The organism is Ferruginibacter sp., from assembly GCF_031391665.1.
Classification (GTDB): Bacteria; Bacteroidota; Bacteroidia; order Chitinophagales; family Chitinophagaceae; genus Ferruginibacter.
Genome location: NZ_JANMUN010000110.1, coordinates 1 through 43960 on the forward strand (window position 1 = coordinate 1; position 43960 = coordinate 43960).

27 protein-coding genes and 1 tRNA gene are annotated in these 43960 nt (G+C 36.8%); 14 read left to right on the top strand and 14 right to left on the bottom strand.

The features are described 5' to 3' along the window. Window positions 1-143: 143 nt before the first annotated feature. Window positions 144-647: an SET domain-containing protein-lysine N-methyltransferase gene (locus ACY651_RS08565; RefSeq protein WP_462251692.1), complete on the bottom strand. Its 504-nt coding sequence runs from the start codon at window positions 645-647 to the stop codon at window positions 144-146. 198 nt (window positions 648-845) lie between these two features. Between ACY651_RS08565 and ACY651_RS08570 the strand changes: the two genes are divergently transcribed. Next, on the top strand, window positions 846-1082 hold the full coding sequence (locus tag ACY651_RS08570; protein WP_462251694.1) for a DUF3820 family protein: 237 nt from the start codon (window positions 846-848) through the stop codon (window positions 1080-1082). Here the strand turns inward: ACY651_RS08570 and ACY651_RS08575 are convergent, their stop codons facing one another. Both ACY651_RS08575 and ACY651_RS08580 read right to left on the bottom strand, forming a co-directional pair. Then, window positions 1083-1856: a response regulator transcription factor gene (locus tag ACY651_RS08575; RefSeq protein WP_462251696.1), complete on the bottom strand. Its 774-nt coding sequence runs from the start codon at window positions 1854-1856 to the stop codon at window positions 1083-1085. 21 nt (window positions 1857-1877) lie between these two features. After that, window positions 1878-5018 (bottom strand): ligand-binding sensor domain-containing protein, encoded by a 3141-nt coding sequence (locus tag ACY651_RS08580; protein WP_462251698.1) that lies wholly within the window; start codon window positions 5016-5018, stop codon window positions 1878-1880. A 361-nt stretch (window positions 5019-5379) separates the two neighbouring features. On the opposite strand from ACY651_RS08580, the gene ACY651_RS08585 reads away from it, so the two are divergent. The 7 genes from ACY651_RS08585 to ACY651_RS08615 all read left to right on the top strand — a co-directional run bounded on the left by ACY651_RS08585 (window position 5380) and on the right by ACY651_RS08615 (window position 19612). Continuing rightward, a complete protein-coding gene (locus ACY651_RS08585) occupies window positions 5380-8460 on the top strand; it encodes a SusC/RagA family TonB-linked outer membrane protein (RefSeq protein ID WP_462251700.1) in 3081 nt (1026 codons plus the stop codon). A gap of 26 nt (window positions 8461-8486) precedes the next feature. Then, window positions 8487-10058 carry a RagB/SusD family nutrient uptake outer membrane protein gene (locus tag ACY651_RS08590; RefSeq protein WP_462251702.1) on the top strand — a complete coding sequence of 524 codons (1572 nt, stop codon included), beginning with the start codon at window positions 8487-8489 and terminating at the stop codon, window positions 10056-10058. Between the two features lie 92 nt (window positions 10059-10150). Further along, entirely contained in the window at window positions 10151-13561 is a 3411-nt protein-coding gene (locus ACY651_RS08595; RefSeq protein WP_462251704.1) for a VCBS repeat-containing protein, read from the top strand. A 1-nt stretch (window position 13562) separates the two neighbouring features. Then, the gene (locus ACY651_RS08600) at window positions 13563-15116 is read left to right on the top strand and encodes an alpha-N-arabinofuranosidase (protein ID WP_462251706.1); all 1554 of its coding nucleotides are present in this window, start codon (window positions 13563-13565) and stop codon (window positions 15114-15116) included. Window positions 15117-15123: 7 nt separating this feature from the next. Beyond that, entirely contained in the window at window positions 15124-16590 is a 1467-nt protein-coding gene (locus ACY651_RS08605) for a family 43 glycosylhydrolase (protein ID WP_462251708.1), read from the top strand. Window positions 16591-16607: 17 nt separating this feature from the next. After that, window positions 16608-18590: an alpha-L-arabinofuranosidase C-terminal domain-containing protein gene (locus ACY651_RS08610; protein WP_462251710.1), complete on the top strand. Its 1983-nt coding sequence runs from the start codon at window positions 16608-16610 to the stop codon at window positions 18588-18590. 17 nt (window positions 18591-18607) lie between these two features. Next, entirely contained in the window at window positions 18608-19612 is a 1005-nt protein-coding gene (locus tag ACY651_RS08615; protein WP_462251712.1) for a family 43 glycosylhydrolase, read from the top strand. Window positions 19613-19626: 14 nt separating this feature from the next. Here ACY651_RS08615 and ACY651_RS08620 read toward each other — a convergent pair whose 3' ends face one another. The 6 genes from ACY651_RS08620 to recQ all read right to left on the bottom strand — a co-directional run bounded on the left by ACY651_RS08620 (window position 19627) and on the right by recQ (window position 29892). Then, complete coding sequence (locus ACY651_RS08620; protein WP_462251714.1) at window positions 19627-19998, bottom strand: DUF2200 domain-containing protein; 372 nt, start codon at window positions 19996-19998, stop codon at window positions 19627-19629. A gap of 202 nt (window positions 19999-20200) precedes the next feature. Further along, window positions 20201-21709: a reverse transcriptase family protein gene (locus tag ACY651_RS08625; RefSeq protein ID WP_462251716.1), complete on the bottom strand. Its 1509-nt coding sequence runs from the start codon at window positions 21707-21709 to the stop codon at window positions 20201-20203. Between the two features lie 353 nt (window positions 21710-22062). Next, complete coding sequence (locus ACY651_RS08630; protein ID WP_462251718.1) at window positions 22063-23724, bottom strand: SWIM zinc finger family protein; 1662 nt, start codon at window positions 23722-23724, stop codon at window positions 22063-22065. 136 nt (window positions 23725-23860) lie between these two features. Then, a complete protein-coding gene (locus tag ACY651_RS08635) occupies window positions 23861-27193 on the bottom strand; it encodes a hypothetical protein (protein WP_462251720.1) in 3333 nt (1110 codons plus the stop codon). Window positions 27194-27399: 206 nt separating this feature from the next. Then, window positions 27400-27472: transfer RNA gene (locus ACY651_RS08640), tRNA-Phe, on the bottom strand. Between the two features lie 131 nt (window positions 27473-27603). Then, on the bottom strand, window positions 27604-29892 hold the full coding sequence (gene recQ / locus ACY651_RS08645) for a DNA helicase RecQ (RefSeq protein WP_462251722.1): 2289 nt from the start codon (window positions 29890-29892) through the stop codon (window positions 27604-27606). Between the two features lie 246 nt (window positions 29893-30138). Here recQ and ACY651_RS08650 point away from each other — a divergent pair, with 246 nt between their 5' ends. The 5 genes from ACY651_RS08650 (at window position 30139) to ACY651_RS08670 (ending at window position 35818) form a co-directional block, all read left to right on the top strand. After that, the gene (locus ACY651_RS08650; RefSeq protein WP_462251724.1) at window positions 30139-31104 is read left to right on the top strand and encodes a KpsF/GutQ family sugar-phosphate isomerase; all 966 of its coding nucleotides are present in this window, start codon (window positions 30139-30141) and stop codon (window positions 31102-31104) included. Window positions 31105-31111: 7 nt separating this feature from the next. Next, on the top strand, window positions 31112-32608 hold the full coding sequence (locus ACY651_RS08655) for a S41 family peptidase (RefSeq protein ID WP_462251726.1): 1497 nt from the start codon (window positions 31112-31114) through the stop codon (window positions 32606-32608). Further along, window positions 32605-33687 (top strand): mannose-1-phosphate guanylyltransferase, encoded by a 1083-nt coding sequence (locus ACY651_RS08660; protein WP_462251728.1) that lies wholly within the window; start codon window positions 32605-32607, stop codon window positions 33685-33687. The genes ACY651_RS08655 and ACY651_RS08660 overlap by 4 nt, the downstream gene beginning before the upstream one ends. Before the next feature lie 95 nt (window positions 33688-33782). Continuing rightward, a complete protein-coding gene (locus tag ACY651_RS08665) occupies window positions 33783-34934 on the top strand; it encodes a methionine aminotransferase (RefSeq protein ID WP_462251730.1) in 1152 nt (383 codons plus the stop codon). Window positions 34935-35029: 95 nt separating this feature from the next. Next, the gene (locus ACY651_RS08670) at window positions 35030-35818 is read left to right on the top strand and encodes an amidohydrolase (RefSeq protein ID WP_462251732.1); all 789 of its coding nucleotides are present in this window, start codon (window positions 35030-35032) and stop codon (window positions 35816-35818) included. 31 nt (window positions 35819-35849) lie between these two features. On the opposite strand, the gene ACY651_RS08675 is transcribed toward ACY651_RS08670, so the two are convergent. The 3 genes from ACY651_RS08675 to ACY651_RS08685 all read right to left on the bottom strand — a co-directional run bounded on the left by ACY651_RS08675 (window position 35850) and on the right by ACY651_RS08685 (window position 39279). After that, window positions 35850-37343, bottom strand: a complete 1494-nt coding sequence (locus ACY651_RS08675) for a S41 family peptidase (RefSeq protein WP_462251734.1) — start codon at window positions 37341-37343, stop codon at window positions 35850-35852. Next, window positions 37340-38368: a thiamine-phosphate kinase gene (gene thiL / locus ACY651_RS08680; RefSeq protein ID WP_462251736.1), complete on the bottom strand. Its 1029-nt coding sequence runs from the start codon at window positions 38366-38368 to the stop codon at window positions 37340-37342. The genes ACY651_RS08675 and thiL overlap by 4 nt, the downstream gene beginning before the upstream one ends. A gap of 98 nt (window positions 38369-38466) precedes the next feature. Beyond that, window positions 38467-39279: an inositol monophosphatase family protein gene (locus ACY651_RS08685; RefSeq protein ID WP_462251738.1), complete on the bottom strand. Its 813-nt coding sequence runs from the start codon at window positions 39277-39279 to the stop codon at window positions 38467-38469. A gap of 170 nt (window positions 39280-39449) precedes the next feature. On the opposite strand from ACY651_RS08685, the gene ACY651_RS08690 reads away from it, so the two are divergent. After that, window positions 39450-41396, top strand: a complete 1947-nt coding sequence (locus tag ACY651_RS08690) for a glycosyltransferase family 2 protein (protein ID WP_462251740.1) — start codon at window positions 39450-39452, stop codon at window positions 41394-41396. Window positions 41397-41404: 8 nt separating this feature from the next. Here the strand turns inward: ACY651_RS08690 and ACY651_RS08695 are convergent, their stop codons facing one another. Continuing rightward, window positions 41405-42520 (bottom strand): glycosyltransferase, encoded by a 1116-nt coding sequence (locus tag ACY651_RS08695; protein WP_462251742.1) that lies wholly within the window; start codon window positions 42518-42520, stop codon window positions 41405-41407. Between the two features lie 470 nt (window positions 42521-42990). Beyond that, window positions 42991-43960: pyridoxal phosphate-dependent aminotransferase (locus ACY651_RS08700; protein WP_462251744.1), on the bottom strand; the 970-nt coding region annotated here is incomplete at its 5' end.

The window sequence follows — 43960 nt, forward strand, 5'->3', positions numbered from 1 at the left end:
TGTATTCGGCTATGCTCTGGCTAAAATCGTAATAATAATCTATGTTGGCATCGTTGGTTATAAGATGCGGCGCCAGTACCCAAACTTTTAATTTTTCGAGAGGAACAATTGGTAAAAAGGAAGACAATGAAGGCATATAAAATTTAAACAGACAATTTTTGTTGGGCCTGCTGTTTAATAAAATCGGTTAAACGATATTTTTGTAAAGTAGATTTATCTAAATGAGAAGCGCCGTTTATTAACTGCAGGCAATTGCTGCTTTGGCAATTACAAACAAAGGGCTGGCTCATTTCCCATTCGGTACTCGGATAAAAAAATGTTAACTCATCACCGGGTTGCAATGGTTTTAAACAAATTAATTCCATAGATGCAGTATCAAAAAAAACATTAGGGTCGCAACTGTGGTTAATGTATTGCAAAAACTCCGGTTGCAAAGTAATATGGGTATCTATACCGGTTTGCACAGTTAAATACGTTGCATACGATTGCGTAATGCCTGCATGAAATTTGCTGATAATTTCACCCGGCTGAATAGCAGTTGTAGCATTTAATGATTTTTGATTGGTTGAAGTATTAAGCAAAACATCACCAAAAGCATGACGGCTGACTACTTCAAAATTTGGGGCAGTAATAGTAGTTGTATTCATGTGAATTTAGAATGGGGTAGATGCAAAAAGTTTAATAAAGAATTAATTATTTAATAATGATAAATTTGATTACAGTAAATGTATAAATACATTGAATAATAAAAAAGATATTTAACTGTTATTATTCAATAAGTGGATTAATTGCTTTATAATGTTAATAACCTTAAAACAATATCTTTACTAATAAACAAAACACTTTTGAATAAAGAAGAAAATTTACACAATGGCGAACTGTTACTGCAATTGGTAAAAATGGAAATGCCTTTTGGAAAATATAAAGGAACGGTACTTTGTAATTTGCCGGTATCGTATTTAGAATGGTTTCAGCGCAAGGGTTTTCCTAAGGGAAAGCTGGGTGTTTTACTGGCCACTATTTATGAAATTAAGATAAATGGATTGGAAGATTTATTAAGACCATTGAAAGCAAACAGGTAATCATTTATTTCTTTCTGCTTCTTTCTGACCTATATATTCTGTAGGAGTCATTCCAAATTGCTTATGAAAATTTCTTCCAAAATTGGTGGCTGAACCAAAACCTGCCATATCTGCTACTTCATAAATTTTATAGTTGCCTTCGGCCAATAACTCTGCCGCTCTTTTAAGCCGGGTAATGTTGATGATTTCATTGGGAGAAAGATCCGACAGTGATTTTATTTTTCTGTACAAAGTTGGTTTACTCATATTCATTAACCTGGCCAGTTTTTCTACATCCAGCTCCGTATCTTCCATGTTTTTTATAATACTGTCGTTTATCTTTTCTAAAAAAAGTTCATCTGCCTTGGAGTAAGCAATACTTTTAATATGCACAAGCGGAGAGCTGGCAAAATATTCTTTTATTTTATTGCGGTTGCTGAGTAAGTTGCTGATTTGTACCTGCAAATACTCCGGCGAAAAAGGTTTTTCAATATACGCATCTGCACCCAGCTCCAGCCCTTCTATTTTTGCCTGTAAAGTATTTTTTGCAGTTAATAGAATTACCGGAATGTGGCTGTAATCAAAATTTGTTTTAATCAGCTTGCACAATTCAAACCCATCCATTACAGGCATTACCACGTCGGAAATTAAAAGCTGTACTGCATTTTCTTTCAGCAACTCCAGTGCTTCTTTACCATCCAAAGCTTTAATGATGGTGTATTTTTCATTCAGTTCATGCTCCAAAAATTCTAAAATCTCTTCATTATCATCAGCCAATAAAATTAATGGTTTCATTACAAGCATAAATTATAATAGTTAAATAGTTTGGTGTAAAGGAATGGAAACAATAAATACATTCATATTTTGCTCGGTTTCTTTTAAACACAGCAGGCCTTTGTGCAATTGCGTAAGCGAACGGGATAAAGCCAAACCAATACCGGTACCTTTTTGCTTTTCCGTTTCCTTCAACCTGAAAAAAGGTTCAAATATTTTTTCTTTCATTTCTGCCGGAATAAGATAACCATCATTTTTTACTTCGATGGTAAACACTTTATCTGCAGCTCTAAGCGGCAAAATATTAAGCGAAGCTTGAGTACTGGCATACTTTATGGCATTGCTTAAAAGATTGGTGAGTATTTTATTAAATGCATCCACATCTATAAAAGCCTGCAGCTCCTGCGGCGGCAGTGTTATACTAAGTGCAATACCTTTTTTATCGGCCAGTGGTTTAAAGCTGGTAAAAATATCTTCGGCTATTTCAATAATATTTTCTTTGGTAAAATTTAAACTGAAGCCATTAATTTCTGTTTGCCTGAAATCGAGTAACTGGTTGGTCAAATCAACCAGCCGCTCTGTATTTTTTTCCATAATACGCAGGCTGTTTTTTATCTCCGGTGTTTCACCGGCTTTTTTTATTACGTTTTCTAATGGTCCTTTAATTAAAGTAAGCGGCGTTTTAATTTCGTGGGCCACATTGGTAAAAAACTGCATTTTGGCTTCGTACAATTCTTTTTCTTTTACAATTTGCAGGTGTTCAATTTTCCTGGTATTTTTTTCTTTTACCCTGAGATGATAAAAGCGGATAAAAAATAATGTTAGTAAAACGGCAAGCAAAGCGTATACACCATAAGCTAATTTACTTGCCCACCAGGGCGGCAGAATTTGAATAATCAGGCTGGCTTCTTTAGTATCCCAATTGCCATTGCTGCCTGCTGCTTTTACTTTAAAGGTATAATTGCCGGGAGAAAGATTGGTAAAATAAACCTTGCGGTTGGTTTTTAAAAAAGTCCATTCGTTGCTAAGTCCTTCCATTTTGTAAGCATACTCACTCATTTCGGGTGCGGTATAACTTAGCGATGCAAAATCAATACTAAAAGTAGATTGGGTATGCGTTAAAATAATTTTACCGGTTAATGAAACCGATTTTTTTAATGGAGAGCCGTCTTTATTAATACCCAGCTCTTTATTATTTACCTGGAAGCCGGTAATATAAATAGCAGGAGAAAAATTAGAAGCTGTAAAATTATCCGGATGAAAACTTATTAAACCTTTTACACTCCCAAAATACATATTGCCCTTACTGTCTTTAAAGGCAGAGCTAAAATTGAACTGGTCGTTTAAAATACCGTTGGCTTTGGTGTACACAGTTGCTTTTTCTGTTGTCGAATTAAAAGCTACTAAACCCTTTGATGTACTTACCCACAATATTTTATTATCATCTTCGGCAATGCTTAAAATAAAATTTGCAGGCAAACCGTTTTCGGTAGTGTATCTTTTAAAAGTATTTGTTTGAGGATAAAATCTGCACAGGCCGCCTTCGGTAGCAAACCATAAGTTGTTGTTACTGTCTTCAAATAAATTATTTATCCTGTCGCTGCTAAGGCTGTTTTTATTTTTTGCGTTGTAAATAAAACTGCCGCTTTGTTTGGTGTGTGTGTTGTAATAATATACGCCGTTGCCATAAGTACCTGCCCAAATAATTCCACTTTTATCTTTTAAAATAGATGAATACCAAATATGCAAAGGCATGCCGGGTATTTCGGAAAAATTGTCTTTTGCTGCATTATAATTGTATGCACCCACAGTGGTGCCAATCATAATATCGCCTTCGGCAGATTGATAAAGACAATAAATAAAATTACTTTTAAGCGAATTGCTATCTTCTCCTTTAGAATAATGGCGGATAATTTTTTCGGTTTTTAAATCCATTACATCCAGCCCATGTTCAAAAGTACCAATCCACAATTCGTTACCTGCAGGTAACAGGCCATGTATATTGGTGTAAGAAATATCCTGTGGTAAACCGGTTGGCATAAAATTTTTAAATTGCCCGGTGGTGGTGTTTAATTTATTTAAACCGGCATCTTCGGTACCAATCCACAGGTTGCCATTTTTATCTTCATGCACTTCTCTTACGACATTACCGGTAATAGAGTTTTTTTCTTTATCAGGAAAGTATTTTTGAAAAGTAATGGGTTGTTTAGGATAATAATTAATACCGCCAAAATAAGTAGTGGCCCAAATGCCATCTTCTTTGTCTTTACAAAAAGCATATACCGCATTATCAGAAATAGAATATTGGTTGTGGTATTCTTTACGAAGATTAATATGACTGCCCGTTGTTAAATTGTAAATATAAATACCGGTTTCGGTAGCAATCCAGCATTCTTCTTTGCTGGTTTGTACAAAAGCTCTTGCAAAAATTTCAGTTTTATCGGCATTGTAAGTAAGGATGTCTTTATAAGTTGAAGTGGCTGTATAAAATTGTTTTACGCCCTGGTTAGAAGTGCCTATTAAAATATTGCCATCGCTGGTTGCATAAATAGGCTCTATCCAGTTGCTCACTGTTTTGGCAGAATGGCTGAATAAATTAAAACTGGCAAAGCTGTTAGTAGCGGCATCATACTTTTTTAAAAAGCCATTGGCGGCAGATACCCAAACCGAACCATCACTTGCAGTGCATAGCGAAGTGGCCTCAAAATATTTTTCTAAACTAAACTCCACTAATTTTTTTTCTGTCACCTGGTATTTAAAAAGAATAAAATTAGAGATAAACCAGAGGTTGCCCTTTGCATCCATTGTAATATCAGTTACCTGTTGCACAGCAGGCGTGGGCAGCAGGGTAAAACTTTCGGTGGTTTCGTCGTACTTATACAAACCTTTATCGGTGCCCACCCAAAGTATATTATTTTTATCTGCATACAATGCATGAATAAAATTGCTGCCAATACTGCTGCTGTCTTCCGGATTATTTCTGAAGACTTTAAAAGTATAGCCATCAAATCTGTCTAATCCATCTTTTGTACCAAACCATAAAAAACCCTTGTTATCCTGCAGGCAGCAAACCACCGCATTGTTGCTTAGGCCATCTTCTACCTGGTAATGCCGAAAATAGTAGGGCTGGGCAAACGCAAGCGAAGCCTTTAAAAAGATGATAGCAAGTAGTAAGGTTTTCAATTTCAATAAAATGTAACTGATTAAAAGTATTAAATATTTTTTTAAGCGGCATTTATCAATTCTTGATTAAACATTAATGAATGTTTTTATCGAAGTTATGATACGATATGGCGCAGTTTTCTAAATTATTAATATCAACTTTACTAGGTAATTTATCGATTAGCTGCTAAAATAAACGATTCATGCTGTTGCGCTGTGCTGTGCTGTTGCACAATAATACAATACCTCACACAAAAATTTCTTCACAAAAAAGAAAGGGTATCTATTTTTATTTTAACAACCCATCAATTTATTTATAATCATCTGCTTAAACCCGGTTATTATTAAAATACTGTAATTTTTAAAACCAAAACAATGCTATATGAAAAAATGTAACAAAGGATTAATACCTGCAAAACTGCTAGTAAGTGCCGTGGCTATTTTGCTCAGTTTTTTAATTATGCTGCCAGCATTTGCACAAGGGCCGGTTACAGGTATGGTTGCCGGTAAGGATGGCACACCGGTAAGCGGCGCTACCGTTACTGTAAAAAATAAGAAAGTTTACACTGTAACCGGAGCCGATGGTAAATTTAGTGTTGTTGCCACAGCAGCAGATGTTTTATTAATTAGTTCTATAGGCTATGATTTATATGAAGTAAGAATTGGAGATGCTAAAGTTATAGCAGTAAACCTTACATCGAAAACAGAAACGCTGGATGATGTAGTGGTCATTGGTTATGGTACGCAAAAAAAGAAAGACCTAACCGGTTCCGTTAGTACTATTAATATGACAGAAAGCAAAAAAATAAGTACCAACGATTTGTCGCAACTGTTGCAGGGCAGGGCTACAGGTGTGGCGGTTAACAGCGATGGGCAACCTGGTGCATCGCCAAGTGTACGCATAAGAGGCTTTAGCACTTTTGGCGGAGCTCAACCCATGTATGTGGTAGATGGTATGCCCGGTGTAACGGTTAGAGATTTTAGCCCTAATGATATTGAAAGTATATCTGTATTAAAAGATGCCAGTGCTGCTGCCATTTATGGTGCTGCTGCTGCAAATGGTGTTGTAATTATTACTACCAAACAAGGCAAAAAGAACAGTGCGTTAAAAGTTAACTATAATGGATATGTGGGTAACGATAAGGTATGGCAAATACAAGATCTAACCAATAGGGTAGAATATCAAACATTAAATAACGAAAGCCGTGTAAACGCAGGTAAACCTTTGTTTGCAGCTAACGACCCAAGCAACCCCGCTTATGTAAAAAATATAGATACCGATTGGCAAAAAGAAGGGTTAAAAACTGGTTCCAGGCAAAACCATAATGTAAGTCTCAGTGGCGGCGGTACTAATAATACTTACAATTTATCGTTGGATTATTTTGATCAAAAAGGAACTTATGTGGGTAATGGCCCAGATTATAAAAGATACTCTGCAAGAATAAATACTACTGCCGAAAAAGGTATTTTTAAATTTGGGCAATCTTTTAATTATGTACACTCAAAAGAAAACACACTCACTTTTAGAGATGATATTTTGCTGGGCGGCATACCACCATTAATTGGTTCGTTAATAAATGCTATACCAACAATGCCGGTGTATGATGCAGCTAACTTAAATGGATTTGGTGGTTCATCAGATATATTTAACGGCGCCAATTCTTTAAACGGAATTGGTATAAACAGTATTTTAGAAAATTATGTAGAGGTAGACAGAACATTTGCCACTGTGTACGGCGAAGTTAAATTATTAAAATACCGTGGTAATAATGTAAGATTTAAAACCAGTTTAAATTACGACAGAACAATAGCCCGGGATTTTGTTTGGCAGCCGGCTTTTTTCTTAGGCAATTTTTTTAGTAACAACACAGCTAAATTAAATGATAACTCAAGGGTATATACCAATGCATCAGTAGAAAATACACTTACTTACGATAAAGTTATTGGAAGCCATAATATAGAAGCTCTAATTGGCCAGGCATACAGAAAAGGCGATGCATTAATAAGAGAAAGCAGTGCACAAGGTTTTACCAGGCCTTATTACCCAGTAATAAGTTCCGGTGCTACGCAATCGGCAAAAGGTACAAAATTTGCCAATGCATTAAGCTCATATTTTGGCAGGGTAAACTATGCTTATGCTGATAAGTATTTATTATCTGCTTCTTTACGCAGAGATGGTTCATCAAGATTTGCACCGGTTAATAAATTTGGATATTTTCCTGCAGCTTCTGTAGGATGGAAAATTAGCAACGAAAGTTTTTGGACTGTAGCAAACAGCATAGTTTCATCTCTTAAATTAAGGGCAAGCTATGGTAAACTGGGTAACCAGGAAATTGGCAATTATTTATTTCAGGGCACTATCAACCCCGGTGTGGTTTATACATTTAATGGGGTAAGAACAACAGGAGCGCTGCAAACATTAGTAGCATCGCCAGATATTAAATGGGAAAGTAAAGCTATTACAAATGCAGGCTTTGATGGATCTTTTTTAAATGGCCGCTTAGATGTATCTGCCGAATATTACAAAGCAAAAAGTACCGATCTTTTAGTGGGTATAACTGTGCCGGCATCTCTTGGCTTCGAAAATTTAAACCCCACAGTTAACGCTGCATCAGTAGAAAACTCGGGTATAGAAATTAATGCAGTGTACCATAAAAGCAGGGGTGTATTTACTTATGATATTTCAGCAAATTTATCTACCGTAAAAAACAAAGTTTTAGCATTGGGTGGTAATAACGAACCGCTGATTGGAGTTGGTGCAAAAACCGTTATTGGTGGCGAAATTGGCGAACATTATGGTTTTGTGTACGAAGGTATCTTTCAAAATGCAGCACAAATTGCGGCCCATGCCACACAGTTTGGCTCACCGGTAAAACCGGGTGATGTAATGTATAAAGATATCAGCGGCCCTGCAGGTAAACCTGATGGCGTGGTAGATGAAGCACATGACAGAGTTTCTTTAGGCAGCGGTATTCCTAAATACAATTATGGTTTTAGCTTTAGTGCCGGTTACAAAAAATTTGATGCAACACTTATAGCATCCGGTAGTGCAAAATTTTTAATTAACAGCAGAATGTACAGAGATTTGCACCACACTGCAGGGGCATTAAATTACAGCACCGATATGTTAAACAGATGGACGCCTTCTAATACCAATACAGATGTGCCAAGATTAAATGATGATGATGTAAATAATTTTAAAGATAGCGACAGGCCGGGCTGGTTGCAAAATGGTACTTATTTAAGAATAAGTGCGGTATCGTTTGGATATAATTTTAAAGATAACATTATTAAAGGCCTTGCAAGTTCCAGGATATATATAACAGCGCAAAACTTATACACTTTCCAAAAGTATAAAGGATATAACCCTGATTTTACTTCGGGTACTCTTAATCCAGGTTTTGATTTTGGTTCTTATCCAAAACCAAGAACAATAATGATAGGCGTACAGGTAACTTTTTAAGCATCTAAAACTTTAAACATTTTACAATGAAAAAAATATTATATCTACTTACAGCCAGTTGCTTAATAAGCATAAGCGGTTGCGATAAAAAAATAGAACTAACCAACCCCAATTTATTAACCACTGCCGATTTTTGGAAAACAAAAGAGCAGGCTTACGCAGCCAGCACCTCCATGTACAATGCCTTAATTGTGGATGGTTCTTACATGCGTTCTTTTCCCGGTTTAACCGATAGCCGTGGTGATGATTTTACTGGTGACAGCCCCTGGTTAGATTTAGTATTAACCGGCCAGTTTATTATTCCATCAACCTCTGCTCCTGTTTTTTGGATTTGGAGAGAATTTTATTTAGTGGTTAACAGAGCTAACCAGGTTATTGCAAACGTATCCAAATACGACGCATCAATTTTACCAACCGATGAAAAAAACAGAATTTTAGGGCAAGCCTATTTTTTACGTGGCCTGGCGTATTATAATTTGGCAACCACTTTTAAAACAGTGCCGGTAATAACTGCACCTATCAACAGCTCCAGCGAATACTTTACACCTACTGCAACAGAAGCAGCATTATGGAACCAAATTTTTACTGACTTTGCAGCAGCAGAAGCAAACCTGCCGGTTTCTTATGTTGGAGTAACAGGGTTGGATAAAGGCGAAAAAGGAAGGGCAACAAAAGGTGCCGCCGCAGGCATGCTGGGCAAATCATATTTGTTCAGAAAAGATTATGCAAAAGCAGCCATACAATTTGAAAAGTTTTTTGCAGGAGGCGCATTAGCAGGTGTATATTCTTTAATGCCCGATTACAGGGATAATTTTAAAGATGTAAATGAAAATAATGCCGAGTCGCTTTTTGAAATTCAGTTTACACCGGGTACAGGAACCGATATGAACTGGTGTTGCGACCCTACAGCCGCATGGAAACAGGTACAAACTATTTCTATCACTTATGGTCAGGAAGGCAAAGGTTTTTCTGATTACCTGCCTACAAGATGGATTTACAATGAGTATAAATTAGAAAGAACCACTGCAAATAAATTAGACCCACGTTTACTAACCACCATTGCCTCTCACGAACCAACAGAAAATTCAATTTTAAGTTATGGCGGCGCATGGAACAATCCACTAACGGCCATTTACCCACGCAAATACACCAACGATGGTGTAGGTAATGGTAAGCCTGACGAATTTTCTCCTTTTGGAGAATCGGGTATTAACTACCGTATAATAAGATATGCCGATATTTTATTGATGTATGCAGAAGTGTTAAACGAATTAAACAGAACACCAGAAGCATATCCGTTTATTCAACAGGTAAGAGCAAGGGCATCGTTACCTAACCTAGCAACTGCAAAACCAAATATGACGCAGGCGCAAATGAGAGATCAATTAGCACACGAAAGAGCATTGGAGTTTGCAATTGAAGGACAACGGATCAACGACTTAATTCGCTGGGGATGGTTTTCTAATCCTGCAAAATTGGCAGAATTAAAATCACATGACCCTGACTTTAATTTTTATACACCAGGCAACGAATATTTACCCATACCGCAACAGGAACTTGACGTAAATAAAAATTTATTGCCTAATTCGGCAAACTAAGTTTTGGGTGAACAATACATTCCTGCTCATAATTTTTTTATGAGTGGGAATTTTTTCTTAATAAAAAAACGGTATCAATTTTTTTAACAGTAATGCGTAGCAATATAAAAATATATCAATTATTGCTGTTGCTGCCGGTAATTATAAATGCCTGTACCAATAAAAATATTGTTGATGATACTTTTCATTTTACACAAATGAAACCTGCCGAAACAAATATTGATTTCAACAACGCAATAACAGAAAACGATTCTGTAAATGTGTTCACCAACGAATACATGTATAATGGCTCCGGTGTTGGCATTGGCGATTTTAATAATGATGGATTACAAGATGTATTTTTTTGCGGCAGCATGGTAAGCAGTAAATTATACCTTAACAAAAGCAGTTTTAAATTCGACGATATAACGGATAAGGCTGGCCTGCAAACCAATCAATGGTGTACCGGGGTAACCGTGGTGGATATTAACAGCGATGGTTTTTTGGATATTTATGTCTGCGTTTCTAATTTTAAAAAAGCTGAGAAAAGAAAAAATTTATTATTTATAAATGATGGCAAACTTCATTTTAAAGACGAAGCACCAGCTTATGGATTAGCAGATACCGGCTATGCCACACAAGCGGCATTTTTAGATTATGATAAAGATGGTGACTTAGATATGTATTTATTGAACCACCGATTGTATAGCCACACGGCAAATAATTTACAACCCAAAGATACCAGCGGCAACTCTCCGGCTCAGGATAAATTATACAGAAATGAAGGAGTAGTTGCAGGTCAAACGCATCCTGTTTTTACAGATGTATCAAAAGCTGCCGGCATAAAAGAAGACGGGTATGGACTAGGCGTAGTAATTACAGATGTAAACAATGATAACTGGCCGGATATTTATGTGGCCAACGATTATATAGCCAATGACCTGTTATGGGTGAATAATAAAAACGGCACTTTCTCTAATACTATTGCAAGCTCATTGCGCCACCAAAGTTATAACAGTATGGGTGTGGATGCGGCAGATATTAACAATGATGGCCTTACCGATTTAGCAGTAGTGGATATGCTGCCCGAAAGTAATGAAAGAAAAAAAATGATGTTCAGCGCCGCCAATCAGGAAAAATATGATATGCAGCAGCGTTTTGGATACGAACCAACTTTTGTAAGAAACATGCTGCAACTAAATAACGGCAATAGAAAAGTTGATAATAAAAGCGAACCTTTTTACAGCGAGATAGGACAACTTGCCGGCATATTTGAAACCGACTGGAGCTGGAGCGTATTAATGGCCGATTTTGATAACGACGGTTGGAAGGATATTCATATTACCAATGGTTTGGGAAAAGACATGACCAATAACGATTATGCTTCTTTTAGAAATGGGCAGGCAGCTAATAATTATACATTTGGTAAAAACGAAGCAGAAAACACAACAGACAAAACCAGTACCGAAGCACTGCGTAAAAATATTGATGCATACGGCAGTATAAAAATGGAAAATTATTTTTTTCATAATAATGGCCAACTAACTTTTACCAATACAACAAAATCTGCAGGACTTGCTATACCCTCCATTTCAAACGGTGCAGCTTATGCTGATTTAGATAATGATGGTGATCTTGATTTAGTGGTAAATAATATTAACGATGCTGCATTTGTTTGGAAAAACGAATTGAGAAAAACGGTTAAAGACAGTACTCAAAATTTTCTTACTGTTGAGTTAAAAGGGTCACACAATAATCTTGCTGGCCTTGGCGCACAGGTAACTTTATTTAGTAAAACAGAAAAACAGTTTGCCGAGCAATCACCAGTAAGAGGGTTTTCGTCCAGTGTGGATTTAAGATTGCATTTTGGTGTGGGAAGCAATATCATTATTGATTCGCTAAAAATTAAATGGCCCGATGATAAAGTACAGGTTATAACAAATGTGCAGGTTAATCAACAATTAACCGTTAAATATACCGATGCAAAAACTGTAACCGAAAAAGAAGAGCCATCAAATACTTTGTTTACCGACATTACCATTCCATCAGCTATTCATTTTCAACATACCGAAACACAAAATTTTGATTTTGGTTATCATCAACCTTTGCCACAAAAATATTCTCAACTGGGTCCATGCATTGCAACGGGTGATATTAATGGCGATGGGTTACAAGATTTTTTTGCAGGTGGCGCCGCCAATCAACCAGGAAAAATATTTTTACAAAAACCGGATGGTGGCTTTACTGAAAAAAATCTGATTGAGGGAATTAAAATGGAAGAAGATTTAGGAGCTGTTTTATTTGATTCCGATAGTGATAAAGATCTGGATCTGTTAATTACCGGCGGAAGTTTTGAATTTACAAATGCAAAATATAATCAACCCAAATTGTATTTGAATGATAGCAAGGGCAATTTTAAATTAGATGAAACAGCGTTACCAGTAATTACTGATATTACAGATGCGATTACAGCGGCAGATTATGATGCCGATGGCGACATGGATATTTTTATTGGGGGAAGATTACTGTCGCAACAATACCCGCAATCGCCACGCAGTTATTTTTTACAAAACAACAACGGAAAATTTACAGATGTAACCAAAGCCGTTAATCCTTTTTTAGAATTTGCCGGAATGATAACCGATGCATTATTTACCGATTTTAATAATGATAAAAAACCCGACTTGATTATTTGTGGCGAATGGACAGCATTGCGGTTTTTTAAAAACGAAAAAAATAAACTGGTTGAAGTAACCCAAACCACAGGCCTTATCAAAACAAATGGTTGGTGGCGCAGTTTACAACAGGCCGATATAGACAAAGATGGCGATATGGATTATATAGCAGGCAATATGGGGTTGAATAATCGCTTTCATATCAGCAATAACCAACACATTTTTTTATACAGTAAAGACATGGATAAAAATAATTTTACAGAGCTGGTGCCGGCTTACTTTATAAAAAATAATAGCAGCAATTATCAATTGTTTCCTGCTCTAGACAGAAACCAATTGGCCGAACAATTACCTTCGGTAAAGAAAAAATATTTATTGCATAAAGATTATGCAGGCATAACCATGGAGCAATTAAAAAATGATTTTGGCAGCGATGGATGGAATGAATTAAAATGTGAAACTTCCGCTTCTGTATGGATTGAAAATCTGGGTAACGGAAAATTTAAAACACATGAATTACCAATACTGGCACAGTTAGCACCAATCAACAGTATTGTTGCGGATGATGTGGATGAAGACGGTAACCTGGATTTAATTATTGCCGGCAACGAATACCAAACGGCAGTTGCCACAGGCAGATACGATGCCTCTTACGGATTATTTTTAAAAGGCAACGCCAAAGGAATTTTTACAGCAGTAAATAATAGCGGATTAATTATTGACGGTGATATAAAAGACCTGAAAATTATCAGCATAAAAAATAAAGGCAAAGTATTATTGGCAGCACCTAACGATGCTGCACTAAAAATATTTTTATTGAATGCAGCAGCAAAAAAACAACGGGCATAAAATGAACAACAGAAAAAAAATATTATCAGTTACTATACTGTTGGTTGCTGTATTGCAAATATCATTTGCACAGCAAAACAGCATTGCAATAAATGCACAGGATGCAAAATACATCATCAACAAAAACATTTACGGCCATTTTGCCGAGCATTTGGGCAGCTGTATTTATAATGGTTTTTATGTAGGCGATACCAGCATGACAATCCCCAATACCAATGGTGTACGTAACGATATTATTGCTGCATTAAAAAAATTAAAAGTAGGCACACTACGCTGGCCCGGTGGTTGTTTTGCTGATACTTACCATTGGAAAGATGGTATAGGGCCAAAAAATAAAAGGCCTGCCATTGTAAATAAATGGTGGGGCAATGTAACAGAAGACAACAGCTTTGGTACACACGACTTTTTAAATATGTGTGAGCAGATAGAAGCCGAACCTTACTTAGCCGGAAATATTGGAAGTGGAACAGTACAGGAATTAATTGACTGGGTACAATATGTAAGCAGCGATAATAAAAACCCGATGAGTGATTTGCGTAAAACCAATGGCAGAGAAAAACCATGGAATGTAAAACTATGGGGTGTGGGTAACGAAGCCTGGGGATGTGGTGGAAACATGGTACCGGAATATTATGTAAATGAATATAGAAAGTATGCTACGTTTATGACGGACTGGACGAACTCCGATAAAATATTTCGTATTGCATCAGGATCTAACAGTGCCGACTACCACTGGACAGAAACAGTGATGAAAAATATTCCTTCCAATATGGTGGAAGGCGTGGCGCTACATCATTACTCCGTAATTGATTGGGGTGCAAAAGGGCCATCCACCAGCTTTAATGAGCAACAATATTTTACCATTATGCAAAGGGCATTGTTTATGGATTCGCTGGTGATAAAGCATTGTGCCATTATGGATAAATACGATCCGCAAAAAAAAGTGGCATTGGTGGTAGATGAATGGGGCGGTTGGTACGATGTGGAACCCGGCACTAACCCCGGATTTTTATACCAGCAAAATACCATGAGGGATGCGATGATTGCCGGTGTTACCTTAAATATCTTTCATAACCATGCAGACAGAGTGAGAATGGCCAACCTTGCACAGGCGGTAAATGTTTTGCAGTCTGTTATTCTTACCAATAAAGAAAAAATGATACTCACACCAACGTATCATGTAATGGAAATGTTCAACGTACATCAAAACGCTACGATGTTACCGGTAACTATAAAAACCAACGACTATGTTTTTGAAAATAAAAAATTGCCGGCCATTTCTGTATCAGCGTCAAAAGATAAGGATGGCGTTACGCATATTTCTTTAGTAAATATTGATGCTAGTAAAATGCAGGACATTACCATAAATGTAAACGGTGCAAAATACAGCAGCGTTACTGGCAGGGTCCTTACTTCAAAAAAATTACAAGATTATAATTCGTTTGATAATCCGTTAAATATTATGCCTGCTGTATTTAATACTGCCAAACTTTCTGCAAATAATTTGCAGGTAAAGCTGCCACCATTTTCTGTTGTAGTGCTAACACTTAATTAAAAATTGTATGAAAAAAATATTAGTGATATGTGGTGTGATAATTTTAATAGCCTCGTGTAAAAAAGGAGGAGGCGACAGTGGCGGCGGAATTGTTACACCTCCACCGCCAAATGCGGCTTTCGATATTAACAGCATTAACGATACTTACGGTGCAATAGCACCATTTGCTAATGTGCTGCAATGGGGCTCACATAATGTACACGACCCTGCAATAATAAAAGTGGGTGAATACTATTACTGCTATAATACCGATGTAGGTTATGGCATTAATGTACGCTCTGGTGTGCAAATAAGAAAATCGAAAGACCTGGTAGAATGGATTTTTGTAGGCTGGGTTTTTAATTCTTTACCAACACTGGGCAGCAATTTTATCACCAGCTTTGGCGGCACGCCATTTAACTCTTTATGGGCACCGTGTATTGTAAAGGCGGGTAGTGAATATCGCTTGTATTATTCTTTAACCTGCTCTTTGCCGCGGCTAAGCGTTATTGGTATGGCAACATCGGCAAACCCCGAAGGGCCATGGATAGAAAAAGGTTTGGTGGTTACCTCTAAAAACGATGCCAGCATACAAACAAATGCTATTGACCCCGCAGTAATTATTGCTAACAATGGCGAGCATTGGATGGTATATGGTAGTGCATGGGATGGTATTTATTCTTTAAAATTAGACCCTGCAACGGGCCTTGCATTAAACAATGGCGAAAAAGGAGTACGCATTGCCAACCGTGGTTTTACCGGAGGTAAATACAATGGCAATATTGAAGGGCCAGATATTATTTATAATGCAGCGCTAAATAAATATTTTTTGTTTATTGCTTACGATTGGCTGCAAACCAAATACAATGTAAGGGTGATGAGAGGCGATAACCCCAACGGACCATTTTTTGATTTTAATGGGGCTAATGCTAATATTAACGTTGACCATGGCCCGATGATTATTGCACCTTATAAATTTACAGGGCATAGTGGTTGGCAGGGTGTAGCACACTCCGCCACATTCAGTGATGGCAACGGCCAATACTATATTGCCCACCAGGGCAGGCCTGGTATTGACAGTTACTATATGAATTTGCATGTACGCAAATTATTCTGGACGGCTGATGGATGGCCGGTTGCTTCGCCAGAAAGATATGCATGGGAAAAAGATTCGATTATTTCTCAGGCAGATATAGCGGGAGATTGGGAACAGATTATTTTAGGCTATAACGTTGTACCGGGTTACGGTACCGAACAGAGCTCACCAGATTTTCAAAATTCAATTAATCTTACCATTGCTGCCAATGGCACATTAAATGGTAATGCAGCCAATACCTGGACGTATGCGGCATCATGGTTACAAATGAATTGGGCTAACGGTTTTACCGATAAAGTATTTATACAAAAAGGAAGAGATTGGGAAAATAAAAAGAACACGATTATTTTTTCTGGATTGAATAATCAGGGCACTGCTGTTTGGGGAAAGAAAAAATAATTATTAAAAACAAAAAAATGAAATTAAAACAACTCTGTTTAACCGGCCTTGCAGTTACCCTGCTTAATTTTTTTGCTGTTGCACAAACAACAAATATAATTACTGTAAAAGCAGATAAACCTTATGCCGAAATTCAGCCCACCATGTGGGGCGTTTTTTTTGAAGATATTAATTTGGGTGCCGATGGTGGTATTTATGCCGAGCTGGTAAAAAACCGTTCTTTTGAATTTAGCAAGCCATTAATGGGATGGAAAGTAGAACAAAATTTTTTTAACGAAGCAGCAGTAACCGTGTTAAACAGGCAGGGACAAAACCTGGCCAATCCACGTTTTGCAAGAGTAACTGTAAATAATTCCATAGCTGGAACCTTAAGCATCACCAACGAAGGATTTAGAGGCATGGGTATAAAAAAAGATCTGCGTTACGATTTTTCTGTAATGTACCGCCAGCAAACCGGTAACTTAAAACTGCATGTAGAAATTATTGCGGGTAAAAATAAAATTTTAGCCAGCGGTATAGTTACAACCGAAACCACCGGAGAAACCTGGAAAAAACAACGCATCAGCATCACCGCAAATGATACGGCACAAAAAGCAAAAATGAAAATTTGGTTTGAAGGCAGCGGCGTAATCGATATGGATATGATCTCTTTATTTCCGGAAGATACCTGGAAAAAAAGACCGGGAGGAATGAGGGCCGATATGATACAATTACTGGCTGACATGAAACCGGGGTTTATGCGTTTTCCGGGTGGGTGTATTGTAGAAGGATTCGATTTATCGGAACGTTACAAATGGAAAAATACCATTGGCCCAATTGAAGAAAGACAATTAATTATTAACCGCTGGAATTACGAATTTGCACACCGCCCCACACCAGATTATTTTCAAACCTTTGGCCTTGGTTTTTTCGAATACTTTCAACTGGCAGAAGATATCGGAGCATCGCCGTTGCCCATTTTAAATTGCGGTATGGCCTGCCAGTTTAATTCTGCAGAGTTGGTGCCATTAGATCAGATAGATAGTTATGTGCAAGACGCTGTTGACTTAATTGAATTTGCTAATGGTGATGCCAATAGCAAATGGGGGAAGGTAAGAGCAGATATGGGTCACCCAGATCCATTTAATTTAAAAATGCTTGGCATAGGAAACGAAAACTGGGGACCTCAATATATTGAGCGCTTACAAATTTTTCAAAAAGCCATTAAAGAAAAATACCCCAATATAAAATTAGTTACCAGCAGCGGTACCGACCCCAATGGCGAACGCTTTGATTTTTTAAATGGCGAACTGCGTAAAATGAAAGTGGATATTATTGACGAACATTTTTACCGCAGGCCCGAATGGTTTTTTGAAAATGCCAGCCGCTATGATAATTATGATAGAAACGGCGCTAAAATTTTTGCTGGTGAATATGCCGGGCAAAGCGATAAAACAGTAAGTGTAGAAAATAAAAATAATGTTCGTACAGCTATTGCCGAAGCTGCATTTTTAACCGGACTGGAAAGAAATGCCGATGTGGTGGTAATGGCAAGTTACGCACCACTGTTTGCCCATGTGGATGGCTGGCAGTGGACACCCGATTTAATTTGGGTAGATAATTTACGCAGTGCAGGCACCGTAAATTACCAGGTACAAAAATTATTTGCTACTAACAAAGGCACTAATGCAGTACCGATTTTGTTTAATAATAAAATACTGTCGGGCCAGGATGGTTTGTATGCCTCGGCAGTAACCGATAAAAACAGTAAAGAAATTATTATTAAAATTGTAAACAGCAGTGCTGCAGAAAAAACTACCAGTTATATAATAGAAGGCTATAAAAAATTAGCGCCACAAGCCACTGTTGCGGTACTAACCGGCGGTGCAGAAGAAATTAATACCGTTAATAATCCATTTAATGTAATGCCTGTTGTTTCAAGCACTGCAGTTAAAGGAAAAAAAGTGGATGTGGTGTTGAAACCTTTTTCATTTACTGTTATTAAGGTAGGAATAAAATAAATTTAATTGACAGTTATATGCGGGCAAACATATTTATAATACTGTTATTTTTTTACTGCAATATTTTTGCACAGCAAAACACCACCAACATTTCGGTACACGACCCTGTGATAATAAAACAGGATAGCGTGTATTATATTTTTTGTACGGGCAGGGGCATCAGCGTTTGGTCTTCAAAAAATATGAAAGAATGGAAAAGAGAAAAACCGGTGTTTGATACTTTGCCATGGGCTGTACAGGCAGTTAATGGTTTTAAAAATCATATTTGGGCGCCGGATATCTTTTATCACAAAGGGTTGTATTATTTATACTATTCCATATCTGCCTTTGGTAAAAATACATCCTGTATTGGAGTAGCTACAAACAAAACACTAAACACATCTTCACCAAATTTTAAATGGATGGATCATGGTAAAGTCATACAGTCTTACCCAGGCAAAACAAATTGGAATGCCATCGACCCAAATATTATCAGCGATAAAAAAGGAAACGCATGGATGAGTTTCGGTTCTTTTTGGGATGGCTTAAAGTTAATATCACTAACAAAAGACAGACTGCACACAAAAGGCGATACCATTAACGTGCCCACTATTGCCAGTCGTAAAAAACAATCTTCTTCTGATAATCCACCTTCAGTAGATGATAACCCCAAAGATGCCGGCGGCAATGCCATAGAAGCACCCTTCATTTTTTATAAAAATGATTACTACTATTTGTTTGCTTCTATTGACTATTGTTGTAAAGGAGTAAAGAGTACTTACAAAATGATTGTGGGCAGATCAAAAAAAATTACCGGGCCGTTTATGGATAAAGATGGAATGGATATGGCCAAAGGCGGCGGTACCATTGTATTAGCAGGAGATAGTAACTGGTATGGCGTTGGCCATAGTGCAGCAGCTAATTTTGATGGCGTTGATTATTTGGTTTTTCATGCGTACGATGCAAAAGATAATGGAAGATCGAAACTGAGAATAGAGAAATTGAATTGGGAAAATGGTTGGCCAGTGGTATTGCAGCAGTAACAACTGCAGGCTTATTACTTGGCAACACTTCGCAAAATTTTCTCCATCTTTCTACCTTTTGCCAACTCATCTACCAACTTGTCTAAATACCTCACTTTTTGTGTTAAAGGGTTTTCAATTTCTTCTATACGGTAACCACAAATTACACCTGTAATGAGGTTAGCATTAGTGTTTAAGGTTGCATGCTGAAAGAATTTTTCAAAAGTTACTTTTTTATCAATTTTATCCTGAAGTTGCTTTTTATCAAAACCAGTTAGCCACTCTATTACCTGCAGCAATTCTTCTTTTGTTCTGCCCTTCTTTTCCACTTTAGTAACATACAAGGGATATACCGAGGCGAAGGTCATTTTTGCAATACGCTCATGGTGTGTATTGGTGTTGTTCATACCTTGTTTTTAAAATTAATTATTCAGATCTTAATGTTAATCATGTTAAATACGCTTAACCGGTTTTTAAAAATTCATTGGTAACTCTGTCTGTTTTTCAGTAGATGAATTTAATGCGCTTCATTTTTTATATCCATTTTAGCTTTATTTTGTAGTCAACCTATTTTCTGACAAGACACTTGTTGCAAAACATTATAATTAGCTACACCACATTCCACCACGGCTTATCACTATCATCTTCTTTTATTGGATTGATTTTATCAGAAGGCAATGCTGTGTTTTGTTTTTTTACCGATGGCTGATGACTAACCGGAACCTGCAATAAATTATTTTGAAACAATGCAATAATAGTTTGTTTAATCTTTTCTCCTTTAACCGGATTTACCATTTTTACAAAATTAGCATAACCTATTATACTGTTGCTTAAACTGCCAGCACCCCATTGCATTGTATTGCTATCTTTTGTTTTTATGTTATGCAATAAAGCCCGGAAAGCCCGGAGTTTTTTTCTGCTTACATTCAATTGCTTGTTTACCACCACACCAGTTACTTCCTGTTGCGTACCCTTACGCATAATACGAATTTTATCCGGGTGAACTGTAAAACCTTCGTCCTGCATTATTTTTTTTATACGCCAAACTAACTGTTGTGCATTTACTGTTTTGCTGCCGCTAAATGTAACATCATCGGCATAGCGGGTGTAATTACAATTAAGTTTTGCCGCAAGCCCCTGTAAACGTTTATCTAATTTAAAACAAAGTATATTGGTAATGGCCGGGCTGCATGGCGCACCCTGCGGTAACACACGGTTATCTTTTTGTACAAAATAATTTTTACCGTCTATTGCTACTTCTTCAGTTACTGCTTCAGTACAAATAAGAGCAATTATTGTGGCTATTTTTTGAGAGAAACCCAATTTTTCCAATAATCCTTTTACTCTTTTAAAATGAATGGAGGGAAAGAAATCTTTTACATCCATATTTAATACCAAATCTTTACCAATATGTGGCTGTGCATTGGTTACAATAGAACGGTTTAAAGCAAAACCATTTACTGCATCATGCAGGGGAACTTTGTTGAGTATATTTTCCAGTATCCAGTGCTGTGCTTTTTTTAACCTTGGCATTGGTGCAGATATCATTCTTTTGCCACCCGATTTTTTAGCCATGTAAAATTTTCTATAATGGCTAACGGTAGAAACTTTTCTGTCGAAAGCTAAAAATCGTAACTCTTTTAAATCAACACCCATTGCTGTGGCCAGCTCCGTTTCGTTGGCAAAAATGGGCAGGTTATTTTTTTGTAATGTTTCAATTTTGTTTTCAGCATAATTTAAGTCGGCAGATACGGCTTCACCTAAATAAATAATTTCTGTTGTTTTCTTTTGTTGCCAGGCTGCTGCTTTTTCAAAACGTTGCTGTTCTTTTTTCTTTTTAGTTTCTTCCCGTTTTAGTTTTGCTTCGGCCATGCGTTTTATCCGCATTTCTTTTAGCACCGCTTCTTTATTCTGATATTTTCTTTTTTCTTCCCAAAGTTTACTCAGTTCATTTTGTAATTCGGTCTCTTTTTTTATAAGCAATTCGGGCACACTGGGGTCACCATCTTTTTTACCCCAAAAGCCCAGGCGTTTCATTTCTTCTAAAATAAATTCTTCTTTGGATGTTTCCCGTATGCGGTCGTAAATCTGTTGCCGGGTTAATTTAGTATCAGCCATAGTAATAAGAGAAGAAAAAAATCATGTAATTAACAGAGGAAAAGTCGATGCTGCCTTCGTGCCCGCCCTGACCAGATTAATCAACGCCAGGCATACGGGTCCTATATCACTATTCTGGCACATGGGGCCATCACTGATGATAGTGATATAGGACCCGTATGCCATAGTAAAGATTACATTTGGTGATGCATGATCAAATCATGTTGCATGAACGACGAAACATCGCTCTTTCCTTTTCAGGAAGCAAGGTGCATACTTTTCTACTTTTCCTCTGTCAAAGAACATGAAATGCGGTTAACAAATATAATTGCCTGTTTTTAATTTTATTGATTTATACCCTTTTATTTTTTAAACTATTTTAAATCAGCCAGCATCCTTGTTTTATTAAATGCCTGCCTTATGGCCAGCATATGTTCGCAAGGGCCTTTGTATAATTTGTTTTGTATATAATAACTGCAATCGCAATGGGCAGTTTTTATTTTTTCATCGCCATCAATTAGCATGTTGGGGTTAAATGTTTTACGTTTACTCTTTACCGTACCAGTTAATTGCATACTGTCATCAGCCAAAGCATGTACAGCAAATTTCACTTCCTGGTTATCTAAAATTTCTGCCGCCAGTTCTTCCTGCGGATTACTAAAATGTAATTTATCAAAAGGCAAAGGCTCACGGCTTAATTCCCGTAAGCGATATACATTACTGTTTAAATCGTAGATAACACGGCCCGCCTGGGTATAAGCGCTTAATGCACCAGCCGCCTGTGCCGGAGTAATGTTTAATGTAGTTGCAATTTGTGGAGCGGTAGCCAGCCAATCTTTTTGTAAAGTGGAAAATACTTTTTGCTTGATACTATCTTCTACAGTTAACCGTGGTGCCAGCAAATCAAAATTACCAGCGTGGCTCCAGTCGTTGGCCGTCCAGCCGCTAAGGCCCAGCGTAAAATTCAGGTCGCCCAAATCAGCAATATAAAATGCAGGCAAACCGGTACCTAATAAATGCACCGTAAATTTTTTTGCAACAGCAATAAGTCTTTCTAAAATTAATAAACGCTTTCTGCCCCAGGTCCTTATTTCATGTTTGCTGTTGCCGGTATATACACTTCTAGCACAAATAATTTCTTTGCCCCAGGGCTCCAGCACTACTTTTACAGGATGGCCAGGTTCTAAAATATATCGCAGCGATCGTGGCCCACGTTTTTCTTTAAAGCGGCGTAGTAATAAACAAATGCTGTAAATATCCATGGGATGCAATTCAAACTGAATGGTGGGCAAAGTCATTGCGCTGCTTACCTGTAAAAAACCACGTACCCAACTATCCGGTAAATCAATTTTTACTTCTTTGTATTGTTCTTCATCGGTGGTTTGTACGGTAAAGCCAGATGGATCTACTTTGAATTCTGTTTCTTTATAATCCCGTATTTTTTGAAACTCTTCATACAGCTCTGCTGAATAATCAACATTGGTGGTGCCACATTTATAATCATCAATATTGGTAAACACATTATAGTTGCAACCTAATTTTCCATACGTACTTTCATCCTGGCTAAAGCATTCAAAAAATAATTCATCGGGATGAATAGTGATTACTGGATCCAATACAATCCATGCATCACGGTCGTTTTGGTATAAATAATTAAAATAGTTTCTTTGCGCTTTGTAATAAGGGCTCATTATTTTATCCCTCTTGCTTCTAACATCTGCCAACTCTGCTTTAATTTGTTCCATGCGGTTATTAGCTGCGGCAGCATCGTAGCCAGCCATATATTCTGCAAAAAACAAAGCTTCGTTTTGTGCTACCCATTCTTTATAGGCAGATTTATCTTTGGGTTTAAAACGCAGATCACTTACCACCACATCATGCAGTGCAGAAATAGCTTCTCTAAAAGCAATTTTTTTATTAAGCTTACCCACAAACCAGGCACTTTCCCGTAAAGTGTCGGGTGCAAAATTCATCCCGGTTAAGTTGGATGAACTGGTAACAGTGGTATTGCCTGCAAAACGATAATTGAATAACATCAGATAATTTATTAAATTTTTTTGTACCCAGCATCAGAACCCTATTTAGCTTCATTGGCGTCGCACTCTTTTACATTATTAATTCTATTCAGCAACAACACTCCATAAACGCAAACAGATTTTACTGATGGTAATTTTATGCCATTCTCACTTCCATCTCTTTTATTTTTACTGGTGTTGCTACATCATACAAAGCTTTTAGTTGTAATAATATGTCGATACATTTTGCTTTGTCGCCAATGGATGCTGTAGCAGATACATCAGATAAAATATGGCTTACTACTTTTGCAGCCGCTTCAGTTTTTCTCCCTTCCTGCAATAAAAAATTATAAATCCTGTTTTTTGCAATGCGGCTTTTGTTTACCCTTGTTAATACCGAACGGAAGTAAAAATCCAACGATTGTATCTTTTCAACATCATCTATTGCAAAACGTTGTAAATAATTAGTGGCAAACAATTGCATTTTTTCGCTGGGGTGCTGGCTCAGCTTTAATAAATATTGTACGCCATTTTCTTCCGTAAAAAATTTGGTAATCAGCTCCCGGCCAAAAGTTTCTACATCGGGTTTTACAGAGTCGGCCAGTGTTATTAATGTTTCAGCATTCCAATCGTTTTCTAAAAAACTATCCCTAAAATATTGCATGGCAAAATTTCGGGTATCCTGCCATTTGCTATCTAACAATTTAATGCCGCTTTCTTTTTCGTATTTAATACGGGGCAATTGTGTAGAATAAAATTTCCAGCACCATTCTCTTACATTCAAATTTTCGTGGCCACCCAATGCAATTACCTGCGGTATGGTTAATTGCGATGCGTCGGTATATTTTTCCAGTATAACAATACCTACGTTTTGTGCAGCACTGTAATTGGAGTATAATAAATTTAATGCGGTTTCTTTATTGGCATTTTGCAAATAGCTGCTCAATTCATTGCACAATAATTTACTAACATCAGCATGCACGCCATCTGTAGTTTCTTTACGCAATAAATATGGCATTAATGTTTCGGCAGCTTTTACGCCAAAACTATTTTCTTTTTGCGCCATGCGTTGTATAGTAGGTGGTAAACCCTGCCGCACATTTTGGTGGGCAGATAAACAACTGCTTATAATTTCATCCTGCCTTTTTAATAAAGCTTCATCACTCATGCCTGCTAAAAAAGCAATACCTTCTTCACGAACCGGCTCATATTTATGTTGTAACAAACCAAATACAAACTCATTGCTCAGTTCATTATAATCTAGTTGTTGTTTTTGAGCTTTTAATAAACGTAGCCCAAATAATAATACAGAAGCGTTAGCATGCTGCAATACATCTGATACCACACTAATATTTACCTGCTTTAATTCTTCGCCAAATAATTCAAACAATGTATCGCTGGCATCTTTTATTACAGTTTCGTTTTCGGGTGTTTGTCCGGTATAGCCCATCATCCCGGCAATAGATTTGCCCACCACTGCATGTTTTACTTCGGCAGTTAAATTACTGTTTTGTAAAACTGATTTTGCCCAGCTCCTTATATCTGTATGCTTTGCAAAAATTAATGGCGTTATAAAACCACTTTGCTTAAAATAATCATACTGGTATTTTTCTGTCCATATTTTTCCCTGGTTACGGGCACCGGCATTATTACTGTTAAGCATAGCCATCGTTACATCATCATCCGGAATGGTATTGGCATATTTTTCTATGGTAAGATTAAAACCAAATTTTGCCGGTATTTCAAATGCAGACAATAATAATTGTTTGCAGGCCTGCTTATCAAGCTTTTGCTTGATATCGCTGTATTGCGAATGTGCGGTTAAGTTACCTTCTGCAAACTGATGGATTTCTTCCATCTCTGCGTCCATCAGCAATTGTACATAAGCCTGTGGCACTTTATTCCATAAATGGAGATAAGGTGTTCCGTTAGGATTAGGTATTTCCTGCGAAGCAGAAAGATTGATTGCTTCTTCAGTAATTGGTAACGGTGCTTCTTTTTTCTTGCCAAACAAACCCGTAATTTTTTTAAGCAACCCACCAATACCTTCGCCACTACTACTGGTTGCTGTATTTTTTACAGGATTACTTTTTTCATTAAGAGGCCGCATACGCCACAAATGGTTTGTCTGCAATTGTATATCATTATGAATGCCACTTAAAATTTGATGTAAAAAAACCGCCTGTGCATTTTGCAAAAACCTTGTTTCAATATTTTCGTAGTTACGGCCATTCCATTTATACTGAGAGGTGGAATAGATTTGCCTGAAATCTTTTTCTTTTTTATAACCGATCAACAACGCAGTAGAAAGTTTTACATAATCAGTATCCTCAGTTTTGCCCATCAGTTGTAAGCACCTCAATGTGCGGCCATGAAAATACCAACGTGTTTTTTGTGAGTAAGCCAGCCGGCTGGTTTTCTTTTTTAACTCTGCAGTAAGTTTTACCCACCCTTCTATTTCAGGAACAAATACTTCCTGGCTATTTCCTTGTGCCAGGGAAAGATTGTGGCTAAACATTTCTGTTTCTCTTTCAAACCTGCAGGCCAACAAACCCAGTATTTCAAAATCGTCCAGCAGTTCGGCCAGTTTAAAAATGGCCCGTACATGTTTAAAATAGTTGGGGCGAAGCGGCACTTGCTGCAATACTTTTTTAATAGCATTACGCATCCATCTTTTTTGGCTAGAGAGTACATACAACTCTTCCAGCCAGTTATAGTTGGGCTGTTGCTGTGTAATTCTTTCCTGCACCAATGCATCTAATTCCTGTTGATTTTCTTTTTCAATAATTGATTTAAATGCCTCAGGTAATTGATTAATATAACGGTTAAGGTGAGCCTCTTTCTCTAACCCTGTTAAACTATTAGCCAACCCTGCCCCTGCAATTTTTGTAAGAGAAGCACTGGTGTTTGCTGAATAAACAGATTGCAATGCAGCCATACCACTTGCATTATTGCCGCAACGGGCCAATGCCCACACACAACAGTATTGATGCAACTGATTGCCCTTGTTGAATAACTGAATAATGTAAGGAGTTGCTTCGGCAATTTTATATTCACCACTCTTCCATATAACACGGGATAATTTCCACGGAAATCTTTCATTGCCGGATGTTCCATTTAACGCATTGTGCAACCTTTGTAAAATGGCTTTGTTACGGCTTTTGGGCAGCGCCATCCAGTTGGCGTTAATAGTAACGCTGTTTGTATCTAATGTAAAAGCTGCAGCTTTCGGAATTTCGGAAACTCCCGATTCGGATGCGGTATAACCCTTGTTTATTTTTTCTGTTTCTACAGCGTCATAAATTTTTTCTGCTTCTCCAAGGGTAACCGGCACTGGTGTTTTACTGCCTTCTTTTAATTGTGCACCCCGGCGGCCGTAACGAAAATTAACTACATATTTTTCATTACCTGTATTGCATAAATCAACTTCATATACTTTGTCGGAGTTGCCTTCTTTAAAATAGAGTACCGATTGTTTTATAAGCCGCATGGATTATTATTGGTTGGATATGGAAGGTAAAGAAAATTGACAAATATTATTAGGGATAAGGATATTTTTTTTTAACTGATATACCAGAATTGGTTGATGAAAAAATAAATGATAAAAGAGAAGTGCCCCAAATCGAAAAAGGGATTGAAATTATATAACAGGGAATATCGCAAATAAAAAAACCCCGGTATTTCTAACAGGGTTTGTGGTGTGGGCCGGGATTGAACCGGCGACACAAGGATTTTCAGTCCTTTGCTCTACCAACTGAGCTACCGCACCTTCCATATTAAAAGCAGCTAAACTTGTAATTGGGCAGCAAAAATAAGGAAAATAGCAGCTTGAAAAAATAAAAGAGAGATAATTTATTATTCTCTTTAAAGTCTCCCCTTTTGGGGGAGGTTTGGAGGGGGCTAATTTCCGTATTCGCACAAAAACTTTATCCGCATCAGTTTTAGCTGCTCCCAGTTAAAATTGCTGTCCGCCAGTTCTTCCTGCGCTATTTGCAGGCTGGAGGTTTCGCAGCTTTTAAAGTATTCCATAATTTCTTCCTGTTCGTATTCATCCACCATTTCGTCAATGGCATAATTAAGGTTTAGTTTGGTGCCGCTGGCAACAATGGTTTCCATTTCTTCTAACAATTCATCAATTCTAAGGCCTTTGTTTTTTGCCACCGTTTCCAAAGGAATTTTTTTATCAATGTTTTGAATGATAAAGATTTTATTATTGTTTCTGTTGGCTACTGTTTTCATTACAAAATCATCGGGCCTGGTAATGTCATTTTCCCCAACATATTTTGCAATTACATCAATAAAAGGTTTGCCGTAGCGCATGGCTTTGCCTTTACTTACGCCACTAATCTTTTCCAGCTCAGCCATTGATGTAGGATACATGGTGGCCATATCTTCCAAACTGCTTTCTAAAAAAATAACAAAGGGAGGAAGGGTTTTTTCTTTGGCTACTTTTTTACGTACCTCTTTTAATAATTCCACCAATTTTTCATCTACAGCGCTGGCGGCTTCTGCTGCCTGTTCGCTTTCTTCATCATCGGCGTTAGCTTCTTCAAATAAATTATTCAACACAATTTTGTAAGAAGTGGGTTTCTTTAAAAACGCTTCGCCTTTTTTGGTGAATTTTAATAAACCATACTCCACAATATCTTTTGCAATTATTCCGCTCAGTAACATTTGGCGAATTAGGCTGTTCCAAAAATGCGGTTCTTTATCGTTACCACTTGCAAAAACATCCAGCTCTTCGTGCCGGTACATTTTTACTGCAGGTGTAGCTTTACCAGCTAAAATTAATTGTACATATTCTATAGGAAAACGCTCTTCTAATGCCTTAACAATTTTTAAAACAATTACTACCTCATCTTTCGCTTCAATTCTTTCTTTAGGATTTAAACAGTTATCGCAATGGCCACAACTTTTACTGTCGTTATATTCTTCGCCAAAATAATGCAGCAAAGTTTTTCTGCGGCACACGCTGCTTTCAGCGTAACTAACGGTTTCGTTTATCAGCTGGGCACCCACTTCTCTTTCGCTAAGTGGTTTATCCCTCATAAAATGTTCCAGCTTGGCCACATCTTTATGAGAATAATAAAGGATACATTTTCCTTCCATGCCATCACGTCCGCCACGGCCGGTTTCCTGGTAATAATTTTCAATTGATTTAGGTATGTTGTAATGAATAACAAACCGAACATCGGGTTTATCAATACCCATTCCAAAAGCAATGGTGGCAACAATTACATCCACATCTTCATTTAAAAACTGGTCCTGCCTGTCGGCCCTTAATTTACTGTCTAACCCGGCATGATAAGCTACGGCTTTAATACCATTTGCCATCAGCATTTTGGCAAGGTCTTCAGTAGTTTTTCTGTTGAGTGTGTAAATAATGCCGCTTTTATTTTTATGCTGTTGTATAAAGCGAACAATACTTTTATTAGTTTGATCTAAATTTATTTTGGGCTGTACTTCATAATATAAATTGGGCCGGTTAAAAGAAGAGATAAAAATTTTAGGACTGCGAAGGCCAAGGTTTTTTACAATATCACTTTGTACTTTTGGCGTAGCTGTTGCAGTTAAAGCAATTACCGGAATTTTTTCGTCAATCATATCCATTATCTCTCTCAGCCTGCGGTATTCGGGGCGAAAGTCGTGCCCCCATTCGGATATACAATGGGCTTCATCCACAGCAAAAAAAGAAATCTTAAGTTCTTTAAAAAAAGTAACGTTTTCTTCTTTGGTCATAGTTTCCGGCGCTACATACAGCATTTTAGTTTTGCCAGTGGTTAAATCATCTTTTACAATTTTTTGCTGGCCTTTATTTAAGGTGCTGTTTAAAAAATGCGCCACATGGTCTTTACTGCTGTAGCTTCTTACCAGGTCAACCTGGTTTTTCATTAATGCAATTAAAGGCGAAACAATTATAGCCACACCATCACTTATAATTGCAGGTAACTGGTAACATAAACTTTTGCCGCCGCCTGTGGGCATAATTACAAATGTATCGTTGCCCGATAAAAGGTTTTTAATAATATCTTCCTGGGTGCCCCTAAAACTATCCAGCCCAAAATGTTGCTGCAGTTCGGCGGTTAAATCGGGTTGATTTTTTTTAGTCGCAGCATTTTCTCCCGATAGTTTTACCGGTTGTTTTGTATCAGCCTTTATTTTAGCAGATTTTGATTTTACAGTAGCCATAACAAATTTTCCTTACGATATTGCTTTATTTATAAACAAACTTAATTTTTTAAAGAGGGCAGCGAAGTTAACCATCAGCAGCTGTAAAAGCAAGGCCTTTAAAAACTATTCAGGGATAATTAACAATATATAATCTCTTAAGATAAACAAAAAACAGCAAACCACAAGCCTTAAACAAAAACAAACCCGTTGGGCTTAATGTACTTTGCATTATGACCGATTTACAGTAGGTTTGCGGCACAAAAAATGAACAGCAGCGTAATTATATCTTCTGCCCTTAAAACCATTGAGCTGCAGGCCCAATCGGTAAGTGGCCTGGCAGCATTTATTAACGATGATTTTGTAAATGCGGTTTTAAAAATTGCTGCTTCAAAAGGCAGGGTTGTAATTAGCGGTATTGGCAAAAGCGCCATAGTAGCACAAAAAATTGTAGCTACATTAAACAGTACCGGAACGCCAGCCTTGTTTATGCATGCGGCCGATGCTATCCATGGCGATTTAGGAATGATACAACAGGATGATGTGGTGATAGTGATAAGTAAAAGTGGAGACAGTACCGAAATAAAAGTTTTAGTATCGTTAATAAAAAACTTTGGTAATGTACTTATTGGAATGATTGGTAACGCCCAATCGTACCTGGCACAGCAAAGCGATATTATTTTAAATACAACAGTACAGCAGGAAGCCTGCCCCAATAACCTTGCACCCACTACAAGCACCACCGCACAAATGGTAATGGGTGATGCGCTGGCAGTTTGCCTGATGGAATTAAAAGGATTTAACAGCCACGATTTTGCCAAGTTTCATCCGGGTGGCATACTGGGAAAAAAATTATATTTAAGGGTAAGCGATCTGTCATCTGCCAATGAAAAACCAGCGGTATTTCCGGAGGCAAACCTTAAAGAAGTAATTGTAGAAATGACAAAAAAGCGATTAGGCACTGCTGTGGTAGTTAGTAAAACCAATACTGTTTTAGGAATAATAACCGATGGGGATTTAAGAAGAATGCTGGAAAAGGGGAATGATTTTACCGCCATTACTGCAAAAGATATTATGAGTGCACACCCCAAAACAATAGCCGGCGATGCAATGGCAACCGAAGCCTTAGATACATTAAAAGCTAACAATATCAGCCAGCTGGTAGTTACAGAAAATGAATTGTATGCCGGTATAATTCACCTGCATGATTTAATAAGAGAAGGAATAATATAATTCTATTATGATTAACAGGTGGCTGCTTGTGGCTATTATTAATTTAATGTTTCTGGGCAGTTGTGTAACAGATGATTTGCAAGACCCTTCGGCTAAAAAAATATCTTTAACAAAAGCAAAGGAAGACCTTGATATTTTTAGCGACATTTTAAAAAAAGCACACCCTTCTTTAAACCTCTATATTTCTAAAAAAAGATTTTCATTTTTATCAGACAGCATTAAATCATCTGTAACAGAAGCAATATCTGTAAGGGAATTCTATAATAAAATACATTTTATTGCCAACGAAACAGGGTGCTCCCACACCAATGTTGAATTGGCGGGCTACGTATATGATAGCCTTCAAAACCGGCCGGTTTTTTTTCCTTACCCGGTAAAATGGATAGAAAATAAATTATTGATAAATGTTGCAGGGTTTGATTTGCCTGAAGGGACAGAAATAAAATTTATTAATAAAGAACCCACTAAAAAAATTATACAAAAATTAATGATGTATAATTCGGTGGAGGGCTTTCACAGAAAAACACAGGAGAACCTGGCAGGTGATGATTTTAGCCTGGAATATTTTTTAAAATATGGCGATCAAAAAAAATTTGAACTTATAATTAAAGATACACTTGGTGCGGAAAGGAACGTTACAGAAAAAGCCATTGATTTTTCTGAATGGAATAACCGGAATACTAATTATAAATATTATTACGATTCCGTAAGTATAGATTATGATTGCACCATTAACGATGAAAAAAAATATGCTTACATAAGAGTAACAACATTTGATTACCCCAACAAACAAAAGCAAAATGCTTATGAAAACTTTTGTTACAATTCATTCGAATTACTAAAAAATAAAAAAGAGATACAATCGCTTATAATTGATTTAAGAGAAAACCGTGGCGGCAGTTTATACAATTCTTTTTTGCTGTATTCATTTTTAGCGGATAAACCATTTAATGAATATGAGCAGGCGATCTGTAAAATTAAAACAATACCCTACGAAGGTTATTTAGAAAAAGATTTCATCAGCTATAAAAAAGAAGATATTAATAAAACTATAGAAAAAGAATTTACGGCCAGGTTAAACAACGAATTTCTTACAATACCAGACACATTAATCGAAAAATGGAAGCCCAACAAAATCCATTTTAATGGCAATGTTTACATTGTAAGCAACAGCAGTGTTGTATCTGCGGCTTCTTATTTTGCAGTAATGATAAAAAATGCCGGCAGGGGCAAAATAATAGGAGAAGAAACAGAGGGTGGCGCATATTCGGGAAACGGGTTTTCCACTTTAAAATATGAATTGCCTAATTCAAAAATAAATTTTAGTTTTCCATACGCACACTTTATTTATACTTATAAAGAAGAGAAAAATACTGGCCATGGATTGATGCCCAACTATAATATTCCGGATTCTTACGAGTCGTTTAAAAATAATGAAGACAGGCAGGTTAAATTTATAATAGATAGTCTAATTTTAAACAAAAAACAGATTTACACAAAATGAACAAAAATCACTACGTAGCAATTATGGCCGGCGGTATAGGCAGCAGGTTTTGGCCAATGAGCCGTACCGATTTTCCTAAACAGTTTTTAGATATTTTAAATATCGGAAGAACACTTATACAGGGAACCTTTGACCGCTTTGCTGCTTTTATTCCGGCAGAAAATATTTATGTAGTAACCTCCGATCAGTATAAAGATATTGTTGCCGAACAATTACCCGAAATACCAGTGGCAAATATTTTGTGTGAGCCATCAAGAAAAAATACAGCGCCTTGTGTAGCCTATATTGCCCATAAATTATTGCATCTTAACCCCGAAGCCAATTTAATTTGTGCGCCTGCCGACCATATTATTTTAGAGCCCGAAAATTTTAAAACCACATGTTTAGGCGCTTTGAATTTTACCGCAAACATAAAAGCATTGGTAACATTGGGCATAAAACCAACGCATCCCAATACAGGATACGGTTATATTCAGTACGAGCAGCAATCTGTTAGCGACAATGTATATAAAGTAAAAACCTTTACCGAAAAACCAGATTTAGAACTGGCAAAAACTTTTATAGCCAGCGGCGATTTTTTATGGAACGCAGGCATATTTGTTTGGCAGGTAAAAAATATTGTTGCGGCGTTTGAAAAACTTTTGCCGGAATTGAATGAATTATTTGAAACAGAAAAAGCAAGTTTTAATACTGCAACAGAACAGGAAGCTATCGACAAGATCTATCCGCAGTGCGTAAATATTTCTATTGATTATGGCATAATGGAAAAAGCAGATAACGTGTACATCATTCCATCCTCTTTTGGCTGGAGCGATTTGGGTACCTGGGGCAGCGCTTACGAAAATTTACAAAAAGATTATTTAGAAAATGCTGTTGCAGGAGATAATGTGGTAGTAATTGATGCTACAAAAAATATGGTGCATGCTGATAATAAAAAATTAGTGCTGCTGCAGGGACTTGATGATTTTATTGTGGTGGATACCAAAGATGTTTTAATGATTTGTAAAAAAGACAGGGAGCAGGAAATAAAACAATACGTTGCAGAAATAAAACGAAGTAAAGGTGATAAATTTTTATAAGGAAATTGCCACAGATGACACAGAAGCACAGAAAATACAAATTGCTGTTTTAAATCTGCGACACCTCCGTAATCAGCGGGCTAAATACATAGATATTGCTACCAACAATACATAGCAAACAACCCAATGCTGGCACTACCATTTTTACAGTAATGAGTGTGCTGGCGGCAGAACATAACGCCATTAATTTAGGCCAGGGCTTTCCCGATTTTTTAATGGATGAAGAACTGATTGCACTGGTAAATGCCGCTATGCAAAAAGGCAACAACCAGTACGTACACATGAACGGGTTGATGTTGTTAAGAGAACGCCTTGCAGAAAAAATACACAGTTTATACGCAGCAACAATAAATCCTGAAACTGAAATTACCATTACACCCGGTGGCACTTACGCCATTTTTACTGCATTAACCACGGTGCTGCAACCTGGTGATGAAGTAATTGTTTTTGAGCCGGCATACGACAGTTATATCCCTACCATAGAAATTAACGGAGCAATACCGGTTTTAATTCCATTAACTTTTCCTGATTATAAAATTGATTGGGAGCTGGTGCAACAAAAAATTTCTTCCAAAACAAAAATGATAATGCTTAACTCGCCGCACAACCCAACGGGCAGCGTGTTAAGAGCCAATGATATTGCACAGTTAAGAACAATTGTAAAAGATACCGGCATTTTTATTTTGAGTGATGAAGTATATGAACATTTAATTTTTGATGGCCTGCAGCATGAAAGCATGTTGCGTTATCCCGATTTGTTAGAAAGAAGTTTTGTTTGTTTTTCGTTTGGTAAAACATACCACTGCACCGGCTGGAAGATCGGTTACTGTGTTGCACCTGCAACATTAATGGCCGAGTTTAGAAAAATTCACCAGTTTAATTGTTTTAGCAGCAACAGCACGGTACAATTTGCTTTGGCAGAATATTTACTGCAAAAAGAAAAATATTTACAGCTTGGTAAATTTTTGCAAACAAAAAGAGATTATTTTTCTATGTTGATGCAGCAAACAAAATTTAAAGCATTGCCTTCGTACGGCAGTTATTTTCAGTTGTACAGTTATGATGACATAAGCGATGAAAGTGAAAAAGATTTAGCTATCCGTTTAACAAAAGAATATGGCGTAGCAACAATACCCACATCAGTTTTTTATAAAAAAAATACCGAGAATAAAGTGTTACGTTTTTGTTTTGCAAAAAAAGAAAGTACTTTAGAAGAAGCGGCAAATCGATTAATAAAATTGGTGTAGGCATTAGACGGTTTCAAACTGTCATGACATCTAAAATGCTTAAATTTGACTGACAAATTGGAAAAAATATTTAAGGTTTCTCAATGACTTAAACTATGTCCACACTCACCATCACCACTATACAAAGTAATTTATTTTGGGAAGATAAACAGGCCAATATGCAAATGCTGCAGCAAAAGATTGACAGCATTACTGATAAAACAGAAATTGTAATACTGCCCGAAATGTTTACCACCGGCTTTAGCATGCAGCCCAGTTTATTTGCAGAAACTATGGATGGTGAAACCATGGAGTGGATGAAAATGGTGAGTAATAAAAACGGTATTGTGTTAACCGGCAGTGTAATGATTGAAGACGAAGGAAAATATTTTAATCGCTTAATATGGATGTTGCCTAACGGACAATTTGGTTATTATGATAAAAGACATTTGTTTGGCTATGGTGAGGAAGATAAACATTACAGCAGCGGCAATAAAAGATTAATAGCATCGGTAAAAGGCTGGAAAATAAATTTACAGGTTTGTTACGATTTAAGATTTCCTGTTTGGGCTCGCCAACAACCTAAAGACGGTGCGCCTGAATACGATGTATTAATTTATGTAGCCAACTGGCCCGAGCGCCGCAGCCACGCCTGGAAAACTTTATTGTGTGCAAGGGCTATAGAAAATCAATGTTATATAATAGGCGTAAACCGTGTGGGTGATGATGCAAAAAATATTCACTACAGCGGCAACAGTTTGGTAATTGACCCGATGGGGCAAGTATTATACCACATGGCAGATGAAGAAGACATCAACACAATAACATTATCAAAAGAAAAATTGGAAGAAGTAAGAACGAGGTTCCCTTTTTTAAATGATGCGGATGATTTTACGATACTTTAACAGATTTTGCAAAATCCCTAATCCCCACTTACTAATTTCTAATTCCCTTCTTCCCTTTTATCATCTCCATCACCACCTGCATTTTTTTATCATAACCTTTTAGTAAAGCATCGTAACTGGTACCAATATAAATATCGGGCATTACACCACGACCATCTTTAGGTACATGTTTGTATTGCACTAATCTAAATAAGGGAAGACGAACCCGTAAATGTGTATTGGGTAAAGTAATATCCGGAATCATAATACCATTGTTGCCATGCCAGCCGCCACCAGCTTCTTCACCAACAATAGTAATGCCCTGCTGGCCTTTTATGGCATTGCAAAATAATGCCGAGGCCGAAAAAGTTTGTCCGTTTATCAGCACATATAGATCGCCACCAAAATAATTTTTTGTTTTAGGGTGATACAATTTTCGCTCCCACATACCAAAATGGTAATTGCCATGTTTTCTTTTTTTAGTTAAGAAGAACAGCCCGATATTATTTAAAAATTTTCCTTTTATATATTTAGAATAAGGCCCCAAAGATTTTGCAACAGCATAAGAAGAATCGGCAACTTTAAAAGGTGTACGGGTAACATATTTTGTAAGCAGGGTTGATGCATTTATTTTACCACCACCGTTGCTCCTTATATCCAGCACCACATTTTTAATACCCGCTTTTTTTATGTAGCGGAATGTTTGCCTGAAAAATTTACGCAGCTTTCCTGTGCTGAAAGTATTTAAAGTAATTACTGCAGTATTATTAGCAGTATCCACAGCCAGCGAACGGATATTTTGTAATTGCTGTTTTTTTCTTTCTCCTTTAGTTCTTTTTATTACAGGGATTATTCTTGTTTTTTTGCCGGTATCTTTTGGCGGGTCGAACACAGGAATAGTTATAGTTTGTTGTTTGCCCAAACTGTCTAAATAATTAACGGCATAAATTTTACTAAGTCCAATAATATTACGGTGATAGTAAGGAAAATTATTGCTCAGCCTCAGGTAATTAACATTGTTGGCATTGCCATCTTCCGTCATGTAATTAAACAGTGTTTGTTTAATTGCTTCGTTGTTTAAGCCATTAATGCCCGTAATTAAAGTGCCTCTTTTTAAAATAGAATCTTTGCGGTTTAAGTTTCCTGTTACCGCCATGGTATCGTTCCACACTTTCATAAATAATGGAAAAGAAGGAATAATTTTATTGCTCACCCATTTATTGTATCCTTTACTCATACCAAAACTGGTATGGCCGCAATGTATTTTTTCGGTAAGCGGCGCAATAATCTTCCAGCCAAATTGCTGTTCGGTCATACTGTCTTCAATGGCGGTAAAGTATTTTGCAAAATACATATCCATGCTATCCCTGCTGGTGTACCAATATAACGAAGGATGCTTTTTCTCCAGGATGTTTTTTAGTAAAGTATAATCCTTTTGTAATTGTTGTTTGGGGTATTTTTTGTTGGGAGAATAAGTTTTTGAAACCGAACAACTGCTCAGTAAAATAATAAAATAAAAAAATATGGTTTGGAGTTTATAGGTCATTTGCTCAAATGGTTCCAGCCCTGCGCCACCAGCTCATGTTTGTTTCCACCACGGGTAATAATATTTTTTCCTTCCGCTGCTTCGGTAATATAGCCAATAATACTTAAGCCATTATTGGCATTTATTTTTTCGTAATCAGCTTGCGCCACAGTAAATAATAACTCATAATCTTCGCCACCGCTTAATGCACAGGCTGTAGGGTCCAGTTCTAATTTATAAGCAAAGGCTTTACTGTCTTCATTCAGCGGCAATTTATCTTCGTACAAAACACAACCCACATTGCTTTGTTTACAAATGTGCAGCAGCTCACTGCTTAGGCCATCGCTTATGTCCATCATGCTGGTGGGCATAATGTTTTGCGCTGCAAAATATTCAATCACATCTTTTCTTGCTTCGGGTTTTAAAAGGCGGCCAACAATGTAGGCCTGGTTTTCTAAATCGGGCTGTGCGCCGGTGGTTTCAAATATTTTTCTTTCTCTTTCTAAAATGGTTAAGCCTAAAAATGCGCCACCCAAATCGCCGCTCACACAAATTAAATCGTTTACTTTAGCGCCGCTCCTGGTAACATAACTGTCCGGGGCAACCTCTCCAATAGCTGTAATGCTAATTACAAAACCCCGCTGGCTGGTGGTGGTATCGCCGCCGACTAAATCCACCTCATATTCCTTACAGGCTGCATACACACCTTCGTAAAATTCATCCAAAGCTTCTACACTAAATTTATTGCTGATGCCAATGCTTACCACAATTTGTGTAGGCGTAGCATTCATGGCATAAATATCACTCACATTTACCACCACGCTTTTATAACCCAAATGTTTTAGTGGTGTATAACTTAAATCAAAATGAATACCTTCTAACAATAGATCGGTGCTGATAACTGTTTGCCTGCCAAAATGATCAATCACGGCACCATCATCACCCACACTTAAAATGGTAGAAGCGTTTTTTGTTTCATTGTTTTGGGTAAGATGATCGATTAAACCAAATTCGCCAAGGGATGATATTTCTGTTCGATCTTCCATAAATTATTTTTTTGTTTTCGCCTGTAGCGAAAAATGTTTTGCCACAGATTACACAGATTAACACGGATTTTTTACAACTGTATAAGTTCAATCTTCTCTTATATCTTCTCCATTTCCCACCCTTCAGGGGAGGATAGGAGGGGCTTTCCATTTATTATTTCCAGCAGCTCATCATGTATTAATCCATTGGTTGCAACTATTTGATGTTGATAAGCAGAATATTTATCACCATTCATATCTGTAACTTTTCCTCCAGCTTCCTGCACCATTAAAAATCCAGCAGCACTGTCCCATGCCGATAGTTTGTGTTCGTAAAAGCCATCAAATCTTCCGGCAGCAACCCAGCATAAATCAATGGCAGCACTGCCTAACCTGCGTACCGGCACGCCCTTGCGTATCAATTTTTCAAATACTTGTAAAGGGCCGTTGGGTGCATCTAAATAAGTGTAAGGAAAACCGGTAACCAAACAACTATTAATAACTTCTTTTTTAGTACCTACTTTAATCGGCTTATCATTTAATGTGGCGCCTAAACCTTTTTCAGCAAAAAATAATTCATTCAAAATTGGAGCATACACTGCACCCATTATCATTTCGCCATCTTTTTCTACGCCAATACTTACGCAGCAAATAGGGATGCCGTTGGCAAAATTAATAGTGCCGTCAATAGGGTCGATGATCCATTTGTATTCGCTGTTGGTAATTATTTCGCCGGTTTCTTCACTTAAAATAAAATGATCGGGAAAGTTTTTTTGAATAATATCAATGATGGCTTTTTCGGCTGCATGATCTGCTTCGGTAACAGGATTATTTATGCCTTCTTTATTGGTAATAGTAAATTCTCCATTAAAAAAACGTTGTAATTCTTTTCCGCCTGCATTTACTGCTTCCAAAAGGATTTTTTTTATCATGCCGCAAAGATAAAGTTCGATTTTGGATTTATGATTTTAGATTTGGGTATGCCAATAAGTAATTTGTTAATTTTAATAGTATTTATTCACCATTGCCCATTCACCATTCACCTCTGCATTTTGAATAATGGAATAAAAAATCGTATTTCGCAGATAATAACTTACCCCAATTGCAATTATCAGTTATCATAGTAAACTTTAACGTAAAATATTTTTTAGAGCAATGCCTTTGCTCTGTAATAAAGGCCTGCAAAAATATTGAGGCTGAAATCTTTGTGGTAGATAATAATTCTACTGACGGCAGTAAAGAATTTCTTATACCAAAATTCCCCGTTGTAAATTTTATATTTAATACTGATAATACTGGTTTTGCAAAAGCCAACAACCAGGCGCTGGCAAAAGCAAAAGGCGATTATATACTTTTTTTAAACCCCGATACCATTGTACCGGAAGATTGTTTTGAAAAATGTATCCGGTTTTTTCAATCGCAAACCAATGCCGGGGCTTTGGGCATACGCATGATTGATGGCGCAGGTAAATTTTTAAAAGAAAGTAAAAGATCGTTTCCCTCGCCACTTACTTCTTTATACAAACTGTCGGGATTAACAAAATTGTTTCCGCATTCTAAAATATTTTCAAAATATCATTTGGGTAATTTATCCGAACATCAAAATCATGAAGTGGATGTGCTGGCCGGGGCATTTATGATGATACCTAAAAAAATTTTAGATACCACAGGAAGTTTTGACGAAACATTTTTTATGTATGGCGAAGATGTGGATTTGAGTTACCGAATTCAAAAAGACGGTTATAAAAATTATTATTTTGCCGAAAGCACCATCATTCATTTTAAAGGAGAAAGTACAAAAAAAGGAAGCTTGAATTATGTTCGTTTATTTTATAATGCCATGAGTTTGTTTGTAAAAAAACATTACAGTGGCAGCCGTGCAGGCGTTTTTAATTTTTTAATTCAAACGGGCATTTTTTTACGGGCAACACTAACAGTTATAGCAAAATTTTTGCAAAAAATTGGATTGCCATTATTAGATGCCGGTATAATTTTTATGAGCTTTTGGTGCATTAAATATTTATGGAACACTTATATCCGTAAAGAAGTTAATTATTCTCCCAACATGCTCATCATTGCTTTTCCGGTTTTTACCATAATTTTTTTAATTGCATCCTATTACTCCGGTTTGTACGATAAAGGTTATAAACAATCGCAGCTTAACCGCTCCACAATACTATCAGCATTAGTTTTATTAAGCTGTTACGCTTTGTTGCCCGAAAGTATCCGCTTTTCCCGAGGCATTTTAGTATTTGGAATAGTAATGGCATTTATTGTAATGAGTTTATTGCGGCGGTTATTTATAGAATGGAATTTATTAAACAGGATAGATGAAGATAATGGCTACCGACAAACAATAATTGTTGCTGCCGAAAATGATTTTAAAACGGTTACCGAAATAATGTACAATGCCGGCATGACGGAAAAAGTTTTAGGCCGGGTTGATAATAACCTTACCAGTTCCAGCAAAGCATTGGGGAGTGTGCAGCAAATAAATCATCTTATTAAAATGTATCCGGTAAAAGAAATAATTTTTTGCGAAGATATTTTAAGCTTTAAAGAAATCATTGCTGCTTTGCAGGAGTTACCGGCCGGAATGCTTAATAAATTTCATGCATCGGGCAGCAGGAGTATTATTGGCAGCGATAATAAAAATGTAAGCGGAAAGTATGTAAGCATCAATAATAAATACACCATTGCAGATGCGGTTAATAAAAGAAATAAAAACTTGCTGGATGTTGTTGTTGCTGTTGTTTTTATAATAAGTTTTCCTATTCACCTGATACTGCAAAAAAAACCACTGCAGTTTTTTAAAAATACCTTTTCAGTTTTATTCAGAAAAAAAACATGGATTGGGTATGCCATATCACCTATTAATAAATTACCGCTAATTAAAAAGGGAGTACTTACTTCTACCACATTGCCGCAACTGGTAAACGATTTGCCTGAAGAAAGTTTATTGCTTTCAGATGAATGGTATGCTACTTATTATTCTGCTGCCACAGACTTAAAAAAAATTGTAAGGGGCTACAAATATTTATGTTTTTAAAAGCAGCATTATTTTAATTGTTGGGCAAATTCCTGTAGTATATTTTTATACTCATACTGGTAAATAAAAGTATTTGTAAAAGAGAATCCCGAAGCCTTTTGTAAAGCACCGGCTAATGAAAAATTATTTTGCGGAATACTTAAAAATATTTTTTTCTCCATTAAATATGCAGCCAGGTATTCCTGCTCTGTTTGGCCAGGTGTAGCAACAAGAATGGCTTTTTGCTGCAGTTTTATTAAATCCATAATGGAGGTGTAGCCGCTTCTGCAAATAACTATTTCTGATTGCTGAATTGCTTTGTTTAATGATGTGGCTGAAAGATGATTGGCAACAGTTATTTTATTTTTATCATCGTAAACAAACTCTTCCTCAACTGAATTTTTTGGCAGACCTTTTACCATTGCAGCTTTCCCCGAAAAAGATTTTAATTCCTGCAATAACAATTTTTCAAAAATCGTTCTTTGTGGCTCTGGCCCGGAGAGTAAAATTAAAAGGTCATATTTTTTTTCAACTGTAGTTTTTTCAAATCTTGATAAAAGCCCTAAATATTTTACCGGGGTTTTGGGCAATTCTTTTGGATGAGATAAATCTCCTGCAAGATTATTTTCTGCTGCAGTATCGGGCACCCAGCAGGCAGTATATTTATTAATAAAATAATAATGAATTTTTTGTGCAAGTAATTCCGTAAAACTATTACAGGTTTTTATTTGCAGTTGATGGGTAATGTAAATGCACGGAACTTTTGAAGAATATAAACCCAGCCGGTTATCCGATATTACCGCATCAATTTTATATTCGGCAATTGTTTTATCAAGCCAAAAATTTTCTTTAAAAAGAACCCATAAGAGTTTGGGAAACTGTAATAATAACTTTAGTGGAAGCCAGAATTTGTTGACGCTGTACTTAATATTGTAGCCTTTTATTTGCGTAAAAACCACATTTTTAAATTCCTTTTCCAATAAATTTTTTATGGGGCCATCAGCAGCTATTATTACTTCAAAATTCAGTTCGCTAAGGGCATAAATTATTGGAATACAACGTGTGGCGTGGCCCAAACCCCAATCTAAAGGAGCAATCAGCACCCGTTTTTTTTTCGCCCCTATGTTAATATTTTCAAATTTCATTTTAAGAAAACAATAAATTATTGTGAAAATAGTTTAACTTGGGTAATATAACACAATGCAAAACCTATTTAAAATTACATTATTGCTTACGTTGATTGTTAGTTTGGCAGTTACCGGATGTTCTTCTTCAAAAAAAGGACAATGCGGATGCCCAAGCAAAACTGGAATGATAGGATATTGAGAAGTAAGTAGTACTGTGTAACCGCCAATTTCATTATGAATAACTCTAACCGGGATTTACTGGTGCTTTTTAACCAGGAGCTAATGTCCCCACAAGCAATTGAGCATGAAGTAGAACAACTTCATGGCATATTGTACACGGTTGAAGCCCTCGACAACATTGTTGTAGCCCACGAGGTGATTGACATGAACAAATACAAAATTTTTAATGATCAGCAACATCTTCGTGATGTTTTCAGACAAAGAGAATTAAAACCTTTTGTGTTTTTGAATTGCAAGAATTAATTTTTTTAAATTAATCTAGTCAACGCAGTCTTCAACATCTTCAGCATTTCATCTATCTCATCTGTTTTGCAGGTGCCAACACTTAGCCGGTACCAGTTACTGCTTTTTGCAGCCCCAAATGCATAAAACGGAACAATAGCAATTTTTGCTTCATTCAAAATATAAGCAGTTACTTCACTTTGAGTTTCTAAAATTTTGCCATCAGCAGTTTTTTTACCCACTAAATTTATTTGTATAGTAAGATAAATAGCGGCCTGCGGTGCAACAGCATCAACAGTAAAACCATCTTTTTTTAACTGGGTAAATCCATTGTAAATGCGGCGCAACCTTTCTTCAACAGCATGTTTAAACTTTTTTGTATAGTTGTTTACGTTTTCAGTTTGCCCCAAATAATTAGCAACAGCTTTTTGTTCGGCCATGGGTGCCCATGCCCCAACATGACTGTTGATAGCTTTCATTTTATTTATTAAATGTGCAGGGCCCATGCTCCAGCCAACCCTTACACCTGTTGCTGCAAATGCTTTACTTATACCATCAATAAAAATGGTGTAAGCTTTCATTTTTGGGTTTAGAGAAACAGGGTTGTAATGTTCGGTCTCACCAAATGTAAGTGTCCAGTATATTTGATCGTACAATAAGTATAATTTTTTTTCATCAGCACCACGCTGTTCATTTTCTGCAATTACTAAATCGCAAATGGCGGAAAGTTCTTTTTTTGTAAATGTTGTACCGGTTGGGTTTAGCGGCGAACAAACAGCGAGTAATGCAGCACCTTTTAGGTGTGGTTCTATTTCTTCGGCAGTTGGCATAAAATTATTTTCCAGCTTGGTTTCAATCATCACATGTTCTGCCTCGGTAAAATGAACATAATGATTATTGTTCCAGCTGGGCACCGGGTAAATTACTTTATCGCCTTTATCAACTATTGCACGAAAGGCTGCATAAATTAACGGCCTGCCGCCTGCAGCAATTAAT

Coding starts and splice junctions, on each gene's coding strand:
- recQ (WP_462251722.1), bottom strand. CDS start 29,892: ATGGCTACTGTAAAATCAAAATCTGCTAAAATAAAGGCTGATACAAAA.
- ACY651_RS08590 (WP_462251702.1), top strand. CDS start 8,487: ATGAAAAAAATATTATATCTACTTACAGCCAGTTGCTTAATAAGCATA.
- ACY651_RS08655 (WP_462251726.1), top strand. CDS start 31,112: ATGATTAACAGGTGGCTGCTTGTGGCTATTATTAATTTAATGTTTCTG.
- thiL (WP_462251736.1), bottom strand. CDS start 38,368: ATGGAAGATCGAACAGAAATATCATCCCTTGGCGAATTTGGTTTAATC.
- ACY651_RS08610 (WP_462251710.1), top strand. CDS start 16,608: ATGAAATTAAAACAACTCTGTTTAACCGGCCTTGCAGTTACCCTGCTT.
- ACY651_RS08585 (WP_462251700.1), top strand. CDS start 5,380: ATGAAAAAATGTAACAAAGGATTAATACCTGCAAAACTGCTAGTAAGT.
- ACY651_RS08685 (WP_462251738.1), bottom strand. CDS start 39,279: ATGATAAAAAAAATCCTTTTGGAAGCAGTAAATGCAGGCGGAAAAGAA.
- ACY651_RS08615 (WP_462251712.1), top strand. CDS start 18,608: ATGCGGGCAAACATATTTATAATACTGTTATTTTTTTACTGCAATATT.
- ACY651_RS08635 (WP_462251720.1), bottom strand. CDS start 27,193: ATGCGGCTTATAAAACAATCGGTACTCTATTTTAAAGAAGGCAACTCC.
- ACY651_RS08620 (WP_462251714.1), bottom strand. CDS start 19,998: ATGAACAACACCAATACACACCATGAGCGTATTGCAAAAATGACCTTC.
- ACY651_RS08650 (WP_462251724.1), top strand. CDS start 30,139: ATGAACAGCAGCGTAATTATATCTTCTGCCCTTAAAACCATTGAGCTG.
- ACY651_RS08660 (WP_462251728.1), top strand. CDS start 32,605: ATGAACAAAAATCACTACGTAGCAATTATGGCCGGCGGTATAGGCAGC.
- ACY651_RS08670 (WP_462251732.1), top strand. CDS start 35,030: ATGTCCACACTCACCATCACCACTATACAAAGTAATTTATTTTGGGAA.
- ACY651_RS08695 (WP_462251742.1), bottom strand. CDS start 42,520: ATGAAATTTGAAAATATTAACATAGGGGCGAAAAAAAAACGGGTGCTG.
- ACY651_RS08625 (WP_462251716.1), bottom strand. CDS start 21,709: ATGGCTGATACTAAATTAACCCGGCAACAGATTTACGACCGCATACGG.
- ACY651_RS08630 (WP_462251718.1), bottom strand. CDS start 23,724: ATGTTATTCAATTATCGTTTTGCAGGCAATACCACTGTTACCAGTTCA.
- ACY651_RS08595 (WP_462251704.1), top strand. CDS start 10,151: ATGCGTAGCAATATAAAAATATATCAATTATTGCTGTTGCTGCCGGTA.
- ACY651_RS08600 (WP_462251706.1), top strand. CDS start 13,563: ATGAACAACAGAAAAAAAATATTATCAGTTACTATACTGTTGGTTGCT.
- ACY651_RS08565 (WP_462251692.1), bottom strand. CDS start 647: ATGAATACAACTACTATTACTGCCCCAAATTTTGAAGTAGTCAGCCGT.
- ACY651_RS08575 (WP_462251696.1), bottom strand. CDS start 1,856: ATGAAACCATTAATTTTATTGGCTGATGATAATGAAGAGATTTTAGAA.
- ACY651_RS08605 (WP_462251708.1), top strand. CDS start 15,124: ATGAAAAAAATATTAGTGATATGTGGTGTGATAATTTTAATAGCCTCG.
- ACY651_RS08675 (WP_462251734.1), bottom strand. CDS start 37,343: ATGACCTATAAACTCCAAACCATATTTTTTTATTTTATTATTTTACTG.